Raw genomic sequence first — 44,825 nt, forward strand, 5'->3', positions numbered from 1 at the left:
AAGATTCTTCAGCAGATTTTTTCGTGCCATATTCAAAAGATTCATTCTGTCAGCCCCCCCTATCTGTCCGTATCCAATTTTGCAACTTCTTCTACGATCCGTTCATAGAACATACGTCTGGGGGCCTTCCCTTTGTTCAGCTCCCTGTAGATACAGCCGTCTTTAAATAAAAAAATGCGCGCTGCAAAGCTTGCCGCATACGGATCATGGGTTACCATTAAGATTGTTGTGTTCAATTCTTCATTGGCCTCATGAAGCGCCGAGAGCAGCTCTGTGGCTGAGTTAGAATCCAACGCTCCGGTGGGTTCATCTGCAAATAAGATCTCCGGACGCTTTACGATGGCCCTGGCCGCAGAGGCACGCTGTCTCTGACCGCCGGACAGCTCCCCCGGATATTTTTCAAGCTGGGATGCGATCCCAAACCTTTGGGCCAGTTCATTGACCATGGCCTCGATCTTTTGAGGAGGCAGCCTTTTAAGTGTAAGGGGAACAGAAATATTTTCCCGGATGGTCAGACTGTCCAGTAAAAAATATTCCTGAAAGATGAATCCCAGATGATCCCTTCTAAAATCCGCGGCCTGTGCATCGCCGAGTGAATTCAGATTTACCTTATTCAAATAAACATCCCCGGCTGTAGGTTTGTCGATGGTGGATAAAACGTTAAGCAATGTTGTTTTCCCGGAGCCCGAGGCCCCCATGATCCCGATAAATTCTCCTTCGGTTACCTGAAAAGAAACATGATGCAGACTAGGTGTCTGTCCCTTTTTATAAACTTTTGTCACGTCCCGGACGTTTAAAATTGTATGCATTTTTCACTTCTCCCTTCTTGATTGTACAGATGCATTATATAATCTGTACTCAAAAAGGGCATGAGTAAATCACGCAGTTTTTTCTCTTTCACCTTGATCCGTAATCGAAAAACGAAGCTTTCTGTCTCCTTTGTGTGGTTTACCCGGATTGAACTGTGCCGTCACCCCACAGGCTGCAAGAGAACAGGACATGACTTACCGTCCGATCTTAACTCCGAAGATTGTCCTGATCATAGGCGGCGGTGTTACAGTCTGTGAGGCTGCCCGGGTGCTGAAGATCCGGGGGCATAACTGATGTTAAAGCTGTCTACTTCAACGGGTGATGCCAAAAATGTTTCCAATATTATGTATGCAATCTGGGATGCATTTGAAGTTGCTAACAATATCTGACAGACGAGATATGTCTGTTAAAAGAAAATCCAGGAGACTATGTAAATGTAATCTCCTGGATTTTCCTCTTCTTAACTATTCCACTTTTTCTATTCCACGATTCTCCCGTCTTCTATCCGTACAATATAATCTGCCATCTGTGCGATCTCAGGATTATGTGTAATCATAACAACTGTCTGCTGGAACTCCCGGCTGGCTGTTTTAAGAAGTCCGACTACATTATCGCTGGTCTTACTATCCAGGTTTCCCGTCGGCTCATCGGCGAGCACGATGGCCGGCTTTGAAGCCAGGGCCCTGGCGATCGCCACACGCTGCTGCTGGCCGCCGGATAAGTTATTCGGCAGACTGTCTAATTTACTTTCCAGACCCAACATTTTGGCGATATCCATAATGAACTTCTTATCTGCTTTCTTTCCGTCCAATGCGATGGGAAAGATAATGTTCTCCCATACATTCAGCGTTGGGATCAGGTTATAGTTCTGAAAAATGAATCCGATCCTTTTCCGTCTGAATAATGTCAGCTGTTCATCATTCAGCCTGGATAGTTCCTCTCCTTTGATCATCACCTGTCCGCTGGTAGGACGGTCCAGTCCGCCCAGCATGTTTAACAGTGTGGACTTTCCGCTTCCGCTGGTCCCCACGATTGCCACAAATGTACCGCGCTCAATCTCCAGATCCACGCCATCCAGCGCATGTACCTCTGTTGCGCCTTTCCCATAATATTTTTTCAGCCCTCTTGCCTTTAAGATTGTATTCATCCTTGGATCCTCCTATTTTCTATGATTCCTATTATTCGGCAATACGCAGCTTTTCCACGATGCTGCCCTTGTTAAAGATTTTCAGAGATACCACCGGGACAATAGCTGCCACGATCAGCATGACGATGGAAACGATGACTGCCGGAAGTATGGTAAACCGGAAGGTAAAATACCAGACACTTCCTAACAAGATCTGCACCATGGTATACCCAAGAACTACCGACAAGACCAAGCCGATTCCGCTAGCTCCAAGTGCATAATAGATACTCTCGCAGATCACCATCTTAGTAAGCTGCCGATCTGTCATGCCAAGACTCTGCATCGTCGCAAATTCATGCCGTCGTGCCAGGATTGTGGTAATCACGGTATTGATCAGATTCAGCACTCCTGCGATACCAAAGATGGCGCCGACCAGCCCTCCTGCAAAGTGGATCATAGTTCTGGTTTTTTCTGCATTCATTCTTGCATCCTCGGCAGATGCATAGTTGATACTTGAATCCTCTTCCAGCATATAGTTTTCTAAGAAGGCAGTCATGTCGGCACGCTTCGCTTCCTCCACATCAAAGGAATACTTATAAACTGCCGGTTCCTCGTACAGCTCTTCATAGACACCCGCCGGGATGTAAAGAAACAGACCGTCACCTCCTACTTTATTCGGACCATTGCTGGTATATCCGATCTCCGTATCATCCCCGTTGATGGCCGCCTTTGCCAGTACCGGAAGCTCTTTTAACGGTTTTCCATCCTGATATACGGTAATGATATCGCCGACATCAACAAAATTTGCTTGTTCCGGGATCGTCATAGTGGTACGTTCAACGGGCACGCCGACCAATACACCTTCCCCGGAAGACATTGCTTCATAGAGCACATGGGGATCTGTTTCGCCCTCTCTGATATCCATTCGTGCAATTGTGTTCTCATCCATCCCATATACATTACAGAGTGGTCTCCCATCTGTTCCCAGACCGAACCAATAATACTCCTTTGTAGCTGCGAAAGTCAGCCCGGTATCTTCGTCCACATATTTCTCGTCTGTCAGGTCGACGCCAAAATCATAGGTTACATCGACATCTTCCACCGTATTTTTGTACACGGCAGATGCATCTTTCACACCCGGCTGCGCTGCAATGGCATCCATGGTTTCACGTCTCAGACCCTGTTCCCTCAGGGTAAATCCCTTCTGCCCATTCGTACTGACTGCGTTGACCACGGCGAAATCCGTGCGGATCATGTAGTCCACCTGCTTTTCCACATCAAGGCTGACTGCGGCAATACCGACACAGTTGAGCAGTATTACACAGAGCATCAAAGATATCATGATAAATGCAGTACGGCGTTTATTGCGTCCCAGATTAGACATGGCCAGCCTCGGAATGCCGGTTCCGGAAGTGCTCTTCTTGGTCGTACGTTTACCTGTCGAACTTTCCACATACCGAAATGCTTCAATGGGCGGAATATTGGCCGCCACACGCACCGGTTTCCTGGTGCTTAGGAACACAGTAAAGGCGGATAATACCGCAGCAGCTATGAAGATTACCGGAGACGGGGACACGCTGGCTGCGATGTTCTTATACTGGACAGCTAAGACATCCATCACTATCGGAAGTACAGCCTTTCCTACCAGAAAACCGACTGCCAGGCCCAGTGGGATTCCAATACAGGAGAGCCATAATGCCTGCCGGTTGATCAGCCGTCTGACCTGTTTCTTCCCCATACCTACAGTCCGGTAAAGACCGTAACGCCTGATTTCCTGCATCACCGCAATATCAAACACGTTGTAGATTAACAAATAGCCGCAGAAGATAAAAAGTACGATAAATGCGGCACCAGCCAGAAGCGTGCTCTTATCCAGTTTCTGATTTGTCATACCATTGATGACACCCGGCAGGTAATTCCCGGCGTTTACATCTTCCGGCTCCCCACCCACACTGCGGCTCCACTCATTCATCTTGTTCTGCAGATCCACGGTACTTTTTGCGGTAAAGTCTGAAAAATAGGTTCCTGCCAGCTCATGATCCTGTGGATAAGTATAGTGAAAAATATCTGGGTAAGCCTCCGCAAAAGCAGTCCCTGCGGCCATGACACTTAGCTGATCATTTGTTGCCTCATACCAGCCTGATATGACCATTGGCAGGCTGTAATTCTGTCCGTGGACACTGAATTCAATTGTGATCTCTGCTCCCAATTCAGGTTCAGCTCCAAGTTCCCTGATCGCCCGGTCTGAGGCAACAACTTCATCAGCCTTCTCCGGCATCCTCCCATGGCTCGGATAACAGAAGGTGAGCTCTGCCTGAGTCTCATCCAGTATATCCAGTTCCACGTTATGCCGTACCGTATTCGTCAAAAAGCCTACCGGCATACGAAGGCCATATTCTTTAATAAAATCAGCATCATTAAGCGCCTCGAACTGTTCCTTTGTCATATTGCGGAAATCACCGTCCGACTTACTTCCTTTCTGCATCTGCATGGTCAGCGTCATGGAATCCATGGCTCCTATACCTGTCGTTGTTACCGTCGTAAACAGAATCGTGGTGAGCATGATCGCCATCACCGCGATCAGGTTGCGCATCCGGCTCGCCTGAAAGCTCCTTTGAGCTAATAGATTCAACATTTTTGTTCTTATTTTCTTTGCGCTCATCTTGTTACCTCCTTGCCTCTTACAAGAACAGGATAACAAGCCAATGTCTCATTTGAGGCACATGTAAGGTCACAAATTTGAGACATTTTAATCTCATCAAGCAAGCCTCTGCGTGATACTCTTTCTCTCCGTAAAGTGCACACATACCACAGGCAGCACCGCCGCCAGTACCACAAGCAGCACCATCAGACCATGTACAGGCAGCAATGTGAAATGGTAAGTAAACCACCAGTCTGCCCCACTGTGGTTGAAATAATGGAACAGCGGTCCCACCACAGCAGCTGATGCACCATAAACAAGTACGCCTGCCAGAACCATAAACAGGATATTCTCCAGCACAAGCAGTTTTAAAAGCTCTCTTCTGCTCATTCCCAGACTGCGGTATACTGCAAACTCCCGGCTCCGTGCCAGGGTCCTGTGCAGAATCAGGTTCAAATACCCCAAAAGTGCGATCAAGAGCAGTACCCCGCTTAGGATGATATCCGAGCCAAACATGGTCCACGCCGTAGATCTGCCGCCGTCATAGTATGACTGGCGGGATATTGTAAAGTAATTATATCCATTTTCCTCCTGATAAGCCTCTACGATCTGTTCCACCTTTTCCTCCTGACCGTCAGACGCAGTTATCACCAATTCTACTGGTGACCGTCCGGGATACTGTTTCCCGAAGGTATCTTTGGATATATAACATTCCAGATAGAAGGCAGAATCCGGTTTTACAAACATGGAATTATAAGGCCGGCGGGCAGTCCCCATCACCGTATACTTAGTACCGTCCAGTTTAAGAACCGTCCCTTTGGCCGGAAGCGGCTGATCATAATCCTCCTCGGGTCCTGTTGAATTTTTATTCATCCCTGCGATATAAGCGAAGGAGCCCTTCTCAAATTGTTCCCTGTCATACCGGCCGGACAATTGGAACTGATCATCTGTCATAACCCGCATAAACTCCTGTTCCACACCATAGACCGCCACCGTCATCGTATGTTCCTCTTTCAACTGCTTTAAGGCATCTTCAAATCCCACATACTGCAGATACTCCTGATAATATTCCAGGTTGCGTTCATAATAATCCACGATTTCCTTCCAGAGTGAATCCTCAAGCCGAATCTGCGTCTCTGCGTAATAAACCCTGCTGATATTCTCCGCTCCTGCCGCATCTGAGATCCGGTCATACAGCTCCGGCGTCAGACTGCGGTCGTCCGGGTCATAAAACACGTTATATTTCTGTCCGTCTCCCTTGACCAGATAATCGAAAGAAAATTTATTGGAAACATACTTCTCCATATCCAAGCTGCGGTACTTCACCAGTGTCACGCTTGAAAAGCACGCTGACAGTATCAGTGCAGCCAATACAAATACCATCCTGCCCTTCTGACGAAACATCCCCTTCACAGCAAGGCGAAGCAGTGAATTCGGGCGGTAAGCATCTTTAGAGGAAACAGAGGATTTCTTTCCGTGCTTTCCCGGATGTCCGGTATAATGAAGAGCCATAGATGCTTTCATACGGCTCACCTTGAAAGCCGGAAGGAGCGCTGCAAGGAGTACTGTCACCCACGTTCCCGCCAGGGAAAGAGCAAAGTCATACCAATTAAGCACCGTACTGATCCCCAGAAGATTACTTCTTGGCAGTATAAACGTATCGGAAATCCATTGTGTGAGTCCATATCCCAACAGCCATCCCACCGGCACGCTCAACAGGACAAGAATACCGACCCAGTTATAAACGACCAGCCTCATCTGCAGTGGCGTCATTCCAAGAGACTTCATGCGCCCGTAAAACTGGACATCCAGCTCCAGCATCATCTGAATGATAGAAAAAAACATCAGGAAACCGCACAAAAAGACAACCGGCAGATTCCTCCGGGTCGGTTTCACATATTTTGCGATATGCTCTGCCTGGCCTTCTTGAAAAAGAGAATTGACCATGTATTGCCCTGTCTTGGTAAGACCGATGGTCTGTGCCAGTTCTTCTGCCCTTTCTTCTATATTCCATGTACGCCAGAGGCTGACTCCGGCTGTCACATTGGCGGCATGTTCAGGCTGTGGAAACTGTCCGGCCAATTGATCCGATACCCACACGATGTTGGAATACATCTGGGAATCCCAGGTTCCCACTAAGGTAAATTCCTGCTCTAACGGCTCTCCTCCCTGCTCAGGAGTGAATATCAAAGTTAAAGTATCCCCTATCCGGCTGGTACCGCCCAGTGCATAGGCTGCCTGCACCTCCATGGCGATCTCATTTTCCTTCTGTGGAAGGCGTCCCCGGGCAGGCACTGCCTCCACCGTAGGCGCATACCCTTTCGAATATGGGGCAAGCTGATACAGGGATGCTCCATCCGACACGGTTCCAACCGCCTGATACCAGGGGGCATCCTTAACGATCCTCTGTCCGGAAAGAGACTCTGCCTGTCCTTTTGTCAGCCCGGTGAACAGAATATCTGCCTGGGTATTGGAAAGACTGCGGATCTGAGACTCGTAGCCGGCCTGCTGGGAGGACGCCACAAACAGAACGAAGGAAAAGACCGCCGCCTCAAGAACTGCCACGAGTATGGTGGGGATACTGCGCATCTTATGGAACCGGATCTCACGCAGTGCCAATTTCCAGCATATCCTGGTATTGATATGTTCGAACATACTATATGGCCTCCTGTTTACGGATCTGTCCGTCTTCTATCCGGATCACCCGGTCGGCCAGCTGTGCCAGCTCCAGATTATGAGTAATCATGACCAAAGTCTGCTTAAAAGTATCCACGCACTCCTTTAACAGCCCGGCAACATTCTGGCTGTTTCTGGAATCCAGGCTGCCCGTGGGCTCATCTGCCAGGATGACAGATGGTCTCGCCACCAGCGCCCTGGCGATCGCTGCTCTCTGCTGCTGTCCTCCTGATAGTTGATGCGGGTAATCCGCAAGCCGGTCCGCCAGATGAAGAGTATGTACCACTTCTTCCACAAAAGCTTTATCTACCCGCCGTCCGTCCAGGTCCACAGGGAAGACGATATTCTCATAGGTATTCAGCGTCGGGACCAGGTTATAATTCTGGAAAATAATCCCTACCTTTTTTCTTCGGAAAACAGAAAGTTCCCTGTCCTTCATCCCTGTGATCTCTGTCCCGTCGATAAATACGCTCCCGCTGGTGGGCGTATCCAGACCGCCCAGCATGTTAAGCAGTGTCGTCTTCCCGCTTCCGCTGGCTCCCACGACAGCGTTAAACGTGGATTTTTCAATACTAAGACTCACATCCTTCAAAGCACAGATCTCGGCTGCACCGTCCTTAAAAATCTTAGTCAGATGTTTCGTTTCTAATATATTCATATACAAGTTCTCTCCTGATGTCTGTTTCTGCGTTACTGCTCACTTTTACTTAACTGAGCAGGTACACCGAAAAGGTGCTCCCCTGCCCCGGTTGTGATTTTACACTGATATATCCTTTTTCATAGGTAATGATCTCCCGTGCCAGATACAGCCCGATCCCGACGCCTTCCTCCCGGGAGACCTCCTCCGTCCGGTAAAACCGCTTAAAAATATCGTGATAGTGCTCTTTCGGAATTCCGATCCCTGTATCGATAATATCGATTCGGACATAATACTCCCAGGGCCTCACCATGACGGTTACCCGGCCGCCCTCCCCGGTGTATTTGACTGCATTATCTAAAAGATTGGAAAGCGCCTCTGCCGTCCATTTTGGGTCATGCTTCGCCGTCAAATCAGCAGGACAGTCGGCAGACAGGTCGATCTGCTTTTCCTCTGCCTTCATCAGAACCACATTCATAGCCTGCATCACCGTGTCTAAGACGGGTGCCTGTACCGTATTTAGCTTCACGATCCCTGTTTCCAGACGGGACATCTTGATCATGGACTGAAGAAGAAAATCCAGCTTCTCCACCTGCCCGTCCAAAAGATCAAAAAAATCATTCCTTTTTTCCGTATCCAGCTCATGGCGGCGCAGGATATTCGTATAGATCTTTACGTTCGCGATCGGTGTTTTGACCTGATGTGAAATATCAGAAATAATCTCCTGGATCTCCTGCCTGGCCTGAATACTGTCATTCTGTCTGTCACTCATGACCTCATAATAGCGGTACAGGCTCTCCTTGATTCTCGTATCCGCATCATTGTCACAGACATTCATGCCGGACATGTCAGCTTCTCCCCGGCTGAGCTGGTCGATGGTATCACAGATGGAATCTGAAAACCGTAAGGTCTGGCGCCGGACATGCTGCATCCAGATAACACCCACTAGAAAAAGAAGCACTACGCCCCCGAAAATCAGATGGCGCGGTGCCGGATCCGGCAGAAAATACCACAGGCAGGCGTAAATGCCTGCCATGATCAGGACAGAGAGTAAGACGGGAATCCATATCCTGACCTTTAATCCCGGGTATTGTGCCATCGTATTCTCTCCTTCTAAAGTGTTCTCCTCCACAATATGCTCACCCCGGATCATGATTTTCCTCCGATCCAGGCATAACCCATTCCGCGGATGGTCTTGATATAAGTATGTTCCCCATCCTCAAGCTTGTTCCGCAGACGGTTGATGTTCACAGTCAGCGCATGGTCATCGATGTAATTTTCCACACTGTCAAAAACCTTCTCAAGGATCATCTGTCTGCTGACAATATTTCCCGCATTTGCGACCAGCAGACGCAGGATCTTATATTCATTCGGCGTAATAGATATCTTCTCGCCGCCACGCAGAGCTACCATATTCTCCAGGTCCAAAAGCAGATTCCCGTCGTCAAACGCCGCACCAGCCGATCCCATTCTTGCCCCCCGTCTTAGCAGGATCCCCACCTTTTTCACCAGGATATTCGTGCTGAACGGCTTTGTGATATAATCCTCCGCTCCCAGATCCAGTCCGTTTAAGACGTCCTCCTCCAGATCATTTGCCGTCAGAAACACCACCGGAAGTTCCGGGTGGGAGGCCTTGATATCCCGGCACAGATCGAAGCCGTTCCCATCCGGCAGGTTCACATCTAAAAGCACCAGCGAGAACCTCTCCGTGGCAGTCAGATACTGTGCCTTCCGGCAGTTATAGGCAGGGACAGAGGCATATCCTGCCGCATCTAATTCAAAGCAAAGCCCTGCATTCAGGGCCAGATCATCCTCTACTACTAATATGCGTTCCATGTTTTTCCTCTCGCTCTATCAAATGTACGGAATTATTATAACAGACTTCCTGGAATCCCGGGAATTTATTTTTCCGCCGGATATCCGTCTCCTTCGTAGACATAATATTCCTTGTGCTGCTTCCCATATTCATCAATCTCCCTTCTGGCAAGATCAGGCATATCTGTGATGATCCCCAACGCTCCCATCTGAAGATAACTCTCCATATCATCAAAGTTATTCGCCGTCCAGATATATACCGGAAGCCAGCTGTTTCTCGCACGTTCCAGAAAACTGTTGCTGGCAAGCCCTTCCTCCACCGCAAGAAAATCGATCTCATATTCCCAGACGGCATCCTCGATCTTACCTGCACCTCCGTATATACAGTATCCCACCCACCACTTAGGACGTTCCTCCTTAAGCATGCGGACACTTTCATGATCCAGAGACATAAAAATACACTGACGCTGCGCATTGCATGTCTCCACCGTCTCGATCACCTTTCTGACAAGCTCTTCCTTATTCTCCTGCGTGGGCTTTAATTCAACCAGCAGTCCGACCGGTTTCTCTGCCCCTAAAGCAGCGTGGATCATTTCCTCAAAGGTGGGGATTTTTCCCTCTTCACTATGTGCCGTAAGCCTCTGCTGCTTAAGCTCCTTTACCGTCAGATCCTCCACTCTCTCTGATACTCCGGCAAGCCTGCTTAAGGTATCATCATGAAACACAACAGGAATCCCGTCTTTGGAAAGCTGTACATCGATCTCCGCATAGTCGGCTCCCTGCTTCGCGGCAGCCTCCACCGCTTCCGTGGTATTCTCCACTGCATACAGACTGCCCCTGTGGCCGATGGCCCATGGCTTATGAACCAGCGGAGCCTCGTTAAAATACCCGATAACTGCCACAGCGATCAAAAGAAAGGCAAACCCTGCCCAGAGTTTTTTATGCTTTCTCGAATTCCAGAACATCCTTCCTGCCCTGACAAGAAGCTTCCCGCTTCCGGCTGCAGTCTGTGCAGTCTGTTTTAGCACCTGTGTATCCTTTTTCGGTACAGGGATAACCGTAAGCTCTTTGTACTTTTCCAAAAGCTTAAATAGAAAAAGATACAGACATGTCATTGCCGCATATAAAAGTACTGTAAGAAATAGCCAGTAAAAAAGCCCCCTGCGGTAGGATTCGGAACGCACAATATATTTGAGCACCGAGATATTAAAATCCTGATTCTGAATCAGCCGTCCCGAAAGGAACTGCATCAGCCAGAGTTCCGCAAAAAACCAAAGAAGGAACACAGCCCAGAGTTTTAACTTGTCCCTCCAGCTAAACAGGCGGTACCAGAGGAAGTTCTGCTTTACAGCCTGGATGAAATTCAATCGTTTTAAGATCATGGCAGGCGGCACCAGAACAAATGCCAGAAACAAAACCACATAGACAGCATGGATCAATTGAATCCCCAGATTCCCCATCTCTGTTCTCTGCAGCTCACCTATCACAAACCTTGGGATCTCAAGACGCGGGACAAGGGAATTTAGGTAGCCTGCATGGACCAATGGTAAAAACAAGACGAAATAGACAGCCGCAAGAAGGATTGAAGGGTGCTTAAGCCCTCTCAAAGCTCCTGCAGAACCTTTCAGTATCTCCTCAAGCCCCACTTGTTTTCCATTCCCGGCCCAGTACACCGCATGAATAAGACAGCTGACCTCATAGCAGCACCACAGTCCGGCCAGTAAAAATAAAATCAGGGTAAGGATCAGATTGAAAGGTGTCAGAATACTCAGAAACATTTTTTCGTTAAAGACAGGCGTATCCTCAAGAACCCAGGTCGTAAAAATCCAGTCTAAAAGCGGGCCTATGATAAAAAAAGTAAGAACCTTAAAGAATATCTCTACTTCTAGTACTGAAGTTAAACTCCGTCTCAACACATGTCTTTTCTCATTGTCCATCTCCAAACCATCCTTTCCTGTCCGCATTTTTCGCTGTCACATGTAACCTGTTAGATTTATTTTATCACATACAAAACAGATAGTCATTTCTTTTAAAAAATTCCAGAAGAACTTCCTGTGTCATAAGAAAGACCAAGTCTGCCGAAAAACCGGACAGACCTGGCCTTTTTTATTTTAAGTCATGGATCAGATCATGATCACCATCATATCTGTTACTCGGTCACCCGCAGTCTCTCGATCACACTGCCCCTATTGAAGACCTTCAGAGCGATGTTCGGCACGATCAGGGCCAGAATGGCAAAAATAAGGAAGAACAAAAGTGCCGGAACCAGAGTCATATGGAAGGTCATAAACCAGAAGGAACCCTTTTCCACCACCATCTTAATCAGCGTCATTCCCAACACACCGGCAAGGATCGTTCCTATGGCGGCCGCTCTGCCTACATAGCTTAAGCATTCCATCGTCACCAGACGGCAAAGCTGCTTATGCGTCATTCCAATACTCTGCATCGTGGCAAATTCATGACGCCGGGTAATAATACTTGTAATCGTCACATTCACAAAGTTTAAGATACCAACGAAGGCAAAAATAATTCCGATCAGGCCTCCAACAAGCAGGAAGGTGTTTTTCAGGGATTGGATCTCATGCAGCAGAGATTTTGTGGAGGAATAAGTTACATCCGGATTATGATTGATCAGATCCGTCAGATAGCGTTCCATTTTCTCCTGATCTTTTGGTGCAGTGTCAAAGGAATAACTCAGCAGGGTCGGCGTTTTATAGATCTCCTTGAAATGCTCTGCCGACAGATAAATATACGGACTGCCGATGCTGGCAGCGATATTGCTGTGTGACACAGCTTCAATCAATTCTGTTGTCACGCCCACCTTCGCCAGTACTGTAAATGTATCGATCAGCACTCCGTCCTCGTAAAATTGGATCGGATCGCCGACTTCCAGGTCATAGTACCGCTTTTCTCCTACTGAACTAATGACTCCTTTATCATTATACTTTGCTGCGATTATGACATATTTGCCGCTGTTTAATTTTTCTTTCAGCACCTCCTTGTCCTTCTCTCCCTCAATAATCTCCATCCGCTCAAGCAGGTTCTCCTCCATGCCATAGACAAGCCCTAAGGGGAGCAGATCCTTGGTCAGCACCGCATCAGTCGTTTTTTCCGCGTTACCGCTGATGTGAAATTTATCGGGAAGCCCCAGTACCTCCGGTTTTAAATGATCCAGTTCAGGAAAATCCATCCCCCAGTAACAGGAAATATTGTCATCGTCAAAGGTATTGCGGTACAGCCTGGCTCCATTTTTCACTTCAGGCCTTTCCTCTAATTTCCCGGCGATCTCTTCCGACAGACCGCTGTTATGATCCCGGTACCCCTTCCACTGCAGTGCCGTGTCTGTATTCGATACCCAGAAATCGCTGCTCATGCTCCGGTTCACATAAATATCCTCATCCACACTGTCTGCAAGCACGATCACAGAGTTCATCAGGATCACACTTAACATCAGAGAAGTAATAATCAACGCTGTGCGCCGTCTGTTTCTTTTCAGATTTTTCGATGCCATCTGCCATGCACCTGTGGCAGGACGCATTTTCCCTTTGATAGAAATACGCTCCTGATCCACATACCGAACCGCTTCCATGGCAGAGACCCTGGCTGCCTTTCTGACAGGTCTTCTGGTACTGATATACACCGTAAGCGCGGTAAATGCGCCCGAACCGGCTGCGATAGCCAGATACGGCAGCGAAGCAATGGTCAGGCTGTCTACGCCATAATCTCTGGTAAACATCTGCATGGCAAAGGGTAAGAGCAGTCTGCCCGCAGCGATTCCAAGGACAAGCCCGATTGGGATACCGATCAGGGAAAGCATCACAGCCTGACGGTTTACCAGCCGTTTCATCTGCTTCGTGGTCGTCCCGATGGTTCGAAGAAGTCCATACTGGCGGATCTCATTCGTGACTGAAATATCAAATACGTTGTAGATGAGCAGATAGCCGCACAGGACAAACAAGATCCCGAATACAAAGACTGCAAGCAGAAAGGAGGAGCTGTCAGCGCTCTTGCTCACCGGGGATTCTGCGATCCGGACATAATTTTCTGCCTCCTTATCTTCCGTATTGCCTCCCAGTTCCCGGATCACAGGGGCAAGCCGGTCTGTGATCCCCGCCTTCTCCTTCATTATGATTCCGGCCGTATAGGTACCGGACAGATTGCGGTCTTTTGTATAAGTGTTCACGATCACGTCAGAATGCTCCTGTAAAAAGGCCTCTGATACGATCACAAACCCTTTCTGGGAATCCCCTGCTGTATAGATCCCTGATACCTTCATATCGAAATGGTACTCCACTCCCCGAAGCGTAAACTCCACCGGGATCTCCACTCCTGTTTTCTCTTCTATCCCCATGTCTTTCAAGATGTTGGAGGATACCAAGACCTCATTCGGACCTTGGGGTGCTTCTCCCTGACCAGGCGTTAAAAATTGTAACTCTCTGGCCGCAGCGTCTGCGTAATCTACCTCAGTATTGAGACGGTGGGTGTTCGTCATAATTCCAATGGGAATCCAGCAGCCGATCTTTTCGATCTGGCTGTTTTCTTTCAATCCCTCAAACTGTTCCTTGTTCAGATGTGACACCGAAACGTCCGCCTGGGAGCCCACCTGTTTTGCCATGCTCATTTTAATCGAGTCCCCTGCGCCCATTCCCATCGTAAACACAGACGTAAAGAGAAAGGCAGTCAGAGCGATGGCAGTCACGGCAACCACATTTCGGACCCTGTTTGCTTTGAAGCTTTTCTTTGCAACACGGTTGATCATTGTTTTATTGTTATTTTCAAACAGCATTGTTCCACCCTCCTTACGCCTTGATCTTTCCGTCCTCAATACGGATGATGCGGTCTGCAAGCTGAGCGATCGCATAATTGTGCGTAATCATGACCACGGTCTGATGAAACCTCATACTGGTCGCTTTCAGAAGCGAAAGAACGTCCTCACTCGTCCGGCTGTCCAGATTTCCCGTCGGCTCATCCGCCAGGATGATCTCCGGCTTTGTAAGAAGAGCACGTGCAATGGAAACTCTCTGCTGCTGGCCTCCGGAAAGGTTGTTGGGCAGGCTTTCCAGCTTATCAGAAAGCCCCAGTACCTCCACGATCTCCTTCAACAGCTTTTTGTCCAGCCTTCTTCCGTCCAGCCCAAGGGGCAGCACAATATTCTCATACACGTTCAGTACCGGGACCAGGTTATAACTCTGGAATACAAAACCGATATGACGGCGGCGGAACACCGTAAGCTGTTCCTCATTTTTCCCGGAAATATCCTCTCCGTTGATCAACACTTTCCCTGATGTGGGATTATCCAGTCCGCCCATCATATGAAGCAGCGTGGATTTGCCGGAACCGGATGTCCCCACCACCGCAACAAATTCTCCCGCATTGATCTCAAGACTCACACCATCCAGGGCTTTGATTACATTCTCGCCCTGGCGGTAATATTTTTTCAGATCGATCACTTGTAAAATTGACATTTTATATACCACCTCTTTCTTATTTCGTAGCCCTATCATAAAACACAAAAGTCACGAGAATGTCGCCATTTCCAAAATTATTTCGAAAGATGATCCTAAAAAAGAAGAAAAAGACGGTTGCGGCCGTCTTAATCATGTGGAAGGAAAATCGTAAATGTAGCGCCTTCCCCTTCCCTGGAAGTCACATGGATGCGTCCGCCCTGTTTTGAAAGGATCTCTCTTGTGAGGTACAGTCCCAGGCCGATCCCTTCGGTCTCATGTACCTCTGGTTCCCGGTAAAAACGCTTAAATATGGCGGCCTGACAGCATTCCGGGATTCCCCGCCCCGTATCCGTGATGTCGATTCTCGTATAAGCCTCCTGACGGACAGCCGTCACACGGATGCTGCCTCCCGCCGGAGTATATTTTACCGCATTCTCCAAAAGATTAAAAAACGCTTCTGCCGTCCATTTGGGATCATGCGGCACCACGAGATCCTCCGGACAGTCTATCGTCACCAAAAGCTCTTTTTCTTCTGCTTTCAGAAAGATACTGCCAAGAGCTGCGGCAAGCGTCTCATAGATGGGGGCATTCTGCTTTTCCAGTGCGATCACACCTGTCTCCAAACGAGAAGATTTCACCATCGCGCTCATCAGAAAATCCAGCTTATCGAGCTGTACATTCATGGACTTTAAATATTCCTCCTGCTGACTGCGCGGAAGCTCCTGTTCCAAAAGAGTGGCCGCAGCCATTTTCAGGTTGGTCGTCGGTGTCTTGACCTGGTGTGAGATATCCGAGACCATCTCCTGCAGATCCGCCCTTTGTTCTTCTATGGTCTGTTTTCCTGCCTGCATCATCTGATACAGCCGGTTCATCTGGTATCCGATGCGGTCCAGCAGCGTATCCTCGTCAAAGATCATTCTTGAGGAAGCTTCCCCCTGCATCATATGGTCAATGGTTTCACACACATTGTCCGTAAAAAGAGCCAGCTTCCTCTTAAGAATCCCCACTAAAACAAATGCCCATACTGCCAGTACCGCCCCCGTAAGCAGACAGACAAAAGCCGCCGTCACATTCCGGGTCGCAAGGAAGACGCCGACACATAAGATCAGGACCGTGATCCCTGCCCCTGCCCCGATCAGTCCAAATATGCCCAAGAGAGAAACCTGTCCCTTTTTCATTTCGCACCTCCGCCGGTGAACATGTAGCCCATGCCGTAAACGGTCTGGATATACTTATGCCCATTCTTTTCGATCTTCCCCCGGATCCGGCTGATGGCCGCGGTCAGGGTATGCTCGTCCACATAGTTTTCCTGGCTGTCCCACAGGCTTTCCAGCAGCTTCTGCCGGGTCAGCAGAATCCCTTTATTCTTTATAAAAACGTCCAGCATCCTGTATTCCAAAGGCGCAAAAGCGATCTCTTTCCCGCTCAAGGATGCCTGCATAGCGGAAAAATCAATCCGAAGCTCTCCGTCATCATAAACCTTGTGGGGCGGCTCTTTCCCCACACTTTCCAGCATGGAAAAAATAGCCTTTACCTTATGGCGCAGTACGCTGTTTGGAAACGGTTTTGTAATATAGTCAGCGGCGCCCAGCTCATATCCTTTGATCATATCCTGCTCCAGATCATTCGCCGTCAGAAATATCACCGCCGTCTGTGCATGCTCCTTAATGGCTCTGCAGACCTCATAACCGGAGCCGTCAGGCAGATTGATATCCAGGACTGCCAGATCAAACTCTGCTGTCTGTAAACAACTCTTAGCCTGCGTCGCTGTGTAAGCTGAAGTAACCTGATAGCCTTCCCCTTTCAGGATACTGGAAAGCATACGGTTCATCGTCATGTCGTCCTCAACGATCAAAATCTGTTTCATCCTATCACTCCTTTACATACTGACCTCATCATATCATATTTCCCGGACAGCTCTCAAGCCTCTTTCCTGGAAGCCGGCAGCAGGACTGCCGCCCCGTCTATTTTCTTAAAGAAGAGGGTTTCATACCGTAAGTTTTTTCAAAGGCCGCATAAAATTGGGATCTGCTGGAATAATTGACTGCGGCTGCAATTTCACTGATCGTTAATTGAGAATTGCATAACAAATTATAGGCCTCTTCCATACAGACATCCTGGTTATACTTCTTGATTGTCTGATTCATTTTTGCCTGAAATACTTTTGATAAATAGTCTTTGTGAAAGTGAAAAACATCAGACAGCTCGGAACCGCTTATCTTGTACCGGTGGGTATCTAAGTACTGTTTGATATTTTTGGTCAGATCTTCCATGGATTGCGGAACGATTTGGTACCGGTCAGCCTGATAGGATGCGGATTCCGTAATGGAAAAAAGGAGACGGCAAAAAAGTCCATATACGATAGATTCATATCCGGGCTTTTTCTTCCGCAATTCCTCATTGATCTGGCGAAAACAATCGAACACTTCTGCTCCGTCACTGGATTCATCCTGATTTGAAAAAATAAAGTAGTCCGAATTTTTATATTCACTGTTTCTAAAACACTGAAGAAAAAAGTCCTGAAAAACTTTCGGAAACATGCTAAGCCTGTGGCTCTGATCATAAAAGTAAGCTAAAAACTCAGAAGTAATCGTTAAAATTATGATGAGTGAATCAGAGGAGGATATCATTCCACTTTTACAATTAGGATTCATAATCATAATGTCATTTTTTTGTAACTGATAATTCGTATGGTTGATTTGATTTAAGGAGGTCCCCTTTACAACGTAAATCATCTCGAATCCGCCATGTTTTTGAATGGCCGTTTCATATAGTTTCCCCATATCAATAGATCCGTTTATAATTCCAGATGTCTGGAAATCTGCATAATTCACAATAAATTCATTCTCAACTGTTTGATTGATTGTTTTCGAACCGAGAATATTGACATTGGTATCAATATACTCAGCGGTAGTTGAGAAGTGTTCCAGCTTATGAGAAAGAAAGGTGTTATTTGTCTGCAGTTTAATATAGGTGTCATTCATATTCTTCATTGATATCCCTCCGCATCCGTTCATCCTTTATCTTATAATACATCTAAAAACCATACACAGCAATAGAGATATACAATAAAACAAACACAAAAGAGAATTTTCTTTTGCTATAATCCAGGTATCAGCCACATTCGGGAATCAAAAGTGATGTAGAGAGCAAATAGGAGGAAAAAAATAATGAAGAAACATGTTGAAGAAATGTTGAATATGCTGACATTAGATGAGAAAATCGCACTTTGTTCCGGTGCGGATTTCTGGCATACAAAACCAGTGGAAAGACTTGAAATTCCATCCGTGATGATGTGTGACGGCCCTCATGGTCTTCGCAAACAGGAGGGGGAAAGCGACCATATGGGGATTCACGAGAGTATCAAGACCGTCTGTTATCCAAGTGCATCGGCCCTGGCCTCCAGTTTTGACGAACAGGTTCTGGATCAGCTCGGGGAGGCCCTGGGAAGGGAATGTCAGGCAGAGGACGTGGGCATGCTCTTAGGACCCGGATTGAACATGAAAAGAAGCCCTCTGTGCGGAAGAAACTTTGAATATTTCAGCGAAGATCCCTATTTAGCGGGAAAACTGGCAGGCGCTTATATCCGCAGTCTCCAGAAGAAGGGAGTTGCTGCCTGTGTAAAACATTTTGCAGCAAATAATCAGGAAACGATGCGGGTGAGCGGCTCTTCAAATCTGGACGAACGAACCCTGCATGAAATCTATCTGCCCGCCTTCGAGATGGCTGTAAAAGAAGGAAAAACGCGCAGTGTGATGTGTGCTTATAATGCGGTGAATGGAGAATTCTGTTCAGAAAATAAAATGCTGTTGACAGATGTTCTCCGCAAAAAATGGGGATTTAACGGTTTTGTTGTCACAGACTGGGGCGCTGCAAAGGATGTGGTAAAGGGCATCAAGGCCGGATTGAATCTGGTCATGCCGGGAGGCTATGGTACTCATGAGGCAGCCCTGAAAGCCGCCTTGGAGAGCAAAGCGGTGACGGAGGCCGAAGTGGATGCCATCGCTGCAGATGTTTTACAGTTCATCTTCGACTATCAGGAACAGAAACAGGAAAATACCTGTATTGACAGAGAAGAATTAGCTAAATTAAGCGAAGAGCTGGCTGTGCAGTGCGCAGTCCTGTTAAAAAATGATCGGCGTGATGCATGCGATGAAAAAATACTGCCCCTGTGTGCCGAAAAGAAGGCTGCGTTTATCGGAGCATTTGCAGAGAAACCGCGTTATCAGGGAAGCGGCAGCAGCCATATCAACGTAACCCGCGTGACAAGTGCGCTGGAAGCAGCGAAGGGATATGATATTACATATGCAAAAGGATATCATGCAGAAACAGAAGCCATAGATGAGAAATTGGTACAGGAAGCCATAAAGGCAGCAGAACAGGCAGATGCTGCAGTTGTATTTGCAGGACTGCCGGATTCCTTTGAATCGGAAGGATTTGACAGGGAACATGATCAGCTTCCTGAAAATCAGAACAAATTAATTGAAAAGCTTTCAGAAGTACAGAAGAATCTGGTTGTCGTACTGCATGGAGGTTCTGCTATGCATCTGCCATGGCTTGAAAAAGTAAAAGCAGTGCTGTGTATGCATCTGGGAGGCCAGCAGGTGGGAGCCGCCACGGTCCGCCTGTTATATGGACAAGATAATCCCAGTGGAAAGCTGGCTGAGACATGGGCTAAAAAATTGTCAGATACCCCGGCTTACCTGAATTTCCCGGGACCGGATGGAATTGCTGATTACTGTGAGCGGATCTATATCGGGTACCGCTATTATGACAAAAAAGAAATGGAGGTACAGTTTCCATTTGGATACGGATGTTCCTACACCGATTTTACATACAGCAGTCTGAAGGTGGAAAAATCAACCCTGACAGATCAGGATACCCTGCGGGTTACATGTACGGTAAAAAATACCGGTCCTGTTTATGGAAAAGAAGTCGTACAGCTTTACATCAGAGATGTGCAAAGCAGTATAGACAGACCGGTGAGGGAATTAAAAGGCTTTGTGAAGACAGCGTTACATCCGGGCGAGGAAAAACAGATAGAATTTCTTTTGGATAAACGAAGTTTTGCTTACTATGAGCCGAAAATTCATGACTGGTATGTGGAAAGCGGCGATTTTGTCATTGAGATCGGTGCGTCAAGCAGAGATATCCGGTTACAGGAAATGGTACATGTTGAAAGCAGTGCCGAGCTGCCCTACCATTATACGCTGGAATCAAATGTGGGCAGCCTGCAAAAAACCGCAAAGGGACGTGCCATATTCGGACAGCTGATGGCTTCCATGCCACAGGGGCAGGAAAAAGCGGACAGTGGCTTTGATGTGCTGGGAGACGGTGCAGAGAAAATGCAGCAAATCATGTTACTGGAAATGCCCCTGGGGATTCTGGAAAGCTTTGGAGGAATGACAAAGGAACAGCTGATGCTGATGATACAGGATTTAAACGCGTAACATTTCACATAGCCGGAAAAAGAATCTTTCGGAGGATAATATCACAAATCAGGAGGAAATAACAACATGTTACAGGATCAAACATATCTCAACCCGGATCTTCCCATAGAAGAACGGATCGAAAACTTATTGTCACAGATGAATTTGATGGATAAAATCGGACAGATGAACCAGGTATGGGGACTCGAACAGATGAAGGAGTTCGGATGCCCGGATCCCGAAGATATGGCACGGCAGGGGCTTGCAGGTTCTATGCTGTACCTTTTAAACAAAGAAAAAAGAAATGCTGTCCAGAAAATCGCGCTGGAAGAAAGCCGCTGTGGGATTCCTATTTTATATGGATCTGATGTTATTCACGGATATCGAACCGGATTCCCGATTCCCCTGGCAATGGCTGCTTCCTGGGATCCGGACGTACTTAAAGAAAGCCAGCGGGCTGCGGCAGAGGAAGCCAGAAAAGATGGGATTCACTGGACCTTTTTCCCAAACGCTGATATTGCAAGAGATACCCGATGGGGAAGAATCGGAGAAACCATGGGGGAAGATCCTTACCTTGCCTCAAAGCTTGTAGCAGCGCAAATTCAGGGATTCCACGGTGAGTCATTAGACTCTCAAGATTCCCTGATGACATGCGTCAAGCATTTCGCCGGATATGGTGCATGCATGGGCGGAAGAGACTACGACCAGGTCATTTTATCTGAAGCAGAACTTCGTAATGTGTATTTCCCGACATTTGAAGCAGGGCTGAAAGCAGGATCTGAGACCGTGATGACTGCCTATATGGATTTGAATAATGTTCCTGCAACAATCAATCAGTTCCTTCTAAACGATGTACTTAGAGAGGAATGGGGATTTGACGGATTCGTCGTGACCGATGCCGGAACCATTGGAGGCCTGATCACCCAGGGACTGACAAAAGACGGGGAAGACGCTGTCTTACGCTCCATGGATGCACAGGTCGACATGGATATGGGAAGTTTCCAGTATGTGCAGTTTCTGGCCAGGCTTGTCGGAGAAGGAAAAGTAAAAGAGGAACAGATCGATGATGCGGTGAGACGTATTCTGAGAACTAAGTTTGAGCTGGGATTATTTGAACATCCATATACAGACACAGAAACAGAGGAAAATGAAGCGGAACATAGAAAAAAAGCTTTATGGAGTGCAGAACAGAGTATTGTATTGCTTAAAAATAAAGATTCTCTTCTTCCTTTATCAAAAGATATCAGGAAAATAGCCGTGATTGGACCAATTGCGGATGCAAAGGATGACACAGAAGGAATTCTTGGCATGTCAAATATCCCGCAGGCAGTAACCGTGTTAGAGGGGATCCGTAATAAGATTCCTGATGCAGAGATTCTTTACAAACCAGGAGCCTGGTTAAAAAGAGATATCCCGAGTATGGTCTCTCAGATCCTTCCTGATTTCTGCGGCAAAAAGGATAAAGAAAAGCAGACAGTTGAGGAAGCAGACCTTGCGATATCCGAGGCCGTTGAGGCGGCAAAACAGGTTGATACGGTTATCATGGTACTGGGGGAAGCCGTGAATATGTCCGGTGAGGCCGGATCGAGAACAACCCTGGATTTACCGGGCAGACAGCAGGAGCTCCTTGAGAAAGTATACGAAACAGGAAAACAGATCGTACTCGTAATCCTGGGCGGACGCCCCCTTTCACTTCCATGGGCCGATGAGCATATCGATGCCATTATAGAAGCATTTCAGCCAGGATGGGAAGGCGGCAATGCGGTTGCAAATATCCTCTTTGGCGACGTGAATCCCAGTGCGAAGTTACCGGTTACTGTTCCAAGAAGTGCCGGGCAGTGTCCGAAATTCTATGCGGAGAATCTTACTCATCAGCCAGTAGAGGCACAGCCGAAGCCGTATTCAAGGTATTGGAACGAAGACGGAAGTCCATTATATCCATTTGGCTATGGACTGAGTTATACGACATTTGAATACAGCAGTCTTGAATTAGAAAAAGAACAGATCCCGTTAGGCGAAGAGGCCGTTGTCCGGTTTGATCTGTCAAATACAGGAAACCGGACCGGGGCTGAGATTGCACAGCTCTATCTCCATCAGAGATATGGCAGCGATACCAGACCGAAGCGTCTGTTGAAAGGATTTGCGAAGATACATCTGGCGCCGGGAGAAACCAGGACTGTTGAGTTTAAATTGACCGCAGAGGATCTCAGTTATTACAGCAGCAGTAAAAAAGCCTATGTTCAGGATGAAACGGTTTTCGATATATGGGTTGGAGGAAATGTGAATGCAGAATTGCATACAGTTCTTCAAGTAGGAAAGGTGGAAAACAAATGATTACAATACGGAATAAAAAGGGAAAACGTTCAAAATTATTTTATTTTGTATGGTCAGCGCCTCTGATTGGATCAGCATGCGTACTCATGCTTCTTGGGTATATTACCTATTTTTCAACAGACGTTTTAGGACTGCCGTCCGGACTCGTTGGTCTTCTGCTGCTTTTATCAAAAATTTTCGACGGAGTAACCGATATTCTGGCAGGATATTTGATTGACCGGACGAATACAAAATGGGGGAAGGCAAGGCCATATGACATCACCTTTGCTTTCTATGCAGTCGCAACGCTGATCTTATTTTCCATTCCGAATATCGGAACAGTTGGAACGGCAATCCTTGTGTTTACATTATATACTATGGTCTTTTCTATTTTCCAGACCTTGTATTCCTGCGCAGGAACCGTTTATCTTGCACGGGCAGTCACAGATAAAGAGGATCAGGTATCTGTCGGGGCACTGACAGGAATGATTTCCGCATTTGCATCGGTTGTATTAGGTGTTTTACTGCCGCTATTGATCGATAACATCGGGAAAACAGCGTCCGGCTGGAGAATGATCGCTGCAGTGATTTGTATTCCGTCAATTGCTTTATCATTTATTAGAATTTTTCTGATCCCGGAAGTAGATTGTTCTGCAGAAACTGCGATTCAGAGTAAACCAAAGAAACTTACCATTTTACAAAGTGCAAAATTGTTATTTGGCAATCGTTATCTTATGTTTTTTGGATTAGCGCTTTTGCTGACCAATATTGCATCTAATATTACCGCAAATTCTCAAACTTACTACTTTAAGTATATCGTCGGAGATATTTCCATGATGTCATTCGTTTCGGTGACATCCATCATAGGGCCATTGACGATCGCTTTTTATCCGATGCTGTCGAAGAAGTTCGGAATGAAGAATTTGATGGCGGCAGCATTATTCATTGGTGCAGTGGGAAAACTGCTGCCTTTGTTAGGGCTGACGAGTATGCCTCTGCTATTGATCTCGGCATTATTCTTCTCGGTCTCTTTTATGCCTATTTTTATACTTGCTTCCAACGTAATTATCAATTGCATGGATTATGGTGAATATAAAAATGGGGTCAGAGGAGAAGGCATTTATACTTGTGTTTCCGGTTTCTGTAGTAAAGTCGGAACCGGTCTGGCAAGCGGCATGTTAGGACTTGTTACCGCACTGGGCGGCTACGATGGAACTGCTGCTGTACAAAGCAGTTCCGCAATGAATTCGATCATTCTTTTGTTTACCGTGGTACCAGCCGCTTTATATCTTCTGGCTGTGATTGTGTTGCAGGCATATAAACTGGATAAAGAATTACCGTTTATCCAGCAGGAGCTTGTCAATAGAAAGATGTCTCATCTCGAGTAAAGAACGTTATTTCGTATTGAAGCGTTTTGTATTGAATGAATATTATTCATTGACAATTATGCGAATGTCGGCTATACTGTTCTCAAAGGAGGCGAAGTATATGAGGATCACAAAGGACCCCGAGGAACGGAAACAGGAAATTATAGAGACTGCTATGCATCTGTTTCATGAAAAAGGGTATGAAAAGACCTCAATCGCAGACATCGCAAAGGCAATGGGCGTAGCACAGGGGTTGTGCTATCGCTACTTTCCATCAAAGGAGGCATTGTTTGACTGCACGGTAGACCAATATGCACAGGTACTGGCTGACCGGCTTTCTCTGCCAAAGGATCTGCCCGATCTCCCGCTAAAGCAGCTTTTAAGGAACATGCCTGCCAATGTGGAAACGGATGATTCCGACTTCTACGACGTTTTCCATGAAGCCGACAACCAGAAGTTTCATGACCAGCTTTCACTGAAAGTCTGTGAAAAGCTGGTCCCCATTGTTACAAAGCTGCTGGAAAAAGCGAAGGACAAAGGAGAGATTGAGATTGAGGACGTAAAAACTGCCGCTCTGTTCTGTGTATATGGTCAGCTTGGTATTTTATTAAACAAGGAAGATACCGCCGAGGATAAAGCAAAACGGATCTACGAATTCCTGATCTATGCATTACGGCTTTAGCCGCTCCCCTGCTTTGGGCAGGGGTATTTATATACCATGTTAGTGAATGATATTCATTCAATATTCTAAGGAGGACTTACTATGAATACAAATATTGATTTTATTGAAGGCAACACAAAGCGCTGCTTAATGGCAATGACACTGCCGATGATCGCCGCGATGTTTTTAAATATGGCCTATAACCTTGTTGACAGCCTCTGGATCGGGAATCTTTTAGGAGAGACTGCTTATGCGGCCCTTACAAACTCCACTCCTCTCATTTTGATTCTCACCTCGGTTGCCATGGGGGCCACGAATGGCATCTCCATTCTGATTTCACAGGCAGTAGGTGCAAAGGATCAGGAGCGTATCGACAGTCTGATCGCCTCCTCACTTGTCACGGCAGTCATCTTTGCCCTCCTCATCACGGCCGGGCTTGAATTTTTCCTGCCTGCAATCCTGCATGGACTCAATACACCGGCAGAAACATATGACATGGCTCACAGCTATTTGTCCATTTATGTATTAGGCTATCTGGCCGTATATCTCTATCTGTACTTTACGGCTGTGCTCCGCAGCTTTGGAAACTCCATGTTCCAGGCAGCAGCCATGCTGGTATCTACCATACTCAATGCCATACTTGATCCGATTTTCATTAAAGTAATGGGCTTTCACGGAGCCGCAGCGGCTACTCTCATATCCCAGGTGATCTGTCTCATTTTCATGATGGCTTATCTAAAGAAAAAGAAACTGTTCCATTTCCGTCTCTCTCTATTTGAAAAGAAGGATGTACTGCTGCTCATTCAAAAAGCGGTGCCCTCTGTGATACAACAAAGTATTCCTGCCATCAGCACCACATTTCTGACAGCCCTCGTCAGCACGTACAGCATCACTGCCATCGCTGCCTATGGGATCACCGGGAAATTAGAAACGATCCTCTTCTACCCCGCTATGGCGCTGAATATGGTACTGACCTCGATCATCGGGCAATGCGCCGGGGGCAGACGAATTGACCGGGCCAAAGATTATCTGAACTGTGCGCTTGCTTATGGGAGTGGACTGCTCGTTCTTATGTCAGCCGTCATCATCCTCTTTTCCAGGCAGCTCTCAGGCCTCTTTGTTAAAAGTCCCGAAGCCGCTGCCATCGTTGGAAATTATTTTCTCATTGTAAGCATCGGCTATGTTCTGAACACGGTAACGAACTGCTTCCTCGGTCTGCTCAATGGATTAGGAAAACCCTCGAAAAGCATGTGTCTGATGATTTTTTACTATATTGTGATCCGCATGCCTTTTGCATACCTGCTCTCCCATCTCGGTTTCGGGCTCAATGGAATCTGGACGGCGATTTTAATCAGCCATGTAGCTGCAGCCGCAGCTGCCGCGCTGACAGGAAGATTACGGAAATCATAGGGCTGATATCTAATCGAGTTTACTCATACTTTTCAAATTCTCCACTTACATGCGGTTTTTCCAGTTCGTATATTTCTTTCCACTTTTCTTCTGTCAAACGGGGAGTATGCCACCCTGCCTCAACAGGATCTTCGGAGGAAATCACCCGGTTGGAGACATACTGCACTTTTCCATTTTCCAATGGACGGATCACAGTCTCATGGGTATATACGCTGGAAACTCCCCTGTCAGGAAACACCACATGCACCATAAGTGTGATCGTCCCATCGCTATTTTCCCTATATCCTGTCACTTCAGGATATGGATAGGGACCTTCTATCTCGTAGAAGCCTCTTGGTTTATATTCATAGATTTCTTTCCTGGGATCATAGGTGGTTTTAGACCGGAGGGTATCACTGTCTATATTAAAATAGGTCATAATGACATTTTCAAACTCTTCCTTTGGGATCTGATAAACCGCACCGACGCCCAAATTGTCATCGGGCGTATAGGGAACGGGCGCTCCATATACCTTAGGATAAAAAATGTCAAACAGATCATAGAAATTTAACTGTCCGAAGTCTTCTTCGTTCCAATCCAAAAGAAACATATTATTACGTTCATAGCTGACAGGAAGAAGATACTGACGGTTCAGTTCTCTGCATTTTTCATCCAGTGGCAGAATACGAAACGCTATATGTTCATTTGCATTACTTGAGGTAAGTACCTGCATTTCTTCTGAATAATAAGTACCTGAGAACATGAGATAACCGTCTTTCGTATATTTCCAGTCTTTGGCCGGATAACTGCCTGTGAATACATTCTCAAGCTTTCCATTTTTAAAATCATAGTTCGTCCTGACTACATCTATCTTTCCGTCTTTTGTGTGGAAATCAAATATTATAAATCCACCATAATAAGCAACCTGAATGATCGTCAGCTCTGCTTCTTCTTTGGCAGCTGCCTTTTCACAGAATTGGATCACCTGTTCTGCCTCTGTCATATCAATTTGTTTTTTACTGTCCACAGCTGCATATCCATTTTCTCCGAACCGCTTTACAATAGTGCGTATCACTTCCAGATCATCAAAGCGGTTTTCCCCGGCTGCTTTTTCATAAAGATCACCACAAATTTTCCTCACTGCATCTGATTCATCCTTATGATTTGTCTGGTCACGCTGGGTTTTCTCTTTGTTTTCCATGGACTGTCCCTGCTTTTGATTCTCTATTTGAGAAGTATCACTGCACCCCGAAAAACTGAGTAATATCAAAATTAATAATATGATAAAACTTCTTTTCGAAAACCAAACTGCTCTCTTCATCAACATCTCTTCCGCTTCTCCTTTTCTATAAAGTGAAAATTCATTTAATAAAGACATTCACAGGATACTGCTATACCGCAATAATAAAAAATATCTTACAAATGTAATCTAATATTACATCTGTAAGACTATGGTGTCAAGTTAATAATCAGTTACAAGTTTAAAAGCTTAAGCCTTTTCTAAAGAAAACTCCAGCTTTCCCAGCTCTGTCCCATTCGCAATAATAGCAATAGAATGAATGCCCGGATAATGCTTTCTTGTACTCAGATCTGCAAAGGAGTGCTTTTTCTCATAAGATTTTTTCTCATTTTCTTTCAAAGATATTTCAGAAATCTTAAATCTCTTCCTCATTCTTTTTCCATTTGACTTTACAAAATCAATTCCGTATTCAAGCCTCGCCTTAGTCTCCTTTTCAGCTAAAATGGTGAGGGTAAAGGTAAAGCTGTCACCGATCGTAACAGAAGCTGTATTTAAGGAAAACTCTAACAATTTTACGGATGCTGTATCATCAAGGTTAAAAAGCTCCATTACATCACGGTTCCCTTTTTTCAGCAGTGTCCGGCAGCCCTGCCTTATAATCCAGTCTGTATTGTCACTCACACCATACCACTTTTTTGCGATACTCAAAACGAGTTCAGGATGTGTTTTTGAGATGTCGTTTAAGTTGTTGGCGACGCTTTTTCTCACATAGAGAGACGGATCGTTCTTTAGCTGTTCCAAAATCGGCAGGATGGGGGAGGGATCCTTTTTAAAACTTATCAGCGTCTGACCCCAGGGCAGCTGTGGACGACAGCCCTCACTTGCCAGCCTTCTTACATGTTCATTTTCATGCTTTGACCAGCCATACATTTGAGCTATCATACGTTTTTCATCTTTGATGAGAAAAGCTCTGACAGCGAATTCCGCAGACCAGTACTTCGTTGTTCTCTCTAATGCTTTTATGGATAGCTCCCAGTTCTTCTCTTCCACCCCATAGACTTCAATAAAATCCGGAAAGAAATACGCGTATGATAAACCGGAAACTGCTTTTTCCAGTATCCCGAGTGCCTTTTCATACTCTCCCGGTAACAGTGCTCCCAGGCTTGTGCTTATTTTTCTGCACCTTGCCTTTAGCTGCAGCTCATCCCATGTTTCATCCATAGTCAGTTTCAGGAATTTGTCAACCTGAAAGGAGGGATAAATCTCCCTGATGGCTAATGCGGTTTTATGAAGTGACTCCTCATGAAACATATTTCTTAATGGCTCTGGCATAATTCCTTTTCTCCTCGCAAAAGTTTGTGAATATAGGTACATTATAGCCTTATTATCGTCATATAGCAATTCCCCGGTGGCTCCGATCGGCAGCTTTTACTTCCCGGTTCCTGTATAAGATAACAATCCGGGTCAAGACATTTCCTTCATAAAATGATAAACTAAAAAAATAAGTACATTTTCAAATCCAGGAGGTGAACCATATGGAAAGCTGGGAACAGATCAATGCCGTGCAGAAGATGCAGAACTATATTGAGGCACATTTGGAGGAACCGATCACGCTGCACGCTCTTGCAGAAGCTGCAGATTACTCTCCCTGGCATTGTGCCAGGATTTTCAAAGAGCTTACAGGCAAGACACCCTTCGAATATATTCGCATGTACCGTCTCTCTAAAGCAGCCATGGAGCTCCGTGACAATGACCTTAAGGTTGTAGAAGTCGCAATGGACTTCATGTTTGACAGTCATGAAGGATTTACCAGGGCCTTTCGTAAACAATTTGGGATGAGCCCGAATGAGTATAAAAAGAACACCCCGCCGATCTCACTTTTCCACCCATGGCCTATCCGTGAATACTATTACTGGCTCAAGGGTATGCAGGAAGAGGCAGAGCCGCTCTCCAGCGAGCTTTTTGTACAGGTGCGTAATTTTCCAAAACGAAAACTGCTGTTGAAACGGGGCACGCGTGGAGATGATTATTTTACCTACTGTGAAGAGGTCGGCTGCGATGTCTGGGGGCTGCTTAGCAGCATAAAAGAGGCGCTTTATGAACCGATCGGCCTGTGGCTGCCCGACTCTTTACGCCCGCCCGGCACATCACGGTATGCCCAGGGCGTTGAAGTCCCGGATCATTACAACGGTGAAATCCCGGACGGCTTCGATCTCATAGATCTGCCCCCTTGTAAAATGATGATGTTCCAGAGCGCACCTTATGATGATATCCGTTTCCAGGAGGTTATCACAAGGGTGATGGAAGCAATCAATCAATACGATCCCACACAGCTCGGTTACGAATGGGATGATGGCGCAGCACCGCGTTTTCAGCTTGATCCGCAGGGCTGGCGGGGCTATATTGAAGCAAGACCAGTGAAGGAGATTTGATCTACATCGCAAGGAAAGTCGAGTATCCCTGCCTCTCTCCTGTTATGCTAATGGCAGCAATACTGATGATAAAAATAAAAAAGCAGGAGGAGAAAAAGAATGGAACTCAATAAAAAAATGGAGGAATATTTACGGACACTTTGTGAGGCAATCGGTGCTCGGCCGACTGGTTCTAAGGCAAATCATGAGGCCGTAGAATATGCCTTTCAAGAATTCAAGCGGTATGGATTAGAGGTCTCAAAGCAGGAATTTGACTGTATGGACTGGACAGAAAACGGCGGTTCACTAACTGTGGATGGTCAGGAAATCCCAGTCGCTCCGTCACCCTATTCGCTGCCCTGCGATGTAAAGGGCGAATTACTTATGGTCCGGTCGCTGGAAGAACTGCGCACGGCCCCCATTGCAGGAAAGATTGTTTTACTCTGCGATGCCCTGGCATCGGAACCACTGATGCCGAAAAGCTTTGTATTCTGGAACCCTGATGAGCATAAAGAGACGATTTCGCTGCTTGAAAACGGCGGCGTGCAGGCGGTACTCACTGTCAGCCTTTCTCCGGAACGTTTCATACCTGTCATTGAGGACGGAGATTTTCAGGTTCCCTGCGCCATCGTTCTCCCTGAGAATCTGTCACAGCTTAACAGCGGACTTTCTGCTGCCCTGACACTGAATACAAAAAGACAGCCGTCAAAAGCCGCCAATGTGATTGCGGTCTACGGAAGCGGGGAACGCAAAATCTGCTTTTCCGCACATATTGATACAAAAGCCAAAACTCCCGGTGCTTTGGACAACGCCTCCGGTACAGCCGTACTGCTTGCATTGGCCTCTAAGCTTACGGGCAGGGAATTTCCTTACCGGATCGAATTTGTCCTTTTCAACGGCGAGGACTACTATTCCAATCCCGGAGAAATGCTGTATCTTTCCTCTCATCTCTCTCATCCTGAGGAATATGTATGCGCCTTTAATATCGATGGGGTCGGCATCAAGGAGAAACCTGTCACGTACTCCTTTTATGAATGTCCTGAGAAATTAATGGAAAACCTTTCCGCTCTTGCCAAAAGAACCGGTGGTTTTGAAGAAATAGAGCCCTGGCCTCAAGGCGATCACACACTGTTTGCTTTTTCCGGCATTCCTACGATCGCAATCACCTCCAGCGGCATTTTCGAACTGGTGGACCAGGTTCTTCATACTGAGCAGGATACAGTGGAACTAATCGACAGGAGGAAGCTGGAAGAACTGGTGAACTTCCTGCTCAATTCCCTTTAAAAAATATCAAGCAAGTCTTAATGGTCAATGTCGAAAATAAAAGACATTGACCATTGACATACAGAAGGAGCAGGTATCCTGCCCGCTCCTCCTTACTGTTTCATCCTATTTTATTTTCTATTTTCCTGGATCCATTCTACTGCAAAATCCACCAGATCCCGCTGACGCATCAGGCAGACACTGCCATTCCCCAAAGCTACCCTTGCAGGCTTTTTCTGCTTCTCGAAAGCGGCTCCGATTTCTTCAAAATCTTCTCCATCCACATAAAGGGTCTCATAGGCGGTCCATTCTCTCTTTCCATTTACCATAACCGCACTGTGTTCCGTTGTAGTATGTTTTCCCGGATATTCGGCTCTGGCATCTGCCAGGTGAAGGGAGGTGTTTTTATCATATCCGACTCCGATCAGCAGTACATAGCCATCCAGCTCATACAGTCTTCCAATTGGAGAGCCGTCCCCAAAAATATTGGACAAATCATGATGTTCCGTCAGATATTGTGCATACTTCCCCCATGCGGCTACGGAACGGGCAGGATGATCGCTTCTTAAAGCTCCCGGCCATTTCCGAAACATCTCTGCAACTGCCCCCATCGTATTCGTCGGAGTAATTGCCTTGTCGTATGCGGGCCAGTTATCTCTTATGATCTGCCACCACTCTTCTGGCTCTTCCCAATGTACCCCCGTTTCCGGGTCCAGGTTCTTCCATGACTGGGAAGGCATCATGATAGTTCCGTTTTCACCTACACATTCCAGCACCGCCTCAATCACCGTCTGTGCGCCGCCGCACACAAATCCAAGACTGCTTAGAGATGTATGAACCATGATCGTCTGACCCTCACATACACCAACCTTTTTTAGCGCCCGGATAAAATCCTCTTTTATTAATATTTCTCTGCTCATTCTTATCCCCCGTCTCCACAATCATAGAACCCTGCATGATCATGAATTACTTTCTGCCTGATTTTCTTTTATATTGTACAATCATTCAATATAAAAAGCGATCCCTTTCGTGTTATTAACGCTTTTAAATCCCGGTTTTCAGTTTTCCATGTCCTAATTCATATTTTCAGTTTCCGTAACATAGACTGATATAAACACTGTCAGGTGCCCTCATATGAAGAATAAAATCAATAGTTCTCTCCTCATTGCTATCCTTATCCCACTTGCTGTTGGCTCAATCTCAGCGCTTTTTAGTGGAAATATGTCTCTGTATTCCACACTGAATAAGCCTGCTTTTAGTCCTCCAGCCTTTGTTTTTCCCATTGTTTGGACAATACTCTATATTTTGATGGGAATATCATCCTACCTCGTTTATAAAACCGAAGATCCACAAAAGATGAAAGCCCTTAGAATCTATATTCTCCAGCTGATTTTCAATTTCTTTTGGAGCATAATTTTCTTTGGATTCTCTCAATACCTGCTGGCTTTCTTTTGGTTACTTGCACTGATCATCATCATTCTTATAATGATCTACCGGTTCTATCAAGTCAGCCCTCTTGCAGCATATTTACAGATACCTTATTTGATCTGGTGTATATTTGCAGCATTTCTGAACTTCACAATTGTTCTTATAAATTAGGAATTAAGGCGGACCTGTTGTCCGCTTAAAATTCCTCATTGCAGTATCATAAATTGAATACTTTATCTTGATCTTTTGTAAGTTTATTCTTTCCCGCAGAAAGCCATTCTTGTATACTTGTTTACAACAGACGTATGATTTAGAATATCCAGCCAATACTATTGAACATCGCTATCCCCAATATACCACCTATTGACAAACATAATAAATACCATCCTGATTTAGAGCTTTCCATATCTTCTTTTTTCTTCATAAAAACGTCTTCCTTTCTCTACAAATTCTAATTTATCAGCCGCATACGCCGAGAGTTGTTGCAAACTGGAATTTATAACCGCCACCATACCGTATTATTTCTTGCATATTATTTGAAACCACATCGTTTTAAAATCTTTTGTGATGAAAAGCCATCAACATCTGTCTCAGCAATAACATGTTTTACACTGTCCTGCTTCATAGCCCATTTGCAAAATGCCTGGACTGTTTCCGTCATGTAACCATTATGCTCAAAATCACACCCTAGTCCATAACCTATTTCAACTTCTCCGTTGCAGTCTGGCAACCCTTTAAAATCAATAGAACCAATCACACAGTTATCCGATTTCTTAACAATAAACCAAAATGTGTGCCATAGATAATTGACAGGATCTTTCTGAGCTTTTTCCACCTGACCGCATACGATTTTACGAAACAGCCCCTCCATCGGTTCTGCTCTATATGAACATAGCAGTTGTCTCTCGAGTTCCTCTATATTGTGCGTCCATAGGTAAAGCTGCTTTGGGGTAAGCGCAATAATATTTAGCCGTTCTGTTTCAATCTTCATCATCATGTCCTTTCGATAACCTGATCCTGGATCTTCTATTTCTTTTGCTTATGTGCCGTAATAATTGTATAACTATATGCATTTACCGTTATGATGCAACGATCAACACTTACATACCAATTTTTTCCTTTCCTTGTAATAACAGCATTAGAAGATTTAATTTTCGTTTTACACCAGTCAACCACATTATCTGTATCTAAAGACAGATTTCTTTTTATACGCACGACACCCAATTCGGTTGTATGTAATTTATCTAAATTATTTAGTAGGCACATATCATTTACAGTACCTTGTATCCGGCTTTTGAGAGAATATCTAACGCTCTGAGATAATCATTCTCTTTCGTCAAAATATAGTCCGTATTATATGTTGAAATCGCAAATATTCCAATATCATTTTCTGCGAGTAAGGTTGACAATTTTGAAAGAATTCCTATTAAAGAGAAATCCAATACCCCTTGTATTCTAAAGGCTTTCCAGCCATCATCCCGTTCAGTCACATTATCCGGAACGTCCGATGTAATACAAACAAGCGAATTTTCCTCATCTGTTTTTCCTGTAAAACAATACGCACTATCCAAATTGACCTGAGAAAAATCCTTTACCTTACAAACTGAAAATGTGTTGTTTATTTTTCTTATTTCCATTTAATTCCCTCCAATAATCTATATAATAAAACGCTACTTCGTAAAAACGCCGCAAATCGTTTCGCCTTGATCTGAGAATTCTCTTCCTGCCACATCACCATAGAACCCATAACTACTGAAACCTGCGGTTTGAATTTCCGATAACAGCTTTTCTTTAGTAAAAAAATGATCCCATATGTTGTAACAACTAATCGCTTCGTTGGTTAAAACAACACACTGTCGCAGCTCTGTGGCATCTTCATCTTCATACTGATAGACGGATTCTAGACAGATATGCGGCTTTTCACACCAAAAACCACCTTCTTCGCAGAATTGCCATGTATGGCTTTCATTTTTTCTCATACTTGGCGTAAAAACATCTACAATAAATTTTCCGTTTTGTTTTAATGCCTGATATACCCTGCCTAATAGGAAAAGTCTGTCTTCCACCGGCATCACCGCATAATCGCAGTAGATCAGCGTGATGACGTCAAATTGATCTGTGTAATCAATCGTCAAATAATCCTGGTAATGATACTCAATGGCGCTATTTTTCAAATGAGCCTGTTCTTTTGCATATGCAATTGAACGTTCTGAAAAATCCACCCCCGTGACGGAGTATCCCGCCTTGAGGAAACGTTCCGCATAAAGGCCGGGCCCACAGCCCAGATCAAGTAAGGATTTATATTGAGACGGTGGTGCAATTTTTGAAATCCATTGAACCGACTGGTCGAGGAATTCATGCCTGCGGGTAGCCGCATCGACCTGCGGATTCAGATGTGCCTCCAGCATCCCCTTGGATATATGCGGGTCATTCCAGAATTCTCCCGTACTTGGAGCATACAGCCGTGGTTTCTTTAGATAAGCGCTTAACTGATCAATCATAATAGTTCTCCTCTATATCATATTCTTATCAATGTAATCAAAGTAAGGTTTTCTATTCACTTTTTCTGCGTTACTCTTATACCATTCATATGACTCTTTTAGTCCTGCAGACATCGGTTTTACATCCTGCATAAGTTTATACTGTTCTGAAACATCGAGATAATATTCATAATTATCAAAGCAAAAATAATTTCTTTGTTCTGTATCTTTGTATACACACTCGAATTCGGCTCGACTTCCAACAACATGGTAACAAAGTTCCACCCATTCTCGAATTGATATAGTATCTTTATTTCCCACATTAAAAATATGCTGAGAAGGTTTATATTCCAATAGTATGTCTATAAATCTGCATAAATCATGAATATGAAAAAACTGTAATTTCATTTCACCATTTTGGGGAAGATAGAACTTTCTACCTGCCAAAGCACAGTCAAATACATATGCTTCCCTATATACATTGTTCATTTGACCGTATAAATAGGGTGGTCTAAGAATGTATGCATTCGGATTTCTTTTCAGTAAAGCCGCTTCTGCTTCAATTTTATCAGTTCCATATTTTCCACAATATTTATTAAAAGCTAATGGAGAATCTTCTTTAAAAGGCTGTAAAGTATTTTCTGAATATACCGCGCCTGAACTGATTAAGATATAGTCTTCATAACTGCCTAAAGCATCCAGCAGCTTTTCAACTTCATCGGAAGTATACGCCGTATCAATAACAACATCAAAATGAAAATTGCGCAGAACACCACCGATATCATTTCTATCTGCCTGGATCAGTTTTACTCCTCTGGATTGTTCCCTGCTGTTTCTGTTAAGTACATATACATCGTAATTCTTCTCAACATAATGCTCTGCAATATACCTGCTTACAAATACAGTTCCACCAGTTACAAGCACCTTTTTCATGTAATTTCCTCCAATTTCATTTTATCCTGACATTCACTGCATTCTCTATCGTGAATGGATATAATTCCACCGCATTTGGGACAAGTGTATTTTATTTTTTGCTGTTCCATAAATATCTTTAATCCTTGATTTTTTACAACCTCACTATTTTCCATAAGACTTGCCTGGTATCTTTTATTGTAACTTTTCTCAAGATTTTTGATAAGCTTACATGGATAATCCGGACATTCAAAACAATACTCCAAGCCTTTTTCTTTTACACAATCTTTTATTTTACACTTACGGCAATGTTCAGGTTTTCCGAGATCACTGTTTAAACATCCTGGACATGGCTTCTTATGGTAACAATGTTTATAGCATACTTTACAATTCATTCCACAAGGAGCGAACATACTCGTATCAATATTTTCTTTCGGCATTTTCATAAGCTCTACCTCTTTTTTGCAGACTAAAATTTGCATTAGCCTTGAAGATTAATCGACTGCCTTATCATATCCTCAATTCTAATTTCTGTAATTGTTCTGTCATCATAACTTGTGCGAACATTCCACTAAGACCTGCCATGTAAGCCGCGTGTACTATTTTTGCAGGTATACTGTTTCCCATTATCGTCAAAGCTTTGGTGGCGCAAGCATCGTAAAGCACTGTTACAGGAATAGCGTGATCTTTGGCTGACAAGTTAGTTTGATAAAAACTGTTGGGAGTATGCTTTAATATAATAGGCTCAGCCTGTTGCGGTGCTATTTCTTTGTGGATTGCTACGCCATTCGTATTTGGCAAAAAAATGTTGCTTCTGGCCGGTCATTGATATGCTGAGTGAAAATCACAGGCAGTTGTGCTTTCCTAAACTGGAATTTAATTAGCACACTAATTATTTTTGAGGTTTCGTGGAGCCACCACCAAAACTTTCAATTTTTGATAAATCATTCACTGTTAATGTTGCAGTATATTCACAGGTGCAATCATCACCAGCTATGATAAATTCATTTATGCCCTTTTTCATATCAACAAGAGTATCATCAAAAATCATTTCACTTACCTCATCTTTTTGTACAGATAATATTTCACTGCTATTCTGCTTAATGCTTAATGTGCCTTTATCTTTTGTATACGCAATACTAAAAGTTCCGGCGGTATCTTCATTAACATCAACGGTAAGCAGTACACCGTCCATTCCATGATGTATTACCACTTCACCTTTAGATATAATAGAATCACCATCTTCTTCAACATTTAATGAATTAAATATAGTGGACTGTTCGTTTTTGGTATCACCACTAATAGCTTTAGATGTATCTTCAAAGTTATGATTACTTCTACAAGCTGTTGTTGATAAAGTAATCATAATAGCAACCATAAAGATTGCACCACACTTTTTGTTTCTTCTCATTTATATACCTCCCAAACAAATTATAATTTTGTTGTGTAATCCTAATAGTGTAGAAATAATTTTAAAAGTTGAATATGGAGAAACTTCTTGTTTTGCCATATCTTTATTATATAAAGAATATTGGTTTTCAGTTGGACTATATAAAACTGCACAACCATTTATTTCATTAAAGACATTACTTAGATCAAGCCTTTCTTCCTTAGTATTTTCGGACTCTTTTTTATCATCTGCTTCTGTCTGTTCTAACTGTTGTGATTCCACCTTCTCCACTTTTTCTTGATTAGGTGAACACCCAGATATTTCTATTAAACATACTGCTGATATACAAAAAATTTTTAAAAATCTTAACATGCTTCTTCCTCCCTACAACCTCGTATTTGACAAATTATTCTATTATCCAATATCTGTCATAAGCTTAGCCTGCCTTTCCTATCAGTAAATGCTCTGATTTCGTAAATCCTATAATTTCGTTTTATTGACACAAACAGGGCAGCGTACCTGTCTATCCTGCATTAGAATATTACCTTTGCCATAATTCCAAAGTGCATATTAGGACACATAAAATGCGCACGTTCTGTATACTGATGTGCTTCAATAGCTACTAAGATTAGCAAAATACCAAATACGGCTCCTGCCAAAAACAAAGCAATTCTGCCACTGGTTATTTGAAAACGGCCACCCTTGCGGATGACCGCTTTGTGTCTAAGGTATTTATTCTGCAATGCGTAGTCGTTCCACCACCGTTTTCCGCGCCATTTTGTTGTAGCAGACAAGCGGCACAAAAGCGGTAATGAAAACCAGCGGGAGGATACAAAGGATAACCGGAAACAAAGTAAAATGCCATGTAAAGTAGCTCAATTCTGCCCCCATCATCCGTACCACCGTCAGGCTTCCTATAGTGGAAAGTGTCAGAGAACACAACAGACCCAAAACAGAATAGCCGAGACCCTCATACATTAACATACGCCTAACCTGTTGACCTGTCATTCCCACCGATTGCAGCATGGCAATTTCTTTATGCCGGGACAGAATGGAGGTCATCATGGAGTTAATGAAGTTCAGTACGCCGATAAGCACCAGTATTGCACAGAGTACGCCTCCTACAAGACGATACATATTTATCATCCCGTCAAAGGACTGACGCAGTACAACTTTTGAAAAATAGTCCAGTGCGGTGTCGGTGTTTGTCGTATAGTTTTTCAGCCAGTTTTCAGCGGCAAGCAGGTTTTGATCATCTACATTGAATAAAGTTTTCATGGCAGGTTGATCGGCAGCTACCATATTCCCCAGCAATTCGCCTGTCGGGAAAATGTAGTCTAGCCCCATGTCCACCTGTAAAGGAGTTTCCAGCGCTCTCGGAATATCCACCACAGCAAGCACCTCATAAACCTTGCTTGTACCATCAAGCTGCGGCACACGAATCTGATCGCCCGGTTGGTACAGGCAAAGGGAACCGTCACCCATCATTCGCATGGGCGTAACATATACGCCGGTTCCGGATTTCCATTTTTCCATGTCCAGTTCCCCGTCCAAAACCTGCACATATCCTGCCGGTAAATCATCTAAACCATACACATTTACACCGTGTTCCTGACGAACCACATAATTGCCCAGCTCATTTGCAACAGCCTTTGACGAAGCAGCAAGTTCCTGTAAGCGGGCAAGGTCACTATCTGAAAGGGGCTGTCTGGAAGTCCACAGGTAGACACTTCCTATACTTTCAAGGCCATTCAAAGTTTCTGCCTGACTGATAAAATCCCGGCTCACATTCGCCGTGTTAAACGGGCTGTAACTGTTGATAACCGTGGTGTCGGAAACGGTAAAATCCGTCAGGCTGAAATCGGCAACAAATTTGTCAAAGTCAAAGGAGGTCACATAAGTATAAACGCTGTTTAAGAGTACAATGCTGAGTGCAAACGACAAAGTGACAACAGTTACCTTTTTCTTGTTTCGTCCGAGATTGTTTTTTGCCAACATGGTGGTACTAATATGCTTGCTGCGCTGCTGTTTCTTTTTTGTTGCGGCTTGCTCCACATAGTGAAGCGCCTCCACGGGGGAAACTTTGGCTGCCAGTGTGGCAGGCTTCCGGCAGCTAATGTAAACCGTAATCAAAGAAAAGGCAATCGCCACCAAAAAAATCATCGGGTTTACGGTCGTAATCACTCGCATATCATCTGTCAGTATATTCACGATAAAGGGGAGCAGCAAACGGCCAATAGGCCATCCCAGCAGCAGACCCAGCGGAATACCCACAAGAGACAGCCTGATTGCTTTTTTATATACGATTTTTCTGATTTGTCTTGCGGTAGTTCCCAGCGTTTTCAGCATCCCGTAGAACCGAATATCCTGTGCAATCGAAATGTAAAACACATTGTAGATCAACAGATAACCTGCAATAAAAATAACCGCAATTCCTGCTACAAGGGGAAGCATGGAGGAAAGGCTGACGGCTGCCGTCCCGTAAGCCTCATTGATGCTTACTCGTTCATCCAGACCATATTGTGATGTCACTTCCAATGCTTGTTTTTCAATGTCCCATTCCGTAGGCATCATCATAACGCTGTCAATATAGCCAGTTCCTACCGGAGGCGTGGTTCCGTCTGTTTTCCCGCGAATGACAGAGGCCACCTGTTCCGTGTATTCTTTGGATAGTAGCATGGTTTGGCGATAGGCCACGGCATCACCGTCCCAAATACCGCACAGGGTAAAGGTATTGGTAATGGTGTCCGTATCAGTAACAAAGGTAAGCTCCATCTGTGTGCCAACTTTATCCGGCAGTCCCATCGCCGCCAGAACAATGCGGCTGGTAGCAATCTCGTTTTTCTGCTCCGGCAGCCGCCCGGTATCAGGGGCGTTGAATGTCAGGTCTGCATAAGTTTTATCGCCATAGCGCAGTTCCGTTGGCGTCTTATTAAAACTGTCTCCCACGGCATTACCAATAATGACAGAATAGCCAATGTCTTTTACTCCTGCGTCGGCTGACAGCAGTTCGTATTCATCCCACGATAAACGCTTAATACCTGCATGGGCAGAAGTGCCAGTCGTCCTCATGTTGCTTTCCTGCATAGAGGTCTGCAAACTAATTGCAATCGTAAACAAACTGGTAAATAAAAGCGTGGCAAGCATGATTGCTAAGACGGCAATCGTATTTTTCTGGGCTTTCAATGAACGATTTGCCAAACGTTTTAGGACAGGCCGGTTATTGTTTCCAAATAGTATGTCAGTCATGTTCTCACCCCCTTTACTCTGAAATTCTGCCATCCTCAATACGGATAATGCGGTCGGCAAGCTGGGCAATCTCATTATTATGCGTTATCATCACGATGGTCTGATGAAATTTCTGGCTGGTGGCTTTCAAGAGGTTCAACACGTCGCTGCTCGTCCTACTGTCGAGGTTGCCGGTGGGTTCATCCGCAAGTACAATAGCAGGTTTTGAAACAAGGGCACGGGCAATCGCCACACGCTGCTGCTGGCCTCCCGAAAGATTATTTGGCATACTGTTAAGCTTTTCATCAAGAGCCAGCATCTTTACAACTTTACCCATAAACCGCTTATCCACAGTGTCGCCGTCCAGCTCTACTGGCAGGACGATATTTTCATAGACATTCAGGACAGGAACGAGGTTGTAGTTCTGGAAGATAAAACCGATGTTGCGCCTGCGGAAGATGGTAAGCTGTTCGTCCTTAAATTTGGATAGTTCTTTCTCTTTCACCTTGATGCTGCCGGAAGTCGGTGTGTCCAGTCCCCCCATCATATTCAACAGTGTGGACTTGCCGCTGCCGGAAGTGCCGACAATGGCAACAAACTCCCCCTCTTCAATCGAGAGACTCACGCCGTCCAGTGCTTTGGTGATGTTCGGCTCGGTGCCGTAGTATTTTTTTAAATCAGTTGTTTGCAATATGCTCATATAGAACACCATCCTTTCTGTGTGATGGCTCTATCTTAAAGGTCAAACCTCACAGGAATGTCACCGCAGGAGAGTTTTTACCCTCTGAAATCTCACCATCCTGTGACATTTCAATACATCGTCAATCGCGGGGCAGAAATACCATAAAGCAGGAACCAATGCCCAAACTGGAAGTCAGCTTGATATATCCCCCCTGCATGGTGATGATCTCACGGGCGAGATATAAGCCAATACCGATGCCCTCTACAACGTGAACATCATCCTCCCGGTAAAAACGCTTGAAGATCGTTCCGTGGTGCTTTTCTGGAATACCTTTGCCAGTATCAGCAATGCTGATTTTCAGATATAGTTCCCAGCACTCAACGGTTACGGAAATTTTTCCTTTGTCTGGTGTGTACTTCACAGCATTATCCAAAATGTTAAACAAGGCTTCGCTCGTCCATTTTCTATCGTGAGAAACCACCAGATGTTCCGGACAATCCACCTCTACATCAATCTGTTTCTTTTCTGCGTTCAGCAAAATACCGCCCAATGCGGATGCGAGAGTGTCATAGATCGGCTGTTTTTTCTTGTCAAGAGAAATGACCCCTGTTTCCAGCCGGGAAGTCTTAATCATTGCCTGCATGAGAAAATCCAGTTTGTCAAGCTGGCTTGCACAGGCCAACAAAAATTCTTTTTGCTTATACGCCGGAACTTCATGCTCCATAAGTGTGCTGTTTATCATTTTCAGGTTTGCAATCGGTGTTTTCACCTGATGGGAAATATCCGAAATCAACTCTTGTAGGTCTGCCCGTTCTTTTACGATACTGCGGCGGTTCTCATTCATCACTTCATATAGCCGCCCCAGCCGGTAGTTGATTTTATAGAACAGGTTTTCTTCCACAGCCATTTGCGGAGGCTCTATATCCCCGGCCAGCATATCGTCAAGCGTCCGACATAAGAGATCAGAAAACAATGTCAGTTTGCGCCTGACCAGCATCACAAAACAAATCACACAGAACAAAACAAATATGCAAAACAGCAGACAACATAACACCACCGGTATATTGTTTGCCAGCTTGTATAAAATGATAGTGGCCGCTGAAACGGCCAGCAGAAGTGCCAGCCCTAAGAACACGCAGGCTTTGTTGATAGACAGCTTCTTTGTACTCATTTTTGAAACCCTCCTATCCACATATAGCCCATACCGTATACTGTTTTAATATACTGTCGGCCACCCGTTTCAATCTTGTTTCGTACCCGGCTGACTGCGGCAGTCAGGGCGTGTTCGTCCACAAAGTTGCCATCTATATCCCACAACTTTTCAAGGAGTACCTGCCGAGTCAAAACGATTTGCGGGTTTCTAATAAGCACTTTTAAAAGGCGGTATTCCAGAGCTGTAAATGCAATAGCCTGTCCTGCAAGCGTTGCGGACATTTCAGAAAAGTTGACGAATAAATTTCCATCATCATAACAATCACCGCCGTTCTGCTTTGAAATACGGGCAAGCAGCGCGGCAACCTTTTTCTGAAATACGCTCATGGGAAAGGGTTTTGTCACATAATCATCTGCGCCCAATTCAAAACCCCGTAACTGGTCGCTTTCCATATCACGGGCAGTCAGAAAAATCACGGCGGTATCGGGACGACATTCTTTAATAATCTTGCAGAAATCGAACCCATCACCGTCCGGCAAATTAACATCAAGAACGATAAGGTCATAATCCTGTTTTTCAATAGATTGCATAGCAATGGATTTTGTGATTGCTGCATCAACCATATATCCGGCGGCAGATAAGTTGTAACAAAGAGTATTATTCAAAAGGTGATCGTCCTCAACTACTAATATTCTCATGTCCTCACTCCTTTTCTTTTTCACATACACCCCACCTTTTTTCTTTCCAGTGAAATTAGCCTGACAAACTGGGATTTTACGTTAATCTTTCTTCTCGATCAAGCCCCATATTGCCAATGCCAACCCAATAAGTGCAAATCCACCAAAAACATAAACAGATGACATAAGCCCATACTGCTGAATGTTCCACATTGCCGAATGTTGTCCATTTATCGTCCAATCATTAGCCATTGAACCTGCTAAAACATTTGCAACAGATAAAGTACCTGCTAAAAACATAACTGAACCCAAAATCACTTTTTTCATAAGAGTCCTCCTCAAATTCCAATTTTCCTATCCAGCAAGCTAGGATTTTATTTATGAATTACTTTTCTCATACCAGAGCCGCAAAAATCATTAGGAATTAACTTAAACCCCATATTCTGATAGAATGTTTCTTTTCCTTTTTCCGCAATTAACTGTATACTGGAACGCCCGTTAATTGGCGTTTCGTCATCAACATATTTGATTATCATACTGATTATTTGGCTTCCAACGCCATTTTTTTGATAAGCAGGATGTACTATAATATCAACAATCATATAATACAGACCATCTCCTATCAATCTTCCCATGCCAATAGTTTGGTTATTTTCAACTGCAATTACTGTATATAAACTCCTGTTAAGTGCCTTTTGAGCCTGTTGCTCTGATAAATTTAACCAATCGACACTTTCTCTTAGTCTATAATAATCTTCGTAGCATAACATATTTTCTTTGTATTCCATGTATTACCTCAAAATTCAGATTTTTTAGCCCGACAGACTGGAAACTATATTTCTGTTTTCAGTAGCGAATACATCTTCATATCGATTACTTCGCCGTTCTTTACAGCGTTACTTCTTAATGTACCTTCGTATTGAAACCCTGCTTTTTCAAGCACACGGCAGGATGCGTCATTGTATGCGAATGGCTCTGCATAAATACGAATTATATCGCTCTTGTCAAAAACATACTCGCATATCTGTTTTACGGCTTCTGTCATAATTCCTTTGCCCCAATAATCTTCTGCGATATAATATCCCAACTCAGCAGTCTGTCTGTGTATGTTCCCTTGACGGAAAAGCCCGATACTGCCAATCACTTTTCCATCTACCGTAATGGCAAAAGCAAATGTTTCATTTTCATCTGTAGAAAGCATCGCAGAAATATAGTCCGTTCCGTCTTGCTCGGTGTAAGGGTATGGCAACCCATCCCGGAGATTATCCTGTACTTTTTTATTGGAAAGAGCCGCCGCTAATTCTTTTGCGTCAGATAGCTCCCATTTTCTTATTTTGCAAATCATACTCTTTCTACCACCTTCCCGATAAATTCATGTTTATCAATCTCACAAACTGGGATTTATTTAATTCCCCAAAGACCAACTTGCATATTTGAAAGCCATAATATCTCAACAGCTTTAAACCCACAATTTCTCATTAGTTCAATATTCTTCGATAGCGAAATCGGAAAGTACTCCTCTCCGTACCGTTTTAAATGGTTCTCACATTCTTCAAGGCTCTTACCTTGTTTCAGTTGATATCTTTTCCACTTTTCCAAATAAACCGATTTACCTAAATCAGTATAGGGCGCAAAATTTTCAAAGCTAAT

General features: G+C 44.8%; 42 protein-coding genes. 9 read left to right on the plus strand and 33 right to left on the minus strand.

What is annotated here, in order from left to right:
• Positions 1 to 59: 59 nt before the first annotated feature.
• Complete coding sequence (locus tag AC4OGX_RS19030) at positions 60 to 809, minus strand: ABC transporter ATP-binding protein (protein ID WP_493332314.1); 750 nt, start codon at positions 807 to 809, stop codon at positions 60 to 62.
• A 130-nt stretch (positions 810 to 939) separates the two neighbouring features.
• Here AC4OGX_RS19030 and AC4OGX_RS19035 point away from each other — a divergent pair, with 130 nt between their 5' ends.
• On the plus strand, positions 940 to 1,104 hold the full coding sequence (locus tag AC4OGX_RS19035) for a hypothetical protein (protein ID WP_493332315.1): 165 nt from the start codon (positions 940 to 942) through the stop codon (positions 1,102 to 1,104).
• A gap of 184 nt (positions 1,105 to 1,288) precedes the next feature.
• On the opposite strand, the gene AC4OGX_RS19040 is transcribed toward AC4OGX_RS19035, so the two are convergent.
• The 12 genes from AC4OGX_RS19040 to AC4OGX_RS19095 form a co-directional block, all read right to left on the minus strand.
• On the minus strand, positions 1,289 to 1,957 hold the full coding sequence (locus AC4OGX_RS19040) for an ABC transporter ATP-binding protein (RefSeq protein ID WP_493332317.1): 669 nt from the start codon (positions 1,955 to 1,957) through the stop codon (positions 1,289 to 1,291).
• A 31-nt stretch (positions 1,958 to 1,988) separates the two neighbouring features.
• The gene (locus AC4OGX_RS19045) at positions 1,989 to 4,598 is read right to left on the minus strand and encodes an ABC transporter permease (protein ID WP_493332319.1); all 2,610 of its coding nucleotides are present in this window, start codon (positions 4,596 to 4,598) and stop codon (positions 1,989 to 1,991) included.
• 96 nt (positions 4,599 to 4,694) lie between these two features.
• On the minus strand, positions 4,695 to 7,232 hold the full coding sequence (locus tag AC4OGX_RS19050; protein ID WP_493332321.1) for an ABC transporter permease: 2,538 nt from the start codon (positions 7,230 to 7,232) through the stop codon (positions 4,695 to 4,697).
• A 1-nt stretch (position 7,233) separates the two neighbouring features.
• Complete coding sequence (locus AC4OGX_RS19055; RefSeq protein ID WP_493332322.1) at positions 7,234 to 7,911, minus strand: ABC transporter ATP-binding protein; 678 nt, start codon at positions 7,909 to 7,911, stop codon at positions 7,234 to 7,236.
• 49 nt (positions 7,912 to 7,960) lie between these two features.
• On the minus strand, positions 7,961 to 9,043 hold the full coding sequence (locus AC4OGX_RS19060; protein WP_493332324.1) for a sensor histidine kinase: 1,083 nt from the start codon (positions 9,041 to 9,043) through the stop codon (positions 7,961 to 7,963).
• Positions 9,040 to 9,726: a response regulator transcription factor gene (locus AC4OGX_RS19065; protein ID WP_493332325.1), complete on the minus strand. Its 687-nt coding sequence runs from the start codon at positions 9,724 to 9,726 to the stop codon at positions 9,040 to 9,042. Before AC4OGX_RS19065 ends, AC4OGX_RS19060 begins: the two co-directional genes overlap by 4 nt.
• A 65-nt stretch (positions 9,727 to 9,791) precedes the next feature.
• Positions 9,792 to 11,642: a glycerophosphodiester phosphodiesterase family protein gene (locus AC4OGX_RS19070; RefSeq protein WP_493332326.1), complete on the minus strand. Its 1,851-nt coding sequence runs from the start codon at positions 11,640 to 11,642 to the stop codon at positions 9,792 to 9,794.
• A gap of 212 nt (positions 11,643 to 11,854) precedes the next feature.
• Positions 11,855 to 14,491, minus strand: a complete 2,637-nt coding sequence (locus tag AC4OGX_RS19075; RefSeq protein WP_493332327.1) for an ABC transporter permease — start codon at positions 14,489 to 14,491, stop codon at positions 11,855 to 11,857.
• Between the two features lie 13 nt (positions 14,492 to 14,504).
• On the minus strand, positions 14,505 to 15,170 hold the full coding sequence (locus AC4OGX_RS19080; RefSeq protein WP_493332328.1) for an ABC transporter ATP-binding protein: 666 nt from the start codon (positions 15,168 to 15,170) through the stop codon (positions 14,505 to 14,507).
• A gap of 128 nt (positions 15,171 to 15,298) precedes the next feature.
• Positions 15,299 to 16,330 carry a sensor histidine kinase gene (locus AC4OGX_RS19085; protein ID WP_493332329.1) on the minus strand — a complete coding sequence of 344 codons (1,032 nt, stop codon included), beginning with the start codon at positions 16,328 to 16,330 and terminating at the stop codon, positions 15,299 to 15,301.
• Positions 16,327 to 17,019, minus strand: a complete 693-nt coding sequence (locus AC4OGX_RS19090) for a response regulator transcription factor (RefSeq protein WP_493332331.1) — start codon at positions 17,017 to 17,019, stop codon at positions 16,327 to 16,329. Before AC4OGX_RS19090 ends, AC4OGX_RS19085 begins: the two co-directional genes overlap by 4 nt.
• 97 nt (positions 17,020 to 17,116) lie before the next feature.
• A complete protein-coding gene (locus AC4OGX_RS19095) occupies positions 17,117 to 18,145 on the minus strand; it encodes a helix-turn-helix domain-containing protein (protein WP_493332332.1) in 1,029 nt (342 codons plus the stop codon).
• Between the two features lie 177 nt (positions 18,146 to 18,322).
• Between AC4OGX_RS19095 and AC4OGX_RS19100 the strand changes: the two genes are divergently transcribed.
• From AC4OGX_RS19100 to AC4OGX_RS19120, 5 genes are all read left to right on the plus strand, one after another.
• Complete coding sequence (locus AC4OGX_RS19100) at positions 18,323 to 20,602, plus strand: glycoside hydrolase family 3 C-terminal domain-containing protein (protein WP_493332333.1); 2,280 nt, start codon at positions 18,323 to 18,325, stop codon at positions 20,600 to 20,602.
• 66 nt (positions 20,603 to 20,668) lie between these two features.
• Positions 20,669 to 22,915 carry a beta-glucosidase BglX gene (bglX, locus tag AC4OGX_RS19105; protein ID WP_493332334.1) on the plus strand — a complete coding sequence of 749 codons (2,247 nt, stop codon included), beginning with the start codon at positions 20,669 to 20,671 and terminating at the stop codon, positions 22,913 to 22,915.
• The gene (locus AC4OGX_RS19110) at positions 22,912 to 24,282 is read left to right on the plus strand and encodes an MFS transporter (protein ID WP_493332335.1); all 1,371 of its coding nucleotides are present in this window, start codon (positions 22,912 to 22,914) and stop codon (positions 24,280 to 24,282) included. The genes bglX and AC4OGX_RS19110 overlap by 4 nt, the downstream gene beginning before the upstream one ends.
• Positions 24,283 to 24,382: 100 nt before the next feature.
• Complete coding sequence (locus tag AC4OGX_RS19115) at positions 24,383 to 24,943, plus strand: TetR/AcrR family transcriptional regulator (protein ID WP_493332336.1); 561 nt, start codon at positions 24,383 to 24,385, stop codon at positions 24,941 to 24,943.
• Positions 24,944 to 25,024: 81 nt separating this feature from the next.
• Positions 25,025 to 26,332 carry an MATE family efflux transporter gene (locus AC4OGX_RS19120; protein WP_493332337.1) on the plus strand — a complete coding sequence of 436 codons (1,308 nt, stop codon included), beginning with the start codon at positions 25,025 to 25,027 and terminating at the stop codon, positions 26,330 to 26,332.
• Positions 26,333 to 26,351: 19 nt separating this feature from the next.
• On the opposite strand, the gene AC4OGX_RS19125 is transcribed toward AC4OGX_RS19120, so the two are convergent.
• Both AC4OGX_RS19125 and AC4OGX_RS19130 read right to left on the minus strand, forming a co-directional pair.
• Entirely contained in the window at positions 26,352 to 27,512 is a 1,161-nt protein-coding gene (locus AC4OGX_RS19125; RefSeq protein WP_493332338.1) for a DUF6070 family protein, read from the minus strand.
• A 288-nt stretch (positions 27,513 to 27,800) separates the two neighbouring features.
• The gene (locus tag AC4OGX_RS19130) at positions 27,801 to 28,883 is read right to left on the minus strand and encodes a DNA alkylation repair protein (RefSeq protein ID WP_493332339.1); all 1,083 of its coding nucleotides are present in this window, start codon (positions 28,881 to 28,883) and stop codon (positions 27,801 to 27,803) included.
• 203 nt (positions 28,884 to 29,086) lie between these two features.
• Between AC4OGX_RS19130 and AC4OGX_RS19135 the strand changes: the two genes are divergently transcribed.
• Entirely contained in the window at positions 29,087 to 29,983 is an 897-nt protein-coding gene (locus AC4OGX_RS19135) for a helix-turn-helix transcriptional regulator (RefSeq protein ID WP_493332341.1), read from the plus strand.
• A 99-nt stretch (positions 29,984 to 30,082) separates the two neighbouring features.
• Positions 30,083 to 31,246, plus strand: a complete 1,164-nt coding sequence (locus tag AC4OGX_RS19140) for a M28 family peptidase (RefSeq protein ID WP_493332342.1) — start codon at positions 30,083 to 30,085, stop codon at positions 31,244 to 31,246.
• Between the two features lie 110 nt (positions 31,247 to 31,356).
• On the opposite strand, the gene AC4OGX_RS19145 is transcribed toward AC4OGX_RS19140, so the two are convergent.
• On the minus strand, positions 31,357 to 32,145 hold the full coding sequence (locus AC4OGX_RS19145) for an AAC(3) family N-acetyltransferase (protein WP_493332344.1): 789 nt from the start codon (positions 32,143 to 32,145) through the stop codon (positions 31,357 to 31,359).
• A gap of 214 nt (positions 32,146 to 32,359) precedes the next feature.
• Here AC4OGX_RS19145 and AC4OGX_RS19150 point away from each other — a divergent pair, with 214 nt between their 5' ends.
• Entirely contained in the window at positions 32,360 to 32,824 is a 465-nt protein-coding gene (locus tag AC4OGX_RS19150; protein ID WP_493332345.1) for a TspO/MBR family protein, read from the plus strand.
• A 361-nt stretch (positions 32,825 to 33,185) separates the two neighbouring features.
• Here the strand turns inward: AC4OGX_RS19150 and AC4OGX_RS19155 are convergent, their stop codons facing one another.
• From AC4OGX_RS19155 to AC4OGX_RS19235, 17 genes are all read right to left on the minus strand, one after another.
• Positions 33,186 to 33,650 carry a GNAT family N-acetyltransferase gene (locus tag AC4OGX_RS19155; RefSeq protein WP_493332346.1) on the minus strand — a complete coding sequence of 155 codons (465 nt, stop codon included), beginning with the start codon at positions 33,648 to 33,650 and terminating at the stop codon, positions 33,186 to 33,188.
• Positions 33,651 to 33,679: 29 nt separating this feature from the next.
• Positions 33,680 to 33,919 (minus strand): DUF3781 domain-containing protein, encoded by a 240-nt coding sequence (locus AC4OGX_RS19160; RefSeq protein WP_493332347.1) that lies wholly within the window; start codon positions 33,917 to 33,919, stop codon positions 33,680 to 33,682.
• Positions 33,920 to 33,924: 5 nt separating this feature from the next.
• A complete protein-coding gene (locus AC4OGX_RS19165; protein ID WP_493332348.1) occupies positions 33,925 to 34,290 on the minus strand; it encodes an ACT domain-containing protein in 366 nt (121 codons plus the stop codon).
• A gap of 33 nt (positions 34,291 to 34,323) precedes the next feature.
• A complete protein-coding gene (locus tag AC4OGX_RS19170; RefSeq protein WP_493332349.1) occupies positions 34,324 to 35,154 on the minus strand; it encodes a class I SAM-dependent methyltransferase in 831 nt (276 codons plus the stop codon).
• A 12-nt stretch (positions 35,155 to 35,166) separates the two neighbouring features.
• A complete protein-coding gene (locus AC4OGX_RS19175; RefSeq protein WP_493332350.1) occupies positions 35,167 to 36,066 on the minus strand; it encodes an NAD-dependent epimerase/dehydratase family protein in 900 nt (299 codons plus the stop codon).
• Entirely contained in the window at positions 36,063 to 36,491 is a 429-nt protein-coding gene (locus AC4OGX_RS19180; protein ID WP_493332351.1) for a DUF3795 domain-containing protein, read from the minus strand. The genes AC4OGX_RS19175 and AC4OGX_RS19180 overlap by 4 nt, the downstream gene beginning before the upstream one ends.
• 64 nt (positions 36,492 to 36,555) lie before the next feature.
• Complete coding sequence (locus AC4OGX_RS19185; RefSeq protein ID WP_493332352.1) at positions 36,556 to 36,846, minus strand: cysteine hydrolase family protein; 291 nt, start codon at positions 36,844 to 36,846, stop codon at positions 36,556 to 36,558.
• Between the two features lie 91 nt (positions 36,847 to 36,937).
• Positions 36,938 to 37,456, minus strand: a complete 519-nt coding sequence (locus AC4OGX_RS19190; RefSeq protein WP_493332353.1) for a hypothetical protein — start codon at positions 37,454 to 37,456, stop codon at positions 36,938 to 36,940.
• On the minus strand, positions 37,457 to 37,807 hold the full coding sequence (locus tag AC4OGX_RS19195; protein WP_493332354.1) for a hypothetical protein: 351 nt from the start codon (positions 37,805 to 37,807) through the stop codon (positions 37,457 to 37,459).
• 360 nt (positions 37,808 to 38,167) lie between these two features.
• Entirely contained in the window at positions 38,168 to 40,684 is a 2,517-nt protein-coding gene (locus tag AC4OGX_RS19200) for an ABC transporter permease (RefSeq protein ID WP_493332355.1), read from the minus strand.
• A 13-nt stretch (positions 40,685 to 40,697) separates the two neighbouring features.
• Positions 40,698 to 41,363, minus strand: coding sequence for an ABC transporter ATP-binding protein (locus AC4OGX_RS19205; protein WP_493332356.1), 666 nt, complete (start codon positions 41,361 to 41,363; stop codon positions 40,698 to 40,700).
• Between the two features lie 121 nt (positions 41,364 to 41,484).
• On the minus strand, positions 41,485 to 42,516 hold the full coding sequence (locus AC4OGX_RS19210) for a sensor histidine kinase (RefSeq protein ID WP_493332357.1): 1,032 nt from the start codon (positions 42,514 to 42,516) through the stop codon (positions 41,485 to 41,487).
• The gene (locus AC4OGX_RS19215; RefSeq protein WP_493332358.1) at positions 42,513 to 43,196 is read right to left on the minus strand and encodes a response regulator transcription factor; all 684 of its coding nucleotides are present in this window, start codon (positions 43,194 to 43,196) and stop codon (positions 42,513 to 42,515) included. The genes AC4OGX_RS19210 and AC4OGX_RS19215 overlap by 4 nt, the downstream gene beginning before the upstream one ends.
• 81 nt (positions 43,197 to 43,277) lie before the next feature.
• Positions 43,278 to 43,502: a hypothetical protein gene (locus tag AC4OGX_RS19220; protein ID WP_493332359.1), complete on the minus strand. Its 225-nt coding sequence runs from the start codon at positions 43,500 to 43,502 to the stop codon at positions 43,278 to 43,280.
• A gap of 47 nt (positions 43,503 to 43,549) precedes the next feature.
• On the minus strand, positions 43,550 to 43,963 hold the full coding sequence (locus AC4OGX_RS19225) for a GNAT family N-acetyltransferase (protein ID WP_493332360.1): 414 nt from the start codon (positions 43,961 to 43,963) through the stop codon (positions 43,550 to 43,552).
• Between the two features lie 44 nt (positions 43,964 to 44,007).
• Positions 44,008 to 44,520, minus strand: a complete 513-nt coding sequence (locus AC4OGX_RS19230; RefSeq protein ID WP_493332361.1) for a GNAT family N-acetyltransferase — start codon at positions 44,518 to 44,520, stop codon at positions 44,008 to 44,010.
• A 56-nt stretch (positions 44,521 to 44,576) separates the two neighbouring features.
• A partial coding sequence (locus AC4OGX_RS19235; protein ID WP_493332362.1) for a hypothetical protein occupies positions 44,577 to 44,825 on the minus strand: 249 nt, incomplete at its 5' end.

This window comes from Faecalicatena sp., from assembly GCF_058819085.1.

Coding starts and splice junctions, on each gene's coding strand:
- AC4OGX_RS19045 (WP_493332319.1), bottom strand. CDS start 4,598: ATGAGCGCAAAGAAAATAAGAACAAAAATGTTGAATCTATTAGCTCAA.
- AC4OGX_RS19210 (WP_493332357.1), bottom strand. CDS start 42,516: ATGAGTACAAAGAAGCTGTCTATCAACAAAGCCTGCGTGTTCTTAGGG.
- bglX (WP_493332334.1), top strand. CDS start 20,669: ATGTTACAGGATCAAACATATCTCAACCCGGATCTTCCCATAGAAGAA.
- AC4OGX_RS19050 (WP_493332321.1), bottom strand. CDS start 7,232: ATGTTCGAACATATCAATACCAGGATATGCTGGAAATTGGCACTGCGT.
- AC4OGX_RS19075 (WP_493332327.1), bottom strand. CDS start 14,491: ATGCTGTTTGAAAATAACAATAAAACAATGATCAACCGTGTTGCAAAG.
- AC4OGX_RS19150 (WP_493332345.1), top strand. CDS start 32,360: ATGAAGAATAAAATCAATAGTTCTCTCCTCATTGCTATCCTTATCCCA.
- AC4OGX_RS19145 (WP_493332344.1), bottom strand. CDS start 32,145: ATGAGCAGAGAAATATTAATAAAAGAGGATTTTATCCGGGCGCTAAAA.
- AC4OGX_RS19065 (WP_493332325.1), bottom strand. CDS start 9,726: ATGGAACGCATATTAGTAGTAGAGGATGATCTGGCCCTGAATGCAGGG.
- AC4OGX_RS19090 (WP_493332331.1), bottom strand. CDS start 17,019: ATGAAACAGATTTTGATCGTTGAGGACGACATGACGATGAACCGTATG.
- AC4OGX_RS19110 (WP_493332335.1), top strand. CDS start 22,912: ATGATTACAATACGGAATAAAAAGGGAAAACGTTCAAAATTATTTTAT.
- AC4OGX_RS19040 (WP_493332317.1), bottom strand. CDS start 1,957: ATGAATACAATCTTAAAGGCAAGAGGGCTGAAAAAATATTATGGGAAA.
- AC4OGX_RS19160 (WP_493332347.1), bottom strand. CDS start 33,919: ATGTGCCTACTAAATAATTTAGATAAATTACATACAACCGAATTGGGT.
- AC4OGX_RS19120 (WP_493332337.1), top strand. CDS start 25,025: ATGAATACAAATATTGATTTTATTGAAGGCAACACAAAGCGCTGCTTA.
- AC4OGX_RS19140 (WP_493332342.1), top strand. CDS start 30,083: ATGGAACTCAATAAAAAAATGGAGGAATATTTACGGACACTTTGTGAG.
- AC4OGX_RS19125 (WP_493332338.1), bottom strand. CDS start 27,512: ATGGAAAACAAAGAGAAAACCCAGCGTGACCAGACAAATCATAAGGAT.
- AC4OGX_RS19230 (WP_493332361.1), bottom strand. CDS start 44,520: ATGATTTGCAAAATAAGAAAATGGGAGCTATCTGACGCAAAAGAATTA.
- AC4OGX_RS19155 (WP_493332346.1), bottom strand. CDS start 33,650: ATGATGATGAAGATTGAAACAGAACGGCTAAATATTATTGCGCTTACC.
- AC4OGX_RS19130 (WP_493332339.1), bottom strand. CDS start 28,883: ATGCCAGAGCCATTAAGAAATATGTTTCATGAGGAGTCACTTCATAAA.
- AC4OGX_RS19225 (WP_493332360.1), bottom strand. CDS start 43,963: ATGGAATACAAAGAAAATATGTTATGCTACGAAGATTATTATAGACTA.
- AC4OGX_RS19080 (WP_493332328.1), bottom strand. CDS start 15,170: ATGTCAATTTTACAAGTGATCGATCTGAAAAAATATTACCGCCAGGGC.
- AC4OGX_RS19175 (WP_493332350.1), bottom strand. CDS start 36,066: ATGAAAAAGGTGCTTGTAACTGGTGGAACTGTATTTGTAAGCAGGTAT.
- AC4OGX_RS19190 (WP_493332353.1), bottom strand. CDS start 37,456: ATGAGAAGAAACAAAAAGTGTGGTGCAATCTTTATGGTTGCTATTATG.
- AC4OGX_RS19070 (WP_493332326.1), bottom strand. CDS start 11,642: ATGGACAATGAGAAAAGACATGTGTTGAGACGGAGTTTAACTTCAGTA.
- AC4OGX_RS19205 (WP_493332356.1), bottom strand. CDS start 41,363: ATGAGCATATTGCAAACAACTGATTTAAAAAAATACTACGGCACCGAG.
- AC4OGX_RS19165 (WP_493332348.1), bottom strand. CDS start 34,290: ATGGAAATAAGAAAAATAAACAACACATTTTCAGTTTGTAAGGTAAAG.
- AC4OGX_RS19060 (WP_493332324.1), bottom strand. CDS start 9,043: ATGATCCGGGGTGAGCATATTGTGGAGGAGAACACTTTAGAAGGAGAG.
- AC4OGX_RS19195 (WP_493332354.1), bottom strand. CDS start 37,807: ATGTTAAGATTTTTAAAAATTTTTTGTATATCAGCAGTATGTTTAATA.
- AC4OGX_RS19180 (WP_493332351.1), bottom strand. CDS start 36,491: ATGAAAATGCCGAAAGAAAATATTGATACGAGTATGTTCGCTCCTTGT.
- AC4OGX_RS19030 (WP_493332314.1), bottom strand. CDS start 809: ATGCATACAATTTTAAACGTCCGGGACGTGACAAAAGTTTATAAAAAG.
- AC4OGX_RS19215 (WP_493332358.1), bottom strand. CDS start 43,196: ATGAGAATATTAGTAGTTGAGGACGATCACCTTTTGAATAATACTCTT.
- AC4OGX_RS19135 (WP_493332341.1), top strand. CDS start 29,087: ATGGAAAGCTGGGAACAGATCAATGCCGTGCAGAAGATGCAGAACTAT.
- AC4OGX_RS19115 (WP_493332336.1), top strand. CDS start 24,383: ATGAGGATCACAAAGGACCCCGAGGAACGGAAACAGGAAATTATAGAG.
- AC4OGX_RS19095 (WP_493332332.1), bottom strand. CDS start 18,145: ATGAAGAATATGAATGACACCTATATTAAACTGCAGACAAATAACACC.
- AC4OGX_RS19200 (WP_493332355.1), bottom strand. CDS start 40,684: ATGACTGACATACTATTTGGAAACAATAACCGGCCTGTCCTAAAACGT.
- AC4OGX_RS19170 (WP_493332349.1), bottom strand. CDS start 35,154: ATGATTGATCAGTTAAGCGCTTATCTAAAGAAACCACGGCTGTATGCT.
- AC4OGX_RS19100 (WP_493332333.1), top strand. CDS start 18,323: ATGAAGAAACATGTTGAAGAAATGTTGAATATGCTGACATTAGATGAG.
- AC4OGX_RS19085 (WP_493332329.1), bottom strand. CDS start 16,330: ATGAAAAAGGGACAGGTTTCTCTCTTGGGCATATTTGGACTGATCGGG.
- AC4OGX_RS19220 (WP_493332359.1), bottom strand. CDS start 43,502: ATGAAAAAAGTGATTTTGGGTTCAGTTATGTTTTTAGCAGGTACTTTA.
- AC4OGX_RS19055 (WP_493332322.1), bottom strand. CDS start 7,911: ATGAATATATTAGAAACGAAACATCTGACTAAGATTTTTAAGGACGGT.